Origin of the sequence: Streptomyces finlayi, assembly GCF_014216315.1 — a bacterium.
GTDB lineage: Bacteria > Actinomycetota > Actinomycetes > Streptomycetales > Streptomycetaceae > Streptomyces > Streptomyces finlayi_A.
In genome coordinates, this window is the sequence record NZ_CP045702.1 from 5,486,723 (window position 1) to 5,544,393 (window position 57,671).

At 70.5% G+C, this 57,671-nt stretch carries 51 protein-coding genes (2 of these 51 running past the window's edge); 30 read left to right on the forward strand and 21 right to left on the reverse strand.

Features of this window, described 5'->3' with window-relative positions; genetic code table 11:
* Positions 1–959, forward strand: partial view of an adenosine deaminase gene (locus tag F0344_RS25195; RefSeq protein WP_185300940.1) — the 3' portion only. Its footprint begins 34 nt before the window's first position; the window shows 959 of its 993 coding nt (coding positions 35–993); the start codon falls outside the window, past its left edge; its stop codon occupies positions 957–959.
* Here the strand turns inward: F0344_RS25195 and F0344_RS25200 are convergent.
* Positions 923–2,281, reverse strand: a complete 1,359-nt coding sequence (locus F0344_RS25200; protein ID WP_185300941.1) for an MFS transporter — start codon at positions 2,279–2,281, stop codon at positions 923–925. The genes F0344_RS25195 and F0344_RS25200 overlap by 37 nt on opposite strands.
* Positions 2,282–2,609: 328 nt before the next feature.
* Between F0344_RS25200 and F0344_RS25205 the strand changes: the two genes are divergently transcribed.
* The 10 genes from F0344_RS25205 to era all read left to right on the forward strand — a co-directional run bounded on the left by F0344_RS25205 (position 2,610) and on the right by era (position 13,004).
* Complete coding sequence (locus tag F0344_RS25205) at positions 2,610–3,713, forward strand: carbohydrate kinase family protein (RefSeq protein WP_185300942.1); 1,104 nt, start codon at positions 2,610–2,612, stop codon at positions 3,711–3,713.
* A gap of 122 nt (positions 3,714–3,835) precedes the next feature.
* Entirely contained in the window at positions 3,836–5,929 is a 2,094-nt protein-coding gene (locus tag F0344_RS25210; RefSeq protein ID WP_185300943.1) for a PhoH family protein, read from the forward strand.
* Positions 5,930–5,941: 12 nt separating this feature from the next.
* Positions 5,942–6,439, forward strand: coding sequence for an rRNA maturation RNase YbeY (ybeY, locus tag F0344_RS25215; RefSeq protein ID WP_185300944.1), 498 nt, complete (start codon positions 5,942–5,944; stop codon positions 6,437–6,439).
* Entirely contained in the window at positions 6,436–7,719 is a 1,284-nt protein-coding gene (locus F0344_RS25220) for a hemolysin family protein (RefSeq protein WP_185300945.1), read from the forward strand. Before ybeY ends, F0344_RS25220 begins: the two co-directional genes overlap by 4 nt.
* Entirely contained in the window at positions 7,716–8,069 is a 354-nt protein-coding gene (locus F0344_RS25225; RefSeq protein WP_185300946.1) for an MmcQ/YjbR family DNA-binding protein, read from the forward strand. The genes F0344_RS25220 and F0344_RS25225 overlap by 4 nt, the downstream gene beginning before the upstream one ends.
* Before the next feature lie 32 nt (positions 8,070–8,101).
* Entirely contained in the window at positions 8,102–8,470 is a 369-nt protein-coding gene (locus F0344_RS25230) for a cytidine deaminase (protein WP_185300947.1), read from the forward strand.
* Positions 8,471–8,890: 420 nt separating this feature from the next.
* A complete protein-coding gene (locus F0344_RS25235; protein ID WP_185300948.1) occupies positions 8,891–9,379 on the forward strand; it encodes a hypothetical protein in 489 nt (162 codons plus the stop codon).
* Between the two features lie 248 nt (positions 9,380–9,627).
* Positions 9,628–10,980, forward strand: a complete 1,353-nt coding sequence (locus F0344_RS25240) for a beta-xylosidase (RefSeq protein ID WP_185300949.1) — start codon at positions 9,628–9,630, stop codon at positions 10,978–10,980.
* 67 nt (positions 10,981–11,047) lie between these two features.
* Positions 11,048–11,992 (forward strand): WxL protein peptidoglycan domain-containing protein, encoded by a 945-nt coding sequence (locus F0344_RS25245; protein WP_185300950.1) that lies wholly within the window; start codon positions 11,048–11,050, stop codon positions 11,990–11,992.
* A gap of 61 nt (positions 11,993–12,053) precedes the next feature.
* Positions 12,054–13,004, forward strand: a complete 951-nt coding sequence (gene era / locus F0344_RS25250) for a GTPase Era (RefSeq protein WP_374940116.1) — start codon at positions 12,054–12,056, stop codon at positions 13,002–13,004.
* 29 nt (positions 13,005–13,033) lie between these two features.
* Here era and F0344_RS25255 read toward each other — a convergent pair whose 3' ends face one another.
* Positions 13,034–13,300, reverse strand: coding sequence for a protealysin inhibitor emfourin (locus F0344_RS25255; RefSeq protein ID WP_185300952.1), 267 nt, complete (start codon positions 13,298–13,300; stop codon positions 13,034–13,036).
* Positions 13,301–13,596: 296 nt separating this feature from the next.
* Complete coding sequence (locus tag F0344_RS25260; RefSeq protein WP_185300953.1) at positions 13,597–14,673, reverse strand: M4 family metallopeptidase; 1,077 nt, start codon at positions 14,671–14,673, stop codon at positions 13,597–13,599.
* Positions 14,674–14,968: 295 nt separating this feature from the next.
* Between F0344_RS25260 and leuA the strand changes: the two genes are divergently transcribed.
* From leuA to F0344_RS25295, 7 genes are all read left to right on the forward strand, one after another.
* Positions 14,969–16,744 carry a 2-isopropylmalate synthase gene (gene leuA / locus F0344_RS25265; protein WP_185300954.1) on the forward strand — a complete coding sequence of 592 codons (1,776 nt, stop codon included), beginning with the start codon at positions 14,969–14,971 and terminating at the stop codon, positions 16,742–16,744.
* A 213-nt stretch (positions 16,745–16,957) separates the two neighbouring features.
* Complete coding sequence (locus F0344_RS25270; RefSeq protein ID WP_185300955.1) at positions 16,958–17,662, forward strand: TerB family tellurite resistance protein; 705 nt, start codon at positions 16,958–16,960, stop codon at positions 17,660–17,662.
* 222 nt (positions 17,663–17,884) lie between these two features.
* Complete coding sequence (locus F0344_RS25275; protein ID WP_185300956.1) at positions 17,885–19,990, forward strand: MMPL family transporter; 2,106 nt, start codon at positions 17,885–17,887, stop codon at positions 19,988–19,990.
* Positions 19,991–20,004: 14 nt separating this feature from the next.
* A complete protein-coding gene (locus tag F0344_RS25280; protein ID WP_374940117.1) occupies positions 20,005–21,285 on the forward strand; it encodes a sensor histidine kinase in 1,281 nt (426 codons plus the stop codon).
* Positions 21,282–21,971, forward strand: coding sequence for a response regulator (locus tag F0344_RS25285; protein WP_185300957.1), 690 nt, complete (start codon positions 21,282–21,284; stop codon positions 21,969–21,971). Before F0344_RS25280 ends, F0344_RS25285 begins: the two co-directional genes overlap by 4 nt.
* A 40-nt stretch (positions 21,972–22,011) precedes the next feature.
* The gene (recO, locus tag F0344_RS25290; protein ID WP_185300958.1) at positions 22,012–22,758 is read left to right on the forward strand and encodes a DNA repair protein RecO; all 747 of its coding nucleotides are present in this window, start codon (positions 22,012–22,014) and stop codon (positions 22,756–22,758) included.
* A 221-nt stretch (positions 22,759–22,979) separates the two neighbouring features.
* Complete coding sequence (locus F0344_RS25295) at positions 22,980–23,807, forward strand: isoprenyl transferase (protein WP_185300959.1); 828 nt, start codon at positions 22,980–22,982, stop codon at positions 23,805–23,807.
* 69 nt (positions 23,808–23,876) lie between these two features.
* Here the strand turns inward: F0344_RS25295 and F0344_RS25300 are convergent, their stop codons facing one another.
* From F0344_RS25300 to F0344_RS25315, 4 genes are all read right to left on the reverse strand, one after another.
* Positions 23,877–24,311 (reverse strand): Fur family transcriptional regulator, encoded by a 435-nt coding sequence (locus tag F0344_RS25300; protein ID WP_185300960.1) that lies wholly within the window; start codon positions 24,309–24,311, stop codon positions 23,877–23,879.
* A 64-nt stretch (positions 24,312–24,375) separates the two neighbouring features.
* Positions 24,376–25,278 (reverse strand): metal ABC transporter permease, encoded by a 903-nt coding sequence (locus F0344_RS25305; RefSeq protein ID WP_185300961.1) that lies wholly within the window; start codon positions 25,276–25,278, stop codon positions 24,376–24,378.
* Positions 25,279–25,283: 5 nt separating this feature from the next.
* Entirely contained in the window at positions 25,284–26,066 is a 783-nt protein-coding gene (locus F0344_RS25310) for a metal ABC transporter ATP-binding protein (protein WP_185300962.1), read from the reverse strand.
* Positions 26,067–26,110: 44 nt separating this feature from the next.
* On the reverse strand, positions 26,111–27,094 hold the full coding sequence (locus F0344_RS25315) for a metal ABC transporter substrate-binding protein (protein WP_185300963.1): 984 nt from the start codon (positions 27,092–27,094) through the stop codon (positions 26,111–26,113).
* Between the two features lie 223 nt (positions 27,095–27,317).
* On the opposite strand from F0344_RS25315, the gene F0344_RS25320 reads away from it, so the two are divergent.
* From F0344_RS25320 to F0344_RS25350, 7 genes are all read left to right on the forward strand, one after another.
* Complete coding sequence (locus F0344_RS25320; RefSeq protein WP_185300964.1) at positions 27,318–28,700, forward strand: glycine--tRNA ligase; 1,383 nt, start codon at positions 27,318–27,320, stop codon at positions 28,698–28,700.
* Positions 28,701–28,819: 119 nt separating this feature from the next.
* Positions 28,820–29,023 (forward strand): hypothetical protein, encoded by a 204-nt coding sequence (locus tag F0344_RS25325; RefSeq protein WP_185300965.1) that lies wholly within the window; start codon positions 28,820–28,822, stop codon positions 29,021–29,023.
* A 160-nt stretch (positions 29,024–29,183) separates the two neighbouring features.
* The gene (locus F0344_RS25330) at positions 29,184–29,411 is read left to right on the forward strand and encodes a DUF6243 family protein (protein ID WP_185300966.1); all 228 of its coding nucleotides are present in this window, start codon (positions 29,184–29,186) and stop codon (positions 29,409–29,411) included.
* A gap of 130 nt (positions 29,412–29,541) precedes the next feature.
* Positions 29,542–30,690 carry a tRNA dihydrouridine synthase DusB gene (gene dusB / locus F0344_RS25335; protein WP_185300967.1) on the forward strand — a complete coding sequence of 383 codons (1,149 nt, stop codon included), beginning with the start codon at positions 29,542–29,544 and terminating at the stop codon, positions 30,688–30,690.
* Between the two features lie 603 nt (positions 30,691–31,293).
* Positions 31,294–34,014, forward strand: coding sequence for a pyruvate, phosphate dikinase (gene ppdK, locus F0344_RS25340; protein WP_185300968.1), 2,721 nt, complete (start codon positions 31,294–31,296; stop codon positions 34,012–34,014).
* Between the two features lie 553 nt (positions 34,015–34,567).
* Positions 34,568–35,569 (forward strand): ArsR/SmtB family transcription factor, encoded by a 1,002-nt coding sequence (locus F0344_RS25345; protein ID WP_258050105.1) that lies wholly within the window; start codon positions 34,568–34,570, stop codon positions 35,567–35,569.
* A 218-nt stretch (positions 35,570–35,787) separates the two neighbouring features.
* Positions 35,788–36,198 carry a VOC family protein gene (locus F0344_RS25350; protein ID WP_185300969.1) on the forward strand — a complete coding sequence of 137 codons (411 nt, stop codon included), beginning with the start codon at positions 35,788–35,790 and terminating at the stop codon, positions 36,196–36,198.
* Between the two features lie 189 nt (positions 36,199–36,387).
* Here the strand turns inward: F0344_RS25350 and F0344_RS25355 are convergent, their stop codons facing one another.
* From F0344_RS25355 to F0344_RS25395, 9 genes are all read right to left on the reverse strand, one after another.
* Positions 36,388–37,554: an alkaline phosphatase PhoX gene (locus tag F0344_RS25355; RefSeq protein WP_185300970.1), complete on the reverse strand. Its 1,167-nt coding sequence runs from the start codon at positions 37,552–37,554 to the stop codon at positions 36,388–36,390.
* Between the two features lie 184 nt (positions 37,555–37,738).
* Positions 37,739–38,104, reverse strand: a complete 366-nt coding sequence (nirD, locus tag F0344_RS25360) for a nitrite reductase small subunit NirD (RefSeq protein ID WP_185300971.1) — start codon at positions 38,102–38,104, stop codon at positions 37,739–37,741.
* Entirely contained in the window at positions 38,104–40,689 is a 2,586-nt protein-coding gene (gene nirB, locus F0344_RS25365) for a nitrite reductase large subunit NirB (RefSeq protein ID WP_185300972.1), read from the reverse strand. Before nirB ends, nirD begins: the two co-directional genes overlap by 1 nt.
* A gap of 1 nt (position 40,690) precedes the next feature.
* The gene (locus tag F0344_RS25370; RefSeq protein WP_185300973.1) at positions 40,691–41,944 is read right to left on the reverse strand and encodes an NAD(P)/FAD-dependent oxidoreductase; all 1,254 of its coding nucleotides are present in this window, start codon (positions 41,942–41,944) and stop codon (positions 40,691–40,693) included.
* A 181-nt stretch (positions 41,945–42,125) separates the two neighbouring features.
* Positions 42,126–43,085: a 3-oxoacyl-ACP synthase III family protein gene (locus tag F0344_RS25375; protein WP_185300974.1), complete on the reverse strand. Its 960-nt coding sequence runs from the start codon at positions 43,083–43,085 to the stop codon at positions 42,126–42,128.
* A 37-nt stretch (positions 43,086–43,122) separates the two neighbouring features.
* Positions 43,123–44,262, reverse strand: a complete 1,140-nt coding sequence (locus F0344_RS25380; protein ID WP_185300975.1) for an acyl-CoA dehydrogenase family protein — start codon at positions 44,260–44,262, stop codon at positions 43,123–43,125.
* A gap of 66 nt (positions 44,263–44,328) precedes the next feature.
* Positions 44,329–45,330, reverse strand: coding sequence for an aldo/keto reductase (locus F0344_RS25385; RefSeq protein ID WP_185300976.1), 1,002 nt, complete (start codon positions 45,328–45,330; stop codon positions 44,329–44,331).
* 55 nt (positions 45,331–45,385) lie between these two features.
* A complete protein-coding gene (locus F0344_RS25390) occupies positions 45,386–46,030 on the reverse strand; it encodes a nitroreductase family protein (protein WP_258050106.1) in 645 nt (214 codons plus the stop codon).
* Positions 46,031–46,109: 79 nt separating this feature from the next.
* On the reverse strand, positions 46,110–47,489 hold the full coding sequence (locus tag F0344_RS25395; RefSeq protein ID WP_185300978.1) for an aminotransferase family protein: 1,380 nt from the start codon (positions 47,487–47,489) through the stop codon (positions 46,110–46,112).
* Between the two features lie 442 nt (positions 47,490–47,931).
* Here F0344_RS25395 and F0344_RS25400 point away from each other — a divergent pair, with 442 nt between their 5' ends.
* Both F0344_RS25400 and F0344_RS25405 read left to right on the forward strand, forming a co-directional pair.
* Positions 47,932–50,649 (forward strand): BTAD domain-containing putative transcriptional regulator, encoded by a 2,718-nt coding sequence (locus tag F0344_RS25400; protein ID WP_185300979.1) that lies wholly within the window; start codon positions 47,932–47,934, stop codon positions 50,647–50,649.
* A gap of 22 nt (positions 50,650–50,671) precedes the next feature.
* Positions 50,672–51,463: a sulfite exporter TauE/SafE family protein gene (locus F0344_RS25405; RefSeq protein ID WP_185300980.1), complete on the forward strand. Its 792-nt coding sequence runs from the start codon at positions 50,672–50,674 to the stop codon at positions 51,461–51,463.
* Positions 51,464–51,496: 33 nt separating this feature from the next.
* On the opposite strand, the gene F0344_RS25410 is transcribed toward F0344_RS25405, so the two are convergent.
* The 4 genes from F0344_RS25410 to F0344_RS25425 all read right to left on the reverse strand — a co-directional run bounded on the left by F0344_RS25410 (position 51,497) and on the right by F0344_RS25425 (position 54,406).
* Positions 51,497–52,129 carry a class F sortase gene (locus tag F0344_RS25410; protein WP_185300981.1) on the reverse strand — a complete coding sequence of 211 codons (633 nt, stop codon included), beginning with the start codon at positions 52,127–52,129 and terminating at the stop codon, positions 51,497–51,499.
* Complete coding sequence (locus tag F0344_RS25415) at positions 52,129–52,695, reverse strand: hypothetical protein (RefSeq protein ID WP_185300982.1); 567 nt, start codon at positions 52,693–52,695, stop codon at positions 52,129–52,131. Before F0344_RS25415 ends, F0344_RS25410 begins: the two co-directional genes overlap by 1 nt.
* Before the next feature lie 384 nt (positions 52,696–53,079).
* Complete coding sequence (locus F0344_RS25420) at positions 53,080–53,541, reverse strand: DUF5990 family protein (RefSeq protein WP_185300983.1); 462 nt, start codon at positions 53,539–53,541, stop codon at positions 53,080–53,082.
* A 76-nt stretch (positions 53,542–53,617) separates the two neighbouring features.
* Entirely contained in the window at positions 53,618–54,406 is a 789-nt protein-coding gene (locus F0344_RS25425; RefSeq protein ID WP_185300984.1) for an aminotransferase class IV family protein, read from the reverse strand.
* Positions 54,407–54,485: 79 nt separating this feature from the next.
* On the opposite strand from F0344_RS25425, the gene F0344_RS25430 reads away from it, so the two are divergent.
* The 3 genes from F0344_RS25430 (at position 54,486) to F0344_RS25440 (ending at position 56,009) form a co-directional block, all read left to right on the forward strand.
* Positions 54,486–55,109, forward strand: coding sequence for an NADPH-dependent FMN reductase (locus F0344_RS25430; RefSeq protein ID WP_185300985.1), 624 nt, complete (start codon positions 54,486–54,488; stop codon positions 55,107–55,109).
* A 61-nt stretch (positions 55,110–55,170) separates the two neighbouring features.
* The gene (gene cutA, locus F0344_RS25435; RefSeq protein ID WP_185300986.1) at positions 55,171–55,509 is read left to right on the forward strand and encodes a divalent-cation tolerance protein CutA; all 339 of its coding nucleotides are present in this window, start codon (positions 55,171–55,173) and stop codon (positions 55,507–55,509) included.
* Positions 55,506–56,009 carry a gamma-glutamylcyclotransferase family protein gene (locus F0344_RS25440; RefSeq protein WP_185300987.1) on the forward strand — a complete coding sequence of 168 codons (504 nt, stop codon included), beginning with the start codon at positions 55,506–55,508 and terminating at the stop codon, positions 56,007–56,009. Before cutA ends, F0344_RS25440 begins: the two co-directional genes overlap by 4 nt.
* On the opposite strand, the gene F0344_RS25445 is transcribed toward F0344_RS25440, so the two are convergent.
* Positions 55,972–57,671 carry the 3' portion of a molybdopterin oxidoreductase family protein gene (locus tag F0344_RS25445; RefSeq protein ID WP_185300988.1) on the reverse strand. 379 nt of this gene lie beyond the right edge of the window, so only the last 1,700 of its 2,079 coding nucleotides appear in the window; its start codon lies off the right edge, out of view — the gene reads right to left on this strand; its stop codon occupies positions 55,972–55,974. The genes F0344_RS25440 and F0344_RS25445 overlap by 38 nt on opposite strands.

The window sequence follows — 57,671 nt, forward strand, 5'->3', positions numbered from 1 at the left end:
TCGAAGGCACCCTCGAACCCGAGCTGGCCTTCGCGCTCGCCGGACGCAACGGGGTGACGCTGCCCTTCGCCGACACCGAGGAGCTGCGCACCGCCTACCTCTTCGACGGTCTCCAGACCTTCCTCGACCTCTACTACGCGCTGATGACCGTGCTGCGCACCGAGGAGGACTTCGAGGACCTCGCGAACGCCTACCTCACCCGCGCCGCCGCCCAGGGCGTCCGGCACGCGGAGATCTTCTTCGACCCGCAGGCGCACACCGCCCGCGGTGTCCCGATCGGCACCGTCGTCGAAGGACTCGGCCGGGCGCTGGACCGCAGCGAGGAGACGCACGGCATCTCCACCCAGCTGATCATGTGCTTCCTGCGCGATCAGTCGGCCGGATCGGCGCTGGAGACCCTGGAGGCCGCGAAGCCGTATCTGCACCGGATCAGCGCCGTCGGCCTCGACTCGGCAGAGGTCGGCCACCCGCCGTCGAAGTTCCGCGAGGTGTACGAGGCGGCCGGCGCCCTCGGACTGCGCAAGGTCGCCCACGCGGGCGAGGAGGGCCCGCCCGCGTACATCCACGAGGCCCTGGACGTCCTCGGCGTCGAGCGTATCGACCACGGACTGCGCTGCATGGAGGACCCGGACCTGGTGAAGCGGCTGGTCGCGGACCGCGTACCGCTCACGCTCTGCCCGCTGTCCAACGTACGGCTGCGTGCCATCGACATCCTGGAGGAGCACCCCCTGCGGGCCATGATGGACGCCGGACTGCTCTGCACGGTGAACTCCGACGACCCGGCCTACTTCGGCGGATATGTCGGAGACACCTTCCACGCCGTCCACGAGGCACTCGGCCTGGACAACGAACATCTGCGCACGCTGGCCCGCAACTCCTTCGAGGCGGCCTTCCTCGACCACGACGAGGAGCGCAGGGCGCGTTACCTCGCCGAGGTCGAGGCGTACGCGTTCGACTGACCGGCGCCGCCCGCCGGACCGGCCGTCCGGAACGCGTTCCTGCCCAGGCGCCTGCGGCGCAGCGCGGTAACGGCCAGTTCCGTGACGGCCTGTTCCGGTGCGCCCAGCTTGGGCACGGCCCCCTGGAGGGAGCCGGTGGTGGCGGCGAGCAGGGCGGCCGGAGCACCACCCCTGCGGCGGACCGAGCCGGGCACCAGCGGACGTCCACCGGTGTGCAGGGCGACCGCGGTGACGGGCGCCGCGACCAGGAGGGTGACGGACCCCAGGATCATTCCCATCACGGCGTAACCCGCGGCCTCGGACAGCACGCTGCCCAGCACGGGCCCGCAGGCCACCCCGACGGACGAGGCGGAGCCCGCCAGGACCGCCCAGCGGCCCCGTACGTCGAGCGAGGCGGCCAGGCCGATCAGATAGGACAGGACCACCGGGTAGAAGGCGTTCCACACGATCTCCCCGGTCGCGAACTCACCGAGGCTCCCGGCCGAGGAGCTGAGCACGATGCTCCCGGCGATGATCACCGTGCCGAGGCCGATCGGCACGGCCCGGCCGAGCCGTGCGCCGAGCAGTCCGGCGCCCATCACGCCGAGCAGACCCGCCCCGAGCGCGGCGGCGAACACCGCGCCGATGGTGACCTCGGAGAGTCCCACCTGCACGACACCGATCCGGCTGCTCACCCCCCACAGGGCGTTCTGCGCCATGGACCAGACGAGCATGCCGCCCGCCAGCACCAGACCGGAGCGGCGGTGCGGGAGCCGCCCGGACGCCGGGACGCCGGACTCCGCGGGTCCGGGAACACCGAGGCGCGAGGTCGCGGGCCAGACGAGCAGCGCGACGAGCGCGATCGCGGCGAACGGCAGCCGGTGGCCGCCGCCGAGGTGCGGGATCGTCAGGTAGAGAGCGCCCGCGGTCGCGGACACGCTGAGCAGCCCCAGCGACGAGGTCCGGTGCGGATCGCTCTGCGCGGCGATGCCCGAGGTGGCGACCGCGGTCGCCGTACCGGAGCCGAAACCGCCGATGACGACACCCAGGACGACCAGGGGCACGGAGGCGGCCGAGGCGGCGCAGCCGTATCCCACGAAGGCCAGCAGCAGCCCGGTACGCGCCGGTCTCCGCGCCCCGTACCTCTCGACGCGGCCGGCGAGCGCGAAGCCGGCGGAGGCCGAGCTCAGCAGGAGGGCACTGCCGACCAGACCGGCCTGGGCCGAACCGAGACCCAGACAGGTGCTGAGCCTGCCGACGATGGTGGGGAGCAGATAGGCGGCGAGGTAACCGGCGGTGAACACGGCGACCAAGGGCCACGCGGCGCGCGGGCGCGGGGACATGGGCTTTCCTGAAGACATGCCTGAGCAGGCAGAAGAAGGCAGGGGAGGGTAAGGCGAGGGAAAAAAAGGGGGGAAGTCGGGGCACTCATCAGTAATTGTCACCAACGGTGCTCGCGGGCCCATTTGTATCAAGCGCGCAGCTCGACCGAAAGTCGCTAAGATGTGATCTGGATCACATATAAGTTTATGGTGGTGAGGTCCGGGTAGCAGTGCATGTTTGTGCAGTTCAGGCCGCTTCGTGCGGCGTGCGCTCGCCGGCTGGGAAGGCGGATCAGGCAGACTGGCCGGATCTCGCACGGTTCACATCTCGCACGACCGGGAGCGCACGGTGAGCACAGGCAGTTCAGGCATCGACCCGCTCGTGGGAGTGCGGGTCCCGGACGACCCGGCATGCGACGTGTTCCTGACGGGCACGGTCTTCCTCGACATCGTCTTCACCGGCCTGGACAGCGCACCCGTGCGCGGTACGGAGTCCTGGGCCCGCGGTATGGGGTCGAGCCCCGGCGGCGTCGCCAACATGGCCACCGCGCTCGCCCGGCTCGGCCTGCGCACCTCGATGGCCGCGGCGTTCGGCGACGACCACTACGGGGAGTACTGCCGGGACGCGCTCGAACAGGGCGAGGGCATCGACCTGTCGATGTCGTACACCGTGCCGGGCTGGCACTCGCCCGTCACCGTCTCCATGGCGTACGAGGGCGAACGCACCATGGTCTCGCACGGCCACGAGGCCCCCGCTCCCACGGCGCAGACCATCCGCGGCAGGACGTTCCCGCACTGCCCGCCACGCGCCCGCGCCGCCATCGCCTCCCTGGCCCCCGGCCGCAGCGAGCCCTGGGTCGCCACCGCGGCACGCAACGGCGCCCTGATCTTCGCCGACGTCGGCTGGGACGAGACCGGCCGCTGGGACCTGGACGCGCTGACCGGTCTCGACCACTGCGCGGCCTTCCTCCCCAACGCCGAGGAAGCGATGCGCTACACCCGGACCGACTGCCCGCGCGCGGCGGCCCACGCCCTGGCCGAGCGGGTGCCGCTGGCCGTGGTCACCCTCGGGGCGGACGGCGCCTACGCGGTCGACCGGACGACGGGAACCGCCGCCGAGGTACCCGCCATCGAGGTGGAAGCCCTCGACCCGACCGGCGCGGGCGACGTCTTCGTGGCGGGCTTCGTCACCGGCACACTGGCGGACTGGCCGCTCGCCGACCGCCTGGCCTTCGCCGGACTGACCGCCGCGCTCTCCGTGCAGGAGTTCGGCGGCTCACTGTCGGCCCCCGGCTGGTCGGAGATCGCCGCCTGGTGGCAGCAGGTACGCACCCACGCCGACCAGGACCCGGCGGCCCTTGAGCGGTACGCCTTCCTGGAGGACCTGCTGCCGGCCGCCACCCGCTCCTGGCCGCTGCGCCGCGCCGTACCGACCATCGGCTTCCGGCAGTAGCACGCGGGCGGCGAAAATCCCTCGGTGTTGTCGGTGCCAAGTCGTAGGCTTGGTGATCCAGAGGTTGTCGAGCAGACGAGAACCCTGCAACGGGAGGTATGTGCAGGCCCGAGGGCCGGCCCATGACTCAGACACCCACACAGCCGCAGGCGCGTGCCCAGATCCGGATTCCGGCCGCACACCCCATGGTGATGCTCCTGGGATCGGGCGACTCGCTGCTGCGCGTGATCGAGACGGCATTCCCGGCAGTCGACATCCACGTCCGGGGCAATGAAATCAGCGCTGTCGGGGACGCGCCTGACGTCCTCCTGATCCAGCGACTGTTCGACGAGATGGTGCTGGTGCTCCGCACCGGTCTGCCGATGACGGAGGACGCAGTGGAACGCTCGATCGCCATGCTCAGGGCGAGCGAGAACGGCGACGGGGACGGTCCCGAGACCCCCGCCGACGTACTCACCCAGAACATCCTGTCCAGCCGCGGCCGCACGATCCGCCCCAAGACCCTCAACCAGAAGCGGTACGTCGACGCGATCGACAAGCACACGATCGTCTTCGGTATCGGTCCCGCGGGCACCGGCAAGACCTATCTCGCCATGGCGAAGGCGGTCCAGGCGCTCCAGTCCAAGCAGGTCAGCCGGATCATCCTGACCCGGCCCGCCGTCGAGGCGGGAGAGCGGCTCGGCTTCCTGCCCGGCACGCTCTTCGACAAGATCGACCCGTATCTGCGCCCGCTCTACGACGCACTGCACGACATGCTCGACCCCGACTCGATCCCGCGGCTGATGGCGGCGGGCACGATCGAGGTGGCGCCCCTGGCGTACATGCGGGGCAGGTCGCAACCTGTCTTCACGAACGTCCTGACGCCGGATGGCTGGCGCGCCATCGGTGACCTTCAGGTCGGAGACCTGGTCATCGGCTCGAACGGCGAGCCGACCCCGGTTCTCGGTGTGTATCCGCAGGGCGAGAAGGACATCTACCGCGTCAGCGCCCAGGACGGTTCCTGGACCCTGTGCTGCGGTGAGCACCTGTGGACGGTCCGTACGGCGTCGGACAAGCGCAGGGACGAACCGTGGAGGGTGCTTGAGACGAAGGAGATGATCGGCAACCTCCGTGCGGCTCATGCGCGCCGCTACGAGTTGCCGATGCTGACCGCGCCGGTCTGCCAGCCCGAGCGCGAGGTCCCCATGGATCCGTACGCGCTCGGCCTGCTGCTGGGCGACGGTTCCTTGACCGGGTCCACCACGCCTTCCTTCGCGACGGGCGATCCCGAGCCGGCCATGGCCCTGGAGACCTCGCTTCCAGGGGCCGTCGTGCGGTACAAGGGAGGACCGGACCATGTCCTGAACCGCGTGAAGTCACCTGGCGACGTGGTCACCTTGGAGAACCCGGTCACCCGTTCTCTGCGTGCACTCGACCTCATGGGCACCCGCTCGCACTCCGAGTTCATCCCGGACGTGTACTTGCACAACTCCGCCGAGGTGCGGTTGGCCCTGCTCCAGGGGCTTCTTGACGCGGACGGCGGACCGGTCACCCAGACCGACCGCACGTGCCGCATCCAGTACACGACCACGTCGATCGTCCTGCGGGACGACGTCATCGCGCTGGTCCAGTCGCTGGGTGGTGTCGCTTACACCCGCCGTCGGCAGGCCGAGGGCCGGGCGCCGGGGCTCGCGAAGGGCCGCGAAGTCCACCACCGCTACGACGCGCACGTCGTCGACATCCGTCTTCCGGATGGCGTGGAGCCGTTCCGTCTCGCCCGTAAGCGCGATACGTATCACGCGGCAGGGGGCGGTGGCCGCCCCATGCGTTTCATCGACAGCATCGAGCCCGCAGGCCGCGAGGAGTCCGTCTGTATCCAGGTGGCGGCCGAGGACTCGCTGTACGTCACCCAGGACTACCTGCTGACCCACAACACACTCAATGACGCCTTCATCATTCTCGACGAGGCGCAGAACACCAGCGCCGAACAGATGAAGATGTTCCTGACCCGGCTCGGCTTCGACTCGAAGATCGTCGTCACCGGTGACGTCACCCAGGTCGACCTGCCGAGCGGCACCAAGAGCGGTCTGCGGCAGGTCCAGGACATCCTGGAAGGCGTCCAGGACGTCCACTTCTCCCGGCTCACCTCCCAGGATGTCGTCCGGCACAAGCTGGTCGGCCGTATCGTCGACGCGTACGAGAAGTACGACAGCCGAGAAAGCCCCAACGGGAAGTAGTCACAGCGCACCATGTCGATCGACGTCAACAACGAGTCCGGAACCGAGGTCGACGAGCAGGCGATCCTCGACATCGCCCGCTACGCACTGGCACGGATGCGCATCCACGCGCTCTCCGAGCTCTCGGTGATCGTGGTGGACAGCGACGCCATGGAGCAGCTCCACATCCAGTGGATGGACCTTCCTGGCCCGACCGATGTCATGTCCTTCCCGATGGACGAACTGCGTCCGCCGATCAAGGACGACGAGGAGCCCCCGCAGGGGCTTCTCGGTGACATCGTGCTCTGCCCGGAGGTCGCCAAGCGGCAGGGCGAGGAGGCGGAGACGGGGCACTCCATGGACGAGGAGCTCCAGCTCCTCACCGTCCACGGTGTGCTGCACCTCCTCGGGTACGACCATGAGGAGCCGGACGAGAAGGCCGAGATGTTCGGCCTCCAGGCGGCGATCGTGGACGGCTGGCGCGGCGAGCGCGGGCTGACCGGCCCCTCCCCGGCCCCCACGGTCTCGTGAGCACGCCCCTCATCTCCGGCGCCGTCCTGCTGCTCGTCGTCGGCTGGCTCGCGGCCTGTGCGGAGGCGGGCATCGCCCGTACGTCGAGCTTCCGGGCCGCCGAGGCGGTCCGGTCCGGGCGGCGCGGCAGCGCCAAGCTGGAACAGGTCGCGGCCGACCCGACGCGTTATCTCAACGTGGCCCTGCTGGTGCGGGTCGCCTGCGAGATGTCGGCCGGGGTGCTGGTCACGTACGCCTGTCTGAAGGAATTCCCGGAGACCTGGGAGGCGCTGGCCGTGGCGATGGGCGTCATGGTCCTCGTCTCGTACGTCGCCATCGGGGTCTCCCCGCGCACCATCGGCCGCCAGCACCCGCTGAACACGGCGACGGCTGCGGCGTACGTCCTGCTGCCGCTGGCCAGGATCATGGGGCCGATTCCGCAGCTGCTGATCCTTCTCGGCAACGCGCTGACCCCCGGCAAGGGCTTCCGCAAGGGGCCGTTCGCCAGCGAGGCCGAACTGCGTGCCATGGTCGACCTGGCCGAGCAGGAGTCGCTGATCGAGGACGACGAGCGCCGCATGGTGCACTCGGTCTTCGAACTCGGCGACACGCTCGCACGCGAGGTGATGGTTCCGCGCACGGACCTGGTCTGCATCGAGCGTTACAAGACGATCCGCCAGGCACTGACGCTGGCGCTGCGCTCGGGCTTCTCGCGCATACCGGTGACCGGGGAGAACGAGGACGACATCGTCGGCATGGTGTATCTGAAGGACCTGGTCCGCAAGACGCACGTCAACCGGGAGTCGGAGGCCGATCCGGTCTCCACGGCGATGCGGCCGGCCGCGTTCGTGCCGGACACGAAGAACGCCGGCGATCTGCTGCGCGAGATGCAGCAGGACCGCAGCCATGTCGCCGTCGTCATCGACGAGTACGGCGGCACGGCGGGCATCGTCACCATCGAGGACATCCTGGAGGAGATCGTCGGCGAGATCACCGACGAGTACGACCGTGAGCTGCCGCCCGTGCAGCCGCTGGAGAACGGCCGCTTCCGGGTCACGGCCAGGCTCGACATCGGCGACCTCGGGGAGCTCTTCGGCCTCGACGAGTACGACGACGAAGACGTCGAGACGGTGGGCGGCCTCCTCGCCAAGGCGCTGGGCAGGGTCCCGATCGCGGGCGCATCGTCCGTGGTGGACCTCCCCGACGGCCGCAGGCTCCGGCTGACCGCCGAGTCTCCTGCGGGCCGCCGGAACAAGATCGTCACGGTGCTGGCGGAACCGCAGGAGGCGGAGACCGTATGACGCCGCAGGAGCTGAGGGCGTTCTGTCTGGAGTTCAACGCGAGCGTGGAGGAATTCCCGTTCGGGCCCGAGGCATCGGTCTTCAAGGTGCTCGGCAAGATGTTCGCGCTCAGTGTGCTGGACGCCCGCCCGCTGACGGTGAACCTGAAGTGCGACCCGGACGACGCGATCCGGCTCCGTGAGGAGCACGACGCGATCGTTCCGGGCCGGCACATGAACAAGCGCCACTGGAACACCGTGACGGTCTCCGGCCTCCCCGACGGAATGGTCCGGGAGCTGATCGAGGACTCCTACGACCTGGTGGTGGCGGGCCTGCCGAAGGCGGAACGGCTCCGCCTCGACCGCCCCTGACCGCGGTCGTGGCTCTGGCTTATGCTCGGGCCATGACCGAGAGCACCGACCCCCAGAGCACCGCACCCGCAGCCGAGGACCGCAAGCTCATCACGCTGGCCCGCTCCACGCGGGCGCGCAACGGAGTGCCCGAGGGCGCCGCCGTCCGTGACGAGACAGGGCGCACATACGTCGCGGGCACCGTCGATCTCGGCTCGCTCAAGCTCAGCGCCCTGCGGACCGCGGTCGCGATGGCCGTGGCGAGCGGCGCGAAGTCCCTGGAGGCTGCGGCCGTGGTCACCGAGGCCGGGACCCCGGCGGACGAGGACCGTGCGGCGGTGCGCGACCTGGGCGGCCCGCAGACCCCGGTGCTGCTGGCAGGCCCCGACGGGACCGTGCGGCTCACCATCCAGGCCGGCTGAATCCTGGTCCGGCCGTCCGGCCGTCCGGCCGTTCCGTCGTCCGCCCCTTCGGCTGACCGCGTGGGCGGACCTCCCGACAGGAGCGAAACCTTCCCAAGTCCCTGAAGAATCAAGGGTCTTTCCCTTGTAATCGCTGCTCCGCTGCGCATCAATGAACAGCAGTTCATCCGACGGACCGTCAGATATGCGGACGGCCGGGTCCGGGGTGCGAGCCGCAGCCCCGTACCGCCTCCGGCCGTCCGGCCCTCCGCGCGGCGCGCTTCCCCGCCCGCGGACGGTCCGCGCACACCCTCCACGCAGCCCTGCAGCGCTGTGCCCGTACGCCGTAGACCGGACCACGGGCCCGGTGGGACCCCCTGTGCGGATCCGTGCGCCTTCGTGCGGCAGACGACAACTCCCTGACAAGGGAAGGGGAACCGAATGAGACCCAGCAGACTCGGTATCGGTGCGGCCCTGGCCGCGGGCGCCCTCGCCGTGAGCGGACTGGCGCTCGCGCCTGCCGCGGCGGCGGTGACGCCGACGGACGCCAAGGCGGACTACGACTGCGGGAGCTTCGGCGGTGGCGACGCCAACCTCCGGGCCGTGCAGTCGGGCAGCAGCATCACCATCACCGTCAGCACCTCCGTCGTCACGCCTCTGCCCATCGGGGCGGGCGCCGCGACCACCACACTCAAGCTGACCCGTAACGGCGGTCCGGCAACGGCCACCTTCGCGGGCAGCAGCAACCCGTCCATCCCGGCGTTCAGCGCGTTCCGCAGCGGGCCGCTGACCAGCGCCACCGCTTTCGCTCCCGGTAACACCCTCGACTCGTACTTCGCGGGTACCGCGCTCACGCTCAAGATCTTCGGTACGACGGTCGCCTGCGAAGCGGTCACCTCGCAGACTCCGGGGCCGTTCGTCGTCAACTGACCGGTCCTGGTTGCCCCACGGCCGCTGCCGCCGCACCGATCGGCGGCAGCGGCCCACCGGCGTTCCTGTCATCCGGTGCGCACCGGACCTGCCGCTTGACAGCGGAAGTTGACAGTATCTGATGGACCATCAGCTCAGACATTTCGCGTGCCTTGACTTCTTCTGCCGGTCGGTCGTCAATGGCCGCCCGTAGGCGCAGAAGCACCACAGAGCCGCTGCGCCCACACCATCAGGAGGGGGCACGAACCATGGCACAACTGGGACCGCCGAGCCGAAGATCCGCTGGGCGAAGGCGCCGTTGGGCGGCAGTCGTGGGGGTGACCGCACTCGCGGTCGCCGGGGGAGGGGTGCTGGCGCCCCCCGCCGGAGCGACGGCCGGGGCCTCGGCGGCGGTGGACTTCGCCACCCGCTGCGTGCCGCCGCCGATCGCGGGCATCCCGCCGATCGAGGGCACGACCACCGCGCAGATCACCGTCGACAACACCACTCCCACGGTGGGTGACACGGTCACCGTGACCTACAAGGTCGTCAAGCCGGCGGCCAGCAACCCCGTGGACCTGCCGTTGCCCGCCGACATCATGACGCCCACCGGGAAGCTGACCCTGGCCGGGGCCCAGACCGGCTCCGTCACCGTCACGGGGCCGAAGAAGAACGCACCGGTGCCCGGCCTGGGTGAGTTCCCGCCCTTCGAGATGACCGGCACCTTCGTGGTCACCGCACCCGGCGAGATCAGGCTGTCGCCCGGTGACTACAACATCCACACCAGCTACCTCATGGAGCTGGACACCCCCTGCACAGTGAAGAACCCGCCCGCCCCGGTCTCCGAGACGATCACCGCGACGGGCGGTGGCGGCCCGGTCAACGAACGCGCCATCACCCTGGGCACGGCTTCGGGGAAGCCCGGAGAGCGGGTGACCGTGACCGGAACCAGGTTCACCCCGGACGCCGAGGTGACCGTCGCCGGCTGGAACGGCTCCGCGCCGACCGCCGACAAGATCACCTCCAAGGTGGCCGCCGGTGGCGGCTTCACCTTCCGGCCGAAGATCACCGATCCGTCGACCATCGGCATCGTCGCGTTCGAGGGCACGAGCTGGGACCCGGCGAAGGGCGCGGGCCCTGCCGCGTACTCCCTCGTCGGCGACGTGCCCCCGCTCAGTCAGCGGATCGACACCCTGGTGAAGGGCGGCAGCCTGTCCATGACCCAGGTCGGCGACACCGTCGAGCTGACGGCAGTCGACTTCGGCAAGGGCGGCGCGTCCACCGGGGCGCTGAACACGGTGACGGTCAAGGACTTCCGCGGCGGACCCGCGGGCTGGTCCCTGACCGGCAGAGTCACCGACTTCACCGGTCCGGGCGGCGCGGCCGTCGACGCCGGGGAGCTGAGCTGGACCCCGGCCTGCGCGACCAAGGCCGGCAGCCCGAGTACGTGTGCCGCCGGCTCCGAGGGCGCTGTCGGCAGTGCGGGGGCGACCCTGGCCTCCACACCGAACGCCGCTTTCACCGGCGGCGAGTTCACCGTCGACGCCGGGCTCTCCCTCGACGTACCCGAGTTCACGGCCCCCGGTGCCTACTCCGGCGTCCTGACCCTCACCCTCTCCTGAGACCTGTCACCCACGGCAGGCCGGACGCGCACCCGTCCGGCCCGCCCCGAACCCGGGGGTCCGCACCGTGCGCAGACTGTCCGCACTGCTCCTGGCCGCGACCGCCCTGCTGTACGCCGCCCCGGGCACCGCCCGGGCCGCCGACAACGGGGAGTGGTCCGTCGAGCCCGCGTCCTTCGGGACGGGGCGCCCGTACTTCTACCTCTCCACCGGTCCCGGCACCACGCTCACCGACCGGGTCACCGTGACCAACAAGACCGCCCGCCCCCTGACCTTCCGGCTGTACGCCGCCGACGCCTACAACACGGCCCGCGACGGCGGCTTCGCCGTCCGCACCCACGACGAGCCCAGGCGGGGAGTCGGCGCCTGGGCGAAGCCGGCCCGCGACCGGGTCACGGTCCCCGCGCGCTCCTCGGTCACCGTCCCGTACACCCTCAACGTCCCCGAGGCCGCGGAGCCGGGCGACCATCCCGGTGCGATCGTGGCCCTCGACGAGCGCGTCGCCCCCGGCGGGCCGGGCGCGGTCGCCGTCGGCGTCCGGAGGGCGGTCGCGGCCCGGGTCTATCTGCGGGTGAACGGGCCGACCATGCCCGCCCTCACCGTCGAAGACCTGTCGGTCGAGCACACCCGGCCGCTGATCCCCGGCACCGGGACGAGCCGCGCCGTCATCTCGTACACGCTCCACAACCGCGGCAACGTCACGCTCAGTCCCGAGGTCGTCCTGAGGGCCGAGGGCCTCTTCGGCCGGACGCTGCTCGCCCGCGATCTGAAGAAGATCCCCTCCGAACTGCTGCCCCGCCAGAAGGTCCGGCTCACCGAACCCTGGGCCGGCGCCCCCCAGCTGGAATGGGGCCGGATCGAGCTCACCGCGGGCGCGCGGGACACCAGGGAGACCGCGGGGGTCTCGTACATCGCGCTGCCCTGGCCGTTCGCAGCGGTTCTGCTGGTGATCGTCGCAACGGGTACGGGCCTGTGGATACGGGCACGCCGACGCCGTCCGCACCCCTCCTGAGGCGTCCCCGGCAAGGTCCGCGGCGGCCCGTTGTACACCGCAGCCGCCGCGATCGGGGAGAATGGGCGCCATGAGCGCTCGTACCCTTGAGAACAACGCCCCCCATCGGGCCGGCTTCGCCTGCTTCGTGGGCCGCCCCAACGCGGGCAAGTCCACCCTCACGAACGCTCTGGTCGGTCAGAAGGTGGCGATCACCTCGAACCGCCCCCAGACCACCCGGCACACGGTGCGCGGCATCGTGCACCGTGAGGACGCGCAGCTGATCCTGGTCGACACCCCCGGCCTCCACAAGCCGCGCACACTGCTCGGGGAACGGCTGAACGACGTCGTGCGGACCACCTGGGCCGAGGTCGACGTCATCGGCTTCTGCCTGCCCGCCGACCAGAAGCTCGGCCCCGGCGACAAGTTCATCATCAAGGAACTCGCGGGCATCAAGAAGACGCCGAAGATCGCGATCATCACGAAGACCGACCTGGTCAACTCCAAGACACTCCGCGAGCAGCTACTGGCCGTCTCCCGCCTCGGCGAGGAGCTCGGCTTCCAGTGGGCCGAGATCATCCCGGTCTCCGCGGTCAAGGGTGACCAGGTGGATCTGCTGGCCGACCTGATCGCCCCGCTGCTCCCGGAGAGTCCGCCGCTCTACCCGGAGGGTGACCTCACCGACGAGCCCGAGATGGTGATGGTCGCGGAACTGATCCGCGAGGCCGCGCTGGAAGGCGTGCGGGACGAGCTGCCGCACTCGATCGCGGTGGTCGTCGAGGAGATGCTGCCGCGCGAGGACCGGCCGGCGGACAGGCCGCTGCTGGACATCCACGCGAACGTGTACATCGAGCGGCCCAGCCAGAAGGGCATCATCATCGGCCCGCAGGGCAAGCGGCTCAAGGAAGTCGGCACGAAGTCGCGCAAGCACATCGAGGCGCTGCTCGGTACGCCGGTCTTCCTGGACCTGCACGTGAAGGTTGCCAAGGACTGGCAGCGGGACCCGAAGCAGCTGCGCAAGCTCGGCTTCTAGGTTCCGGGTTCTTCCTGGCTACGTGGATCTCACGCACCCTCCTTGAGGATGCGTGAGATCAGCGTGCGCTGGGCCTCGGTCAGTGCGGGGTCAGCGCAGTGCACGGTCCGGTCGCCGACCGTGATCCGGTAGCGGAAGCCGTCCGGGACGCCGGGGGCGGGCTCGGCCTGGCCGGTGATGAGCGCGGATTCGGCCAGGGCCTCCCAGTCGGCCGCGTCGGGCAGGGCCGTGGTGTCCACCTCGCGGTGGCGTGCGATGCCGGCGAATCCGCCGGTCCGGCTCACCTGAATCCGCATGGGTCCCCTGCCTGGTCGGTGGTGCGGGTTGTTGACCGTGCGTGTGGTTGTGCAGTGCGGTCGTGCCATGTCCTCAAACGCCGGACGGGCTCGAAAGATGCCCTCAATCGCCGGGCGGGCTCGAAAGATGCCCTCAATCGCCGGGCGGGCTTGGAGTGCCGGGCTGGTTTGAAGGGTGCTCTCAGTCGCCGGGCGGGCTTGGAGTGGCCGGACCGGACTGACGTGGCGGATGGCGTCGGGGTGACCGGGCCGGTCCGAAGGGCCCGGACCGGCCCGGCCCAGGCGGTCAGGTCGGGCTAGGTGGTGGGTACGCCTACCTCCGACCAGGCCTTTGTCACCGCCTCCGCCTCGTCTCCCGTGCCGAAGCGGGTCTTCGCCGCTGTCACCGTCAGTCGGGCGAACGTCGCGAAGTCCGCGTCCGAGGCCAGTTCGCCGCCCGTGAGGACGTCGAACCAGATCTGGCCCGCCCGTTCCCACGCCTTGCCGCCGAGTGCGGTGGCCAGCAGGTGGAACGCGCGGTTGGGGATGCCGGAGTTGAGGTGGACCCCGCCGTTGTCCTCCTCCGTCTCGATGTAGTCGTCCATCGTCGCGGGCTGCGGGTCCTTGCCGAGTACGTCGTCGTCGTACGCCGTGCCCGGAGCCTTCATCGAGCGCAGGGCCACCCCGCTGACCCGCGGCGCGAGCAGACCCGCGCCGATCAGCCAGTCGGCCTCCCGCGCGCTCTGGCCCAGGGAGTACTGCTTCACCAGTGCGCCGAAGACGTCCGAGACGGACTCGTTGAGCGCGCCCGGCTGGCCCTCGTACACCAGGTTGGCCGTGTACTGCGTCAGCCCGTGCGCCAGTTCGTGGGCGATCACGTCGATGGCGACCGTGAAGTCGAGGAAGATCTCCCCGTCCCCGTCCCCGAACACCATCTGCTCGCCGTCGAAGAACGCGTTGTTGTACTGCTCGTCGTAGTGCACGGAGCCGATGAGCGGCAGCCCGTTCCCGTCGATCGAACTGCGGCCGTACTCCTTGTGCAGCAGTTCGAACGTCGCGCCGAGCCCCGCGTACGCGCGGTTGACGCTCGCGTCCTGGGTGGGCTCCTCGCCCTCGTCGCGGACCTGGTGGCCCGGCAGGTCGGTGCCGTGACGGCAGTCGTACAGGGTCCGGTGCGGAGTGGTGGGGGGAGTGCCGGCCGTGCTCCGGACGGTGGGGACGCCGGCCAGGGCGGTCAGCCTGCGGCGGGCACGTTTGGCGGCGTCGGCCTCCAGGGTCCGGCGTGCGGGACCGGAGAGGAGGGGGTCGCCCGACTGCGACAGCTTGTCGAGGATCTGGGGCGGCACGATGGTGCAGAAGACGGGGCTTGGCCCGTTGCTGAGGCGAGGCTGCATGCCAAAAACTGTGGCACTCCGTGACGACGCTGTCGCCGATTGCGAAGATGATTGACGAAATGGAGTGATAGGTCACTGTTCACCCGTTACCGATGCCCCGGTCCCGCATACTGATACGGCACCGGCGTCCCGGGGGCCTCTCGGGTAGTCTCGCCGCATCATGCGTTTCTGGCTGCTCCTTCTTAGCTGCCGCGGCGAGGGTCTGTAGTTGTAGGCCGACCCCCTCCCCGCGGAGTCCGGTGTTGCAGCGACACAGTCGGCCGTCCCCAGCGCGGACCCCGAGGAGCCCTACGCCATGACCGCAGTGAATCCCGTCGAGAACGCCGTCGGCCGCCCCACTCCCGTCACCAACGCCACGCACCTCCAGAAGCCCTCCGGGATGCCCGTCCACAAGTACGGCCGCTACGACGCCGTGGACATCCCCGACCGCACGTGGCCGGAACAACGCATCACCCGGGCGCCCCGCTGGCTGTCCACCGATCTGCGCGACGGCAACCAGGCCCTGATCGACCCGATGTCCCCGGCCCGCAAGCGCGAGATGTTCGATCTGCTCGTACGCATGGGTTACAAGGAGATCGAGGTCGGCTTCCCGTCCTCCGGCGACACCGACTTCAACTTCGTGCGCTCCATCATCGAAGAGGGCGCGATTCCCGAGGACGTGACGATCTCCGTCCTCACGCAGGCCCGCGAGGACCTGATCGAGCGGACCGTGGAGTCCCTGCGCGGCGCACACCGGGCCACCGTGCACCTGTACAACGCCACGGCGCCGACGTTCCGCCGGGTCGTCTTCCGTGGTTCCAAGGACGACATCAAGCAGATCGCGGTCGACGGCACGCGCCTGGTGATGGAGTACGCCGAGAAGATCCTCGGCCCGGAGACGACGTTCGGCTACCAGTACAGCCCGGAGATCTTCACCGACACCGAGCTGGACTTCGCCCTGGAGGTCTGCGAGGCCGTCTGTGACGTCTGGCAGCCGGAGGCCGGCCGGGAGATCATCCTGAACCTGCCCGCCACGGTGGAGCGTTCGACACCGTCCACGCACGCGGACCGCTTCGAGTGGATGTCGCGTCATCTGACCCGCCGCGAGCACGTCTGTCTGTCGGTCCACCCGCACAACGACCGGGGCACCGCCGTCGCCGCGGCCGAACTGGCGATCATGGCGGGTGCGGACCGGATCGAGGGCTGCCTGTTCGGACAGGGCGAGCGCACCGGCAACGTCGACCTGGTCACGCTGGGCATGAACCTGTTCTCGCAGGGCGTCGACCCGCAGATCGACTTCTCGCAGATCGACGAGATCCGCCGTACGTCCGAGTACTGCAACCAGATGGAGATCCACCCGCGCCACCCCTACGCGGGCGACCTGGTCTACACCGCCTTCTCCGGCTCCCACCAGGACGCCATCAAGAAGGGCTTCGACGCCATGGAGGCCGACGCGGCCGCCCAGGGCAAGACGGTGGACGACATCGAGTGGGCCGTGCCGTACCTGCCGATCGACCCCAAGGACGTCGGCCGCTCGTACGAGGCCGTCATCCGGGTCAACTCGCAGTCCGGCAAGGGCGGCATCGCGTACGTCCTGAAGAACGACCACAAGCTGGATCTGCCGCGCCGGATGCAGATCGAATTCTCCCGGATCATTCAGGCCAAGACCGATGCCGAGGGTGGCGAGGTCACACCGGCCCAGATCTGGTCGACGTTCCAGGACGAGTACCTGCCCAACGCCGAGAACGCCTGGGGGCGTGTCCAGATCCGCTCCGGACAGACCACGACCGACACCGAGGTCGGGGACACCCTCACCGTCGAGGCGACCGTGGACGGTGTGGACACCGTACTGACGGGCACCGGGAACGGCCCGATCTCCGCCTTCTTCGGAGCGCTGCAGGCCATCGGCATCGATGTCCGGCTGCTGGACTACACCGAGCACACGATGAGCGAGGGCGCGAGCGCCCAGGCCGCCTCGTACATCGAGTGCGCGATCGACGGCAAGGTGCTGTGGGGCATCGGTATCGACGCCAACACCACGCGTGCCTCGCTCAAGGCGGTCGTCTCCGCGGTCAACCGCGCGACGCGATGACGGTGCTCCGTCGTCGTCCGGCTCCCCTGCGGACGAACGTGCGAAAAGCCGCGTAACGCCATGGTTCCAGAACCCCGTTCACCTGCTCAGGGTGGGCGGGGTTCGGCCATCTCCGAGGGTTGTGACCTCCGAGAGGCTGACGTCGCATCAAGGGTGTGGCTAACATCACGTCCAACGCGGCAGAGTTGCCGGAGCGTTACGGAGGTGTGCGACGTGCGGTCAGCCAAAGGACAACGCGCCATAAGACTGCGCATCTACGGCGTCCGCACCGTATGGGACACCGTCGGTGACGGGGAGTTCTTCTGCCCCGGCTGCGGCGGCGACCGTAACTACCGGCGTCTCAGCGGGCGCCGCCGCTTCGCCGTCCTCGGCGTGCCGTTGGTGCGGCGCGGCGATGCGGGGCCCGTGGTCGAATGCGCCGTCTGCCTGGAGCATTTCCCGACCGACACCCTCGACCACCCCACGACCACGCGGTTCTCCGCGATGCTCCGGGACGCCGTGCACACGGTCACGCTGGGTGTTCTCGCGGCGGGCGGCACGGGCTCCCGTACGGTCATGGAGACCGCGGTCGCCACCGTGCGGGATGCCGGGCTCGAGGACTGCACGCAGGAACGGCTCTCCATCATCGTCGAGGTGCTCGCCGCCGACACCGGGCACGGGCCCGGGTCCGACCCGGCGGCGGAGGCGTGCGGGGCGACGCTGGCGATCGAGCTGCACGAGGTGCTGAGGCCGCTCGCGCCTCATCTGGCCACGGCGGGGCGGGAGTCGGTACTGCTCCAGGGAGCCCGGATCGCGCTGGCGGACGGGCCGTACAGTCCGGCGGAGCGGGAGGTGCTGGCCACGGTGGGCAGTGCGTTGTCCTTGTGCCCGGAGGATACGGCTCGGTTGTTGGCGGCTGCGGCGCGTACGCCTTCCTAGGCGGGGTGGGGGCGTGGGTGTCCTCACGCGCCGGGCGGGCTTTCAGGACACCCTCAATCGCCGGACGGGCTTGGTTCGCGGTGTACTCCCCGGGGAGTAGTCGGAGGAACGGGACACCCTCGGCAGTAGGCGTGAAGTCGGTCCCTCGTGTGATGAGCCGGGCGTTCCCGGGCGGGAGTCTGGAGTGAGCCGGACACCATCCAGGAGGGGAGGGCCCGCGTCATGGGGGCCGATACGGAAGTGAGTGGGGCGCGGACGCGGCCGGGGGTGCGGCGGGCGCTGCCGTGGCTGATCGTCGCGTTCTGGGTAGCCCTGATCGCGGTCGCCGGGCCGTTCGCGGGCAAGCTCGGGGACGTACAGCGTGACCGTGCCGTCGACTACCTGCCGGCCAACGCCGATTCCACGCAGGTGGCGAAGATCCAGGACACACTGCCCGGTGGCGAGTCCACCGATCTCGTCCTCGTCTACCACCGTGACAGCGGGCTGACCCCCGCCGACCGGGCCACGGCCGGTGAACAGACCGCCGCGATCGCCGGTGAGCACCAGCTGAGTGCCGCACCCCGGGGCGTGCCCTCCGAGGACGGTACGACGCTGATGTTCGCGGTCTCCTCGACCGAGCCCGGACAGGACGAAGAGGTCAGGGCCGCTTTCGTCGGCGAGATCCGCGAGACCGCGAAGGGCGGCGACGGGCTGAGCGTGGAGGTCGGCGGGCCCGGGGCGCTGACCGTCGACGCCCAGGAGGTCTACGGCTCGCTCGGCGGGCCGCTGCTCTACACGACCGTCGCCGTCGTCGCGATCCTGCTGATCCTGATCTACCGCAGCCCGTTCCTCTGGCTGGTGCCCCTCGTCGTCGCCGGGATGGCCGACTTCCTGTCGATGGCCGTGGCGTACGGACTGAACCGGGGCTTCGACGTCACGGTGAGCGGCCAGAGTTCGGGCGTGATGACCATCCTGGTCTTCGGCGCGGGCACCGACTACGCGCTGCTCATCGTCGCCCGCTACCGCGAGGAGCTCGGCCGCCACGCCCGGCCCCACGACGCCATGGCCGCCGCCCTGCGCGGCTGCGGGCCCGCCGTCCTCGCCTCGTCGGGGACCGTCGCGGCCGGGCTGCTCTGTCTGATGGCCGCCGACCTCAACAGCAGCCGCGGCATGGGCCCCGTCGCCGCCGTCGGCGTGCTGTGCGCCCTCTTCGCCATGACGACCCTGCTGCCCGCCCTGCTGGTGGTGCTGGGCCGCCGCGTCTTCTGGCCGATCGTGCCCGCGTACGGAAGCGTGCGTGAGCGGCGCCGTTCGCTGTTCGCCGCGATGGGCGGCTCCGCCGGCCGCCGGCCCGTCGCCGTGCTCGTCTCCGGTGGCGTCCTGCTGGGCGCTCTGTCCCTCGGCGCCTTCGCCCTGCCCGGTGACCTCAGGCAGGAGAACTTCTTCACCAGCACGCCGGACTCGATCTCCGCCATGGCGACCCTCGGTGCCGCCTATCCCGACAGCGGAACCCAGCCGATCACCGTGATCGCGCCCACCGGCCGGGCCGACGAGGCCCTCGCGGAGGCACGCGGCACCGAAGGTGTCCTCTCCGCCGAACGCGGGCGCGGCGGCGGTGGCTGGACCGAGCTGTCCGTCGTCCCACGGGACCCGGCCGAGTCCGCCGGGGAGCAGGCCACCATCGAGGCTCTGCGCGGCGCCCTGGAGGGCAGTCACGTCGGCGGGCCCAGCGCCCAGCAGATGGACCTGGAGGAGACCAACGCCCGTGATCTGAAGGCCGTCGTACCGCTCGTCGTCCTCGCCGTCCTGCTCATCCTGGTGGTGCTGCTGCGCAGCCTGGTCGCCCCGCTGATGCTCGTCGCGGCCGTCGTCGCCGTCTGGGGAGCCTCGCTCGGCATCGCCGGACTCGTCTTCGGACCGGTCCTCGGATTCGAGGGCACCGACCCGGGACTGCCCCTGCTGTCCTTCGTCTTCCTGGTGGCACTCGGCGTCGACTACGGCATCTTCCTGATGCACCGGATGAGGGAGGAAGCCCTGTCCGGAGCCGGACCGACGGAAGCCGCGCTCACCGCGCTGCGGACCACGGGCGCGGTGATCGCCTCCGCCGGACTCGTGCTCGCCGCCACCTTCGGAGTGCTGATGAGCATGCCGATGGTGGCGCTGGCCGAACTGGGCTTCGTCGTCGCGGTCGGTGTGCTGCTCGACACGTTCCTGGTCCGTACGTACCTGGTGACCTCGGCGAGCGTGGCCCTGGGCCGCACGGTGTGGTGGCCCGGTGCGCTCAGCCGCAAGCCCCCGGCCGCCGGGCCGGACGTGCCCCGCGAACCGGAACTCGCCGCGACCCGCTGACGGTGTCCGTACCCATGCCGGAGGATGGCAGCGTGTCAGCACCCCGAACGACGCGCCGCGGCGAGCGCGTCATGGCCGTCGTCAACCGCGACCCCATGGACGCCCCGCACAGGCTGCGCACCGACGCCCTCATCGCAGGGGGCGCCGGTGCGCTCTCCCTCGTACTCGCCTTCGTCACCGACGACAGGAGGGTTCCCGACGCGTTCGGTCTGGGCCTGCTGGTGACCAGTGCCCTGCTGGTGGCGTGGCGGCGCAGCGGACCGGTCCTCGTCCTGCTCGCGATGATCCCGCTCCTCATGACGTACCACGGGCTCGACCATGCGCACTCGGCGCCGATGCCGCAGACGTTCATCGTGCTCTACACCGTCGCGGTGACCGGCAGACCGCTGCGCACGCTGGTGACCGGCGGGGTCGTGATCGGCGTCATGGTGAGCGTGGTCAGCAGCATCGACACCCACCAGGGGATCGAACTCCTGCGGATCTCCGGCTGGATCATCGCCGTGCTGTTCCTCGGCGTCGACGTCCGCTTCTACCGCCACTACGTCGCCTCGATGGTCGAGCGCGCCGAACGGGCCGAACGCACCCGTGAGGAGGAGGCCGCGCGCAGGGTCGTCGAGGAACGGCTGAGGATCGCCCGGGACCTGCACGACCTGTTGGCCCACAGCATCACCGTGATCGGAGTGCAGACCTCGGTGGCCTCCCACATCCTGACCGTCGACCCGGACCGCCTGGACCGGAAGGCGGTCGCCAGATCCCTCGACGACATCGCCGGGACCTGCCGCGAGGCCCGCGCCGAACTGCGCACCACGCTCCAGGTCCTGCGCGCCGGTTCCCCGGACGGTGACGGACCGCTGCCGGACCTGGCCGCGCTGCCGGGCCTCGTACGGACGGCGGAGGCGGCGGGCGCCCGGGTGGACCTCTCGGTGCGGACCCCACCGGGCCGGCTCGCTCCCGCCACCGGGGCCGCCGCCTACCGGATCGTGCAGGAGTCCCTGACGAACGCGGTACGGCACGCCGGACCAGGCGTGCGGATCACGGTGGCCGTCGCACCGGCGCCCGGCAGCCCCGCGCTGCGGGTCACGGTCACCGACGACGGCGCGGGCCCTCAGGAGGACGCTGGGGCGCCGGGCTTCGGCATCGTGGGGATGCGCGAGCGGGCGCGCAGCACCGGCGGCACGCTGGAAGCCGGGCCGCGCCCCGGCGGCGGCTTCGAGGTCGCGGCGGTGCTGCCGTGCCAGGAGAGCGCCCCGGCCCCGGCCGAGGAAGGCCTGCCGGTAGGGGGGACGGCGCTGTGATCCGGGTCTTGCTCGCCGACGACCAGACGCTCGTACGCGCCGCCTTCGCGATGCTCGTCGAGTCCGACCCCGGCATGACGGTCGTCGGCCAGGCGGGCAACGGCCTGGAGGCGGTCGAACTGGCCCGCAGCGCACGGGCCGACCTCGTCGTCATGGACATCCGTATGCCCGACCTGGACGGCATCGAGGCCACCCGCCGTATAGCCGCCGATGAGGGCCTCGCCGGAGTGAAGGTGCTGGTCCTGACGACGTACGACACCGACGAACACGTCGTCGAGGCGCTGCGCGCCGGCGCCTCGGGCTTCCTCGTCAAGGACACCAGGCCGGCCGAACTGCTCGCCGCCATCACCACGGTGGCCGCAGGCGACGCCCTCCTCTCGCCCGGTCCCACGGCCCGGCTGATCGCCCGGGTGCTGAGCGCCCCCACCGCCCCCGCACCGGGCGTCGTGGCAGGACCCGACTGCCTCACGGACCGGGAACGCCAGGTGCTCGGACTCGTCGCCCGGGGCCTGAACAACACGGAGATCGCGCAGACCCTGCGCCTCAGTCCGCTCACCGCGAAGACCCATGTGAGCAGGATCATGGGCAAACTCGGCGCCCGGGACCGCGCCCAGTTGGTCATCGTGGCGTACGAGTCCGGGCTCGTCGTCCCTGCCGCCGGCCCCGAAGGCGGCCGGGAACGATGACCACGGCCGGCCGGGACTCCCGGTGGGCGACAATGGGCGCATGAGCTTGTTCCGGGACGACGGCGTCGTGCTGCGTACGCAGAAACTGGGCGAGGCCGACCGGATCATCACGATCCTGACCCGCGGCCACGGGCGGGTGCGTGCCGTCGCCCGCGGCGTGCGACGCACCAAATCCAAATTCGGCGCCAGGCTCGAACCCTTCTCCCACGTGGACGTGCAGTTCTTCGCCCGCGGCAGTGAGCTGGTCGGCCGCGGCCTTCCCCTGTGCACCCAGAGCGAGACGATCGCTCCGTACGGTGGCGGCATCGTCGCCGACTACGCCCGGTACACCGCGGGCACCGCGATGCTGGAGACCGCCGAACGGTTCACCGACCACGAGGGCGAGCCAGCGGTCCAGCAGTACCTGCTGCTGGTGGGCGGGCTGCGCACCCTCTCCCGCGCGGAGCACGCGCCCAACCTCATCCTCGACGCGTTCCTGCTGCGTTCCCTCGCCGTGAACGGCTACGCCCCCAGCTTCGACGACTGCGCGAAGTGCGGAATGCCCGGTCCGAACCGGTTCTTCTCCGTCGCGGCGGGCGGCGTCATATGCGGCGACTGCCGGGTGCCCGGCAGCGTCGTACCCTCAGCAGAGGCCGTCACCCTGCTCAGCGCGCTGCTCACCGGCGACTGGGAGACGGCGGACGCGTGCGAGGCGCGTCACGTCAGGGAGGGGAGCGGACTGGTGTCCGCCTATCTGCACTGGCATCTGGAGCGGGGACTGCGCTCGCTGCGGTACGTAGAGAATTGACTCCTCCCCCCCCGTAAACAGGGGGATTCCTGGCTCACGTTGCCTGCGGCCCGGCGGGCGCGAAGGTCTTACACGATCAACACCAGCCGGGTACGAACGGGGAATCGCCCAGCGGTGATGCCCCTACGGTTGCCCCGCTGCGCGGGGAGCCGGATTCCTCACCGGCCTGAAGGCCGGGCACCCTCCGATTACCAGGTGACAAAGAGAGACGAGAGAAGCTCATGGCAGTACGCGGAATCCTCGGCGGCCGTAATCGGCGCACCTTCAAGACCCCCGAGCCGCACCCCTCCGGCGCCACGCCCCCGAAGCTCCCCGGGGAGCTGGTGCCCAAGCACGTGGCCGTCGTGATGGACGGCAACGGCCGCTGGGCCAAGGAGCGGGGACTCCCGCGGACCGAGGGCCACAAGGTCGGCGAGGGCGTCGTCATGGACGTCCTCAAGGGCTGTATCGAGATGGGCGTCAAGAACCTCTCGCTGTACGCCTTCTCCACGGAGAACTGGAAGCGCTCGCCGGACGAGGTGAAGTTCCTGATGAACTTCAACCGGGACGTCATCCGCCGCCGCCGCGACGAGATGGACGAGCTGGGCATCCGTATCCGCTGGGTGGGCCGGATGCCGAAGCTGTGGAAGTCCGTCGTCCAGGAGCTCCAGGTCGCCCAGGAGCAGACGAAGGACAACGACAGGATGACGCTCTACTTCTGCGTCAACTACGGCGGCCGTGCCGAGATCGCCGACGCCGCGCAGCGCATCGCCCAGGACGTCGCGGCCGGAAAGCTCGACCCGTCGAAGGTCAACGAGAAGACGTTCGCGAAGTACATCTACTACCCGGACATGCCGGACGTCGACCTCTTCGTGCGCCCCAGTGGCGAACAGCGCACGTCCAACTACCTGATCTGGCAGAGCGCGTACGCGGAGATGGTCTTCCAGGACGTGCTGTGGCCCGACTTCGACCGCCGGGACCTGTGGCGGGCCTGTATGGAGTACGCCCAGCGCGACCGCCGCTTCGGCGGCGCCGTGGAGGCGGGCACGGCCGAGGGCCCTGCCGTCTGAGACCGCCGCCGCGCTCCCGCCCCCTCACGTGTCGCGGGGCGGGGTGCGCGGGGCGTGCCCCGCGCCGGGTCAGCTCTTCGCGGCGGCCGCGCAGTCCGCGCAGGTGCCGAAGATCTCCACGGTGTGGGCCACGTTCACATAACCGTGCTGCGCGGCGATGGTCTCCGCCCACTGCTCCACGGCGGGGCCTTCGACCTCGACGGCCTTGCCGCACATCCGGCACACCAGGTGGTGGTGGTGGTCACCGGTCGAGCACCGGCGGTAGACCGCCTCGCCCTCCGTGGTCCGCAGGACGTCGACCTCGCCCGCGTCGGCGAGGGACTGGAGGGTGCGGTAGACCGTGGTCAGTCCGACCGAGTCACCGCGGTGCTTGAGCATGTCGTGCAGGTCCTGGGCGCTGCGGAACTCGTCGACCTCGTCGAGCGCCGCCGCCACCGCCGCCCGCTGCCGGGTCGACCGGCCGCGTACCGGCGCTGCGTTCGTGCCACTGATCGGCGCCGTCACAGCTGCCTCCTCGTGTCGCCCGTCATGTGTCGGGCCATTGTGCCAGCCCGCCCCGGGTCCACGGTCACACCCGCACGTCGTCGGACTCCCTGGGGCCGGGCGGGAAAGGGCTCTTTCCTTCCAGGGTGCACGCCCGGTCCGCCTCGGCCGCCCGGGCCCGGCGCCGGGCCAGTGGCGCGGCCAGCACGGTGAGGGCGATGAACACGGCGATGGCCAGCAGCACGATCGTCGCGCCGGGCGGGACGTCCCGGTAGTACGAGGTCACCGTGCCGGCCAGGGTGACCGACGTACCGATGACCACGGCGAGGACGAAGGTCACCTTGAAGGACTTCGAGATCTGCTGCGCCGCGGCGACCGGTACCACCATGAGCGCGCTGACGAGCAGCAGCCCGACGACCCGCATCGCGACGGTGACCGTCACGGCCGCCGTCACCGCGACCAGGAGGTTCAGCACCCGCACCGGCAGCCCGGTGACCCGGGCGAACTCCTCGTCCTGGCTGACCGCGAACAACTGCCGCCGCAGCCCGACCGTCACCAGGATCACGAACGCGGCCAGGACGCAGATCGCGGTGACGTCCTCCTCGGAGACCGTCGACAGCGAGCCGAAGAGGTACGACGTGAGGTTGGCGTTGGACCCGGTGTCGGAGATGTTGATCAGCAGGACACCGCCCGCCATACCGCCGTAGAAGAGCATGGCCAGCGCGATGTCGCCCCGGGTGTGCCCGTACCAGCGGATCAGTTCCATGGCGATCGCGCCCACGACGGCGACAGCCGTGGCCATCCACACGGGGCTGGTGGAGAGCAGGAAGCCGAGGCCGACACCGGTCATCGCGATGTGCCCGATGCCGTCGCCCATCAGGGCCTGCCGGCGCTGCACCAGGAAGATGCCGATGGCCGGGGCGGTGATGCCGACGAGAACGGCGGCGATCAGGGCGCGCTGCATGAAGGCGGGTTCGAGGAATTCCATCGTGATCAGCTCAGCAGTCCGGTCCGTACGGGCTCGGAAGCCGCGTGAGGGTGTACGTGGTCGTGGCCGGGCAGGGCGTGCTGGCCCAGTGCCTCGGGGGGCGGGCCGTCGTGCGTCACGCAGCCGTCGCGCAGCACGATCGCGCGGTCGATCAGTGGCTCCAGCGGGCCGAGCTCGTGCAGGACGAGCAGGACGGAGGCACCGACCGCGACCTGCTCGCGCAGGGTGCGGGCGAGGATCTCCTGGCTGGCCAGATCGACGCCGGCCATCGGCTCGTCCATGATCAGCAGCTCGGGTTCGGCGGCGAGCGCCCGTGCGATCAGCACCCGCTGGTGCTGGCCGCCCGAGAGAGCGCTCACGGAGTCCTTGGCCCGGTCGGTGAGGCCGACGAGTTCGATGGCCCGGCCGACGGCCTCCCGGTCCGCCTTCCGGGGCAGCCGCAGCTTCGTGCGGGACAGCCGCCCCGAGGCGACGACCTCGCGGACCGTGGCGGGGACGCCACCGGCCGCCGTCGTGCGCTGCGGTACGTAGCCGACGCGGGCCCATTGGCGGAAGCGGCGCAGCTCGGTGCCGAAGAGCTCGACGCTTCCTCCGGTCAGCGGGACCTGCCCGATGACGGAGCGCACGGCCGTGGACTTGCCCGAACCGTTGGCGCCGAGAAGGGCCACGACCTCGCCGCGGTGCACGGTGACGTCGACGCCGCGCAGCACGGGCCGCCCGCCGAGCGCGGCCGTGGCACCGCGCAGGCGGATCACGGGGTCGGGGGTGGTGTTCTCGGGCTGTGGCATGAACGCCTCCGATGCTGCTGAGGACGGAACGGGTGTCACGTCGGTCACTTCGCGCCGAGTGCCTTCTGCAGCGCGGCGAGGTTGGACTCCATGACCTCGACGTAGTCAGCGCCCTCGGACTGCTCGGTGATTCCCTCCAGCGGGTCCAGGACGTCCGTCTTCAGGCCGGTGTCCTCGGCGACCGTCTTCGCGGTCTTGTCGCTGGCGAGCGTCTCGAAGAACACGGTGGTGGCCTTGTTCTCCTTGGCGACCGTGTGGATCTCCTTGATCCGGGCCGGGCTGGGCTCGGCCTCGGGGTCGATACCGGCGATGCCCTCCTGGGTCAGACCGTAGCGCTCGGCGAGGTATCCGAAGGCGGAGTGCGTGGTGATGAACGTCTTCGTCGTGGTGCTCCGCAGGCCCGTCTCGAAGGCGGTGTTCAGCGCGCCCAGCTTCTTGACCAGGGCGTCCGCGTTCTTGGCGTAGTCCGCGGCGTTGTCCGGATCTGCCTTCTCCAGGGACTTGCCGACACCCTTGGCGACCTCGGCGTACTTCACGGGGTCCAGCCAGATGTGGGGGTCGGCGCCGGCCTCGCCCTCGTGCTCGTCCTCGTGGCCCTCCTCCGCGTGCTCCTCCTCGTGCCCGTGCTCGTCGCCACCGGCCTCGGAGCCGTGCTTCTCCAGCGCGGTGAGCGTCGCGGCGTCGACCGTGTTCTTCACCCCGGCCTGGGTGACGGCGTCGTCGACGGCGGGCTGGATGCCCTTGAGGTAGAGGATGTAGTCCGCGTCGCCGAGACCGCCGATCTGCCGCGGGGTGAGTTCCAGGTCGTGCGGCTCGACACCCGGCTCGGTGAGGGTCTCGACGGAGACGTGGTCCCCGCCTATCTCCTCGGCCAGGAACTGCATCGGGTAGAAGGACGTGACCACGTTCAGCTTGTCGCCGTTCTCGCGGTCGGCGGCGTCGGACGTGGAGCAGGCGGAGAGGCCGGAGAGGCCGAGGGCGACTGCTCCGGCGACGGCGGCGGTGGGTATCAGGCGACGTACGTTCATGACAGTCATTTTCAACAATTATGGAAACGATTGTCAACAAGACAGATGAGATGCTCACCACGCAGGGGACAGATCGCCCGGCGCCCCCACCGATTTGATCCAAGGGGTGCGCCCGCCGGTAATCTGAGTCATTCGCCCGCCCGTCTCCCGACCACCGCCCCCCACCGAGGCGCTCAGCGCCGCCCCTGTCCAATTATTTCGCCGTCGCAATGAAGAGAGCACCGTGGCCGCCGACAAGATCGACACCATCGTCAGCCTGAGCAAGCGCCGTGGCTTCGTCTACCCCTGCAGTGAGATCTACGGTGGCTCGAAGGCCGCCTGGGACTACGGGCCGCTGGGTGTCGAACTCAAGGAGAACATCAAGCGTCAGTGGTGGCGCTCCATGGTCACCGCGCGCGAGGACATCGTCGGTCTCGACTCGTCGGTGATCCTGGCCTCCGAGGTCTGGGAGGCGTCCGGTCACCTGGCGACCTTCTCCGACCCGCTGACCGAGTGCACCTCCTGTCACAAGCGTTACCGCGCGGACCACCTGGAGGAGGGCTACGAGGCCAAGCACGGCCGCCCGCCCGCCGACGGTCTCGCCGACATCAACTGCCCGAACTGCGGCAACAAGGGCCAGTTCACCGAGCCCAAGCAGTTCTCCGGCATGCTGCAGACGCACCTCGGCCCGACCCAGGACGCCGGTTCGGCCGCGTACCTCCGTCCTGAGACCGCCCAGGGCATCTTCACCAACTTCGCCCAGGTGCTGCAGACTTCGCGCAAGAAGCCGCCGTTCGGCATCGCGCAGATCGGCAAGTCCTTCCGGAACGAGATCACTCCGGGCAACTTCATCTTCCGCACGCGTGAGTTCGAGCAGATGGAGATGGAGTTCTTCGTCAAGCCGGGCGAGGACGAGGAGTGGCAGCAGTACTGGATGGACCAGCGCTGGGCCTGGTACACGGGTCTCGGCCTGCGCGAGGAGAACATGCGCTGGTTCGACCACCCCAAGGACAAGCTGTCGCACTACTCGAAGCGCACCGCCGACATCGAGTACCGCTTCAACTTCGGCGGCAACGAGTACTCCGAGCTCGAAGGTGTGGCCAACCGCACCGACTTCGACCTCAAGGCGCACTCCAAGGCCTCGGGCCAGGACCTGATGTTCTTCGACCAGGAGGCCGGCGAGCGCTGGACTCCGTACGTCATCGAGCCGGCGGCCGGTGTCAACCGCGCCATGCTGGCCTTCATGCTCGACGCGTACATCGAGGACGAGGCCCCCAACGCCAAGGGCGTCATGGAGAAGCGCACCGTGATGCGCCTCGACCCGCGCCTGGCGCCGGTCAAGGTCGCGGTGCTGCCGCTGTCCCGCAACCCGCAGCTGTCGCCGAAGGCCAAGGGCCTCGCGGCCGACCTGCGCCAGAACTGGAACATCGAGTTCGACGACGCGGGCGCCATCGGCCGCCGTTACCGCCGTCAGGACGAGATCGGCACGCCGTTCTGCGTCACCGTCGACTTCGACACCCTCGACGACGACGCGGTGACCGTGCGCGAGCGCGACACCATGAAGCAGGAGCGCGTCTCCCTGGACCAGATCCAGGCGTACCTGGGTGCGCGGCTGCTCGGCTGCTGACCTTCCGTACGGCGCTTCGTACGGCATTTCGCACGTATGGGCGGGCGAAGCCCCTGGTTCCTTGGACGGGACCGGGGGCTTCGCTGCACACTGGGCGCACCCGTCCACAGGAGGCCACGATGCCGTCCATGACCACCAGCAAGGTCAGCAGATGGGACGGCCACGGCCGTGAACACATAGTCCACGTCAGCAAGTCGGGGATGCAGCGTCAGTTGAGCTGCGAGACCTGCGGCTGGCGCAAGGGCGCGCAGTTCCTGCCGTGGCTCAAGGCCCAGGAACACCTGGCCGAGGCCCACCAGGCGACCGTGGACCCGACCGCCTGAAAAGTGGGTGCCGGGTCCACCGGAGCCGGGGTACCGTTTCGGCATGTCTTCGTTCTTCCAGATCTACGAGTGAGAGCGCGGCGGGACTCGCGACCCGTCGCCCATCGGATCGACAGCCGATCACCGCAACCTCACTTCTCACCACGAATGGGAGAACCCCGTGGCAAAAAGCCGTAACAACCTCCTCGGTGTGGGCGGACAGCGCAAGAAGCTGACCCGCGCCGAAAAGCAGACCGCAGGCCCCTCGCGCAACGCCGACCGCCAGACCGCCGAGGAGAAGAAGCAGGAGCTGGTGCGCAGGATGCGTGAGCGCGCCGAGTCCTCCGCCACCTCCACGGACGGCTCCACGGACGGCTCCGCGGACCAGGACGCCCCGGCCCGGAGCTGACGTCCTCGCCTCACCCGTACGACCGTGGGCCCGGATCACCTCGTGTGATCCGGGCCCACACCCGTATGCGCGGCCCTGCCTCCCGCCCCGGCCGCCCTCCGTCACTCCGGCGGTACGCGACAATGGGGCAATGACCACGCTCGCCCCCGCGCTCCCGCTGCTCCGGATCGGCCCGCACACCGTGCAGCCGCCCGTGGTGCTCGCCCCCATGGCCGGCATCACCAACGCCCCCTTCCGCACCCTGTGCCGGGAGTTCTCGGGGGGCAAGGGGCTGTTCGTCAGCGAGATGATCACGACGCGGGCGCTGGTCGAGCGCAACGAGAAGACCATGCAGCTCGTCCACTTCGACGCGAGCGAGACCCCGCGCTCCATCCAGCTGTACGGAGTGGACCCGGTCACCGTCGGCAAGGCGGTCCGCATGATCGTCGACGAGAACCTCGCCGACCACATCGACCTGAACTTCGGCTGCCCGGTCCCCAAGGTCACCCGCAAGGGCGGCGGCTCCGCGCTCCCTTACAAGCGGCCACTGCTGCGCGCGATCCTCAACCAGGCGGTCTCCAACGCCGGGGACATCCCGGTGACGATCAAGATGCGCAAGGGGATCGACGACGACCACATCACATTCCTGGACGCGGGCCGGATCGCCGTCGAGGAGGGCGTGACGGCCGTCGCCCTGCACGGCAGGACCGCGGCCCAGCACTACGGCGGCACCGCCGACTGGGACGCCATCGCCCGCCTCAAGGAGCACGTCCCGGAGATCCCCGTCCTCGGCAACGGCGACATCTGGTGCGCGGACGACGCCCTGCGGATGATGCGTGAGACCGGCTGTGACGGCGTGGTGGTCGGCCGGGGCTGCCTGGGCCGCCCCTGGCTCTTCGGCGACCTCGTGAGCGCCTTCGAGGGCACGGAGACGCGACGGGCGCCCGGCCTCCGTGAGGTCGCGGACGTGATGGTGCGGCACGCGACGCTGTTGGGGGAGTGGATCGGCGACGAGACCCGTGGCGTGATCGACTTCCGTAAGCACGTGGCCTGGTACCTCAAGGGCTTCGCGGTGGGCTCCGAGATGCGCAGGAAGCTCGCCGTCACCTCGTCGCTGGAGGAGCTCGCCGGCCAGCTGCACGAACTCGACCTGGACCAGCCGTGGCCGGACGGTGCGGACGGGCCGCGTGGGCGTACCTCGGGTAACAACCGGGTCGTACTGCCGGACGGCTGGCTGAAGGACCCCTACGACTGCGCCGGAGTGAGCGCGGACGCGGAGCTCGACACCTCGGGCGGCTGACCGGCGGCCGACCTTTCCGGGAGGCCGTCACAGCCAGGGGAACGGGTCCCGCCTCGCATACCGGGGTTGGGGGCACGGAGTGCCCCGGATCTTGATGGCTCATCTGAGCGGCTGAATCGAAGGGATTCGCAGTGATCCGAGGCCATTCGGCGAGATTTCGTCGCCGGTCTCACGCTCTGCTCGGTTTTTCTCGCCGGTGGGTGACTGACGGGTGCCCATATGGCGTCCGGATGGTGACATCTGAGCGCGCTCGGGGGCGTGATTCTCGCCACCCTTGAGGGTTGGCTCGCTCAGATGAGCAATCAAGTGCTCGGTGTACTTCTCAAATGACGGCACTGGGTGCCAGGTGCCTTGATCTTGATCATTTGATGCGTCTGTCGCACACCGTAAAGAAAATTCCCTCCTGCCGTCACCTGGAGTCATTATGAGTTCAAGAGGTGAAGTCAACCCAGGTATCCGTCCGAGCCCTGGGTCACTTTAGATCTGCTGGCGGACGGGTGGTTGAGGTCGCATGACGCGCAAGCGGACGTACCCAGACACCTCCGATCTGGGTATGTTCCTCGCCGTCAGGGCAGCCACCGCGTCCTCGAGGAGTCGAGACCCGTGTCGGAAAACAAAGATCGCCAGAAGTTCGTCTACGACTTCACCGAGGGCAACAAGGATCTGAAAGATCTCCTGGGCGGCAAGGGTGCGAACCTCGCCGAGATGACCAATCTCGGGCTGCCCGTTCCTCCCGGTTTCACCATCACCACCGAGGCGTGCAAGGTCTACCTCGACAGTGGCGAGGCGCCGGCGGCGCTGCGCGAGGAGGTCAGCGCCCACCTCGACGCGCTCGAGCGGAAGATGGGCAAGAAGCTCGGACAGGCCGACGACCCGCTCCTGGTCTCCGTCCGCTCCGGTGCGAAGTTCTCGATGCCCGGGATGATGGACACGGTCCTCAACATCGGGCTCTCCGACGCGTCCGTCGTCGGGCTGGCCGCGCAGGCCGGTGAGGAGCGCTTCGCCTGGGACTCCTACCGCCGCCTCATCCAGATGTTCGGCAAGACGGTCCTCGGCGTCGACGGCGACCTGTTCGAAGAGGCCCTGGAGGCCGCCAAGAACGCCAAGAAGGTCACCGTCGACACCGACCTCGGCGCCGACGATCTGAAGAAGCTGGTCAAGCACTTCAAGAAGATCGTCAAGCAGGAGGCCGGCCGCGACTTCCCGCAGGACGCGCGTGAGCAGATGGACCTCGCCATAAACGCGGTCTTCGACTCGTGGAACACCGACCGGGCCAAGCTCTACCGCCGCCAGGAGCGCATCCCCGGCGACCTCGGCACGGCAGTCAACGTCTGCTCGATGGTCTTCGGCAACCTCGGCGCGGGCTCAGGAACGGGTGTCGCCTTCACCCGCGACCCGGCCAGCGGCCACCAGGGCGTCTACGGCGACTACCTGGAGAACGCGCAGGGCGAGGACGTCGTCGCCGGTATCCGCAACACCGTGGCGCTCGCCGACCTCGAGTCGATCGACAAGAAGTCGTACGACGAGCTGATGAAGATCATGGAGACGCTGGAGACCCACTACAAGGATCTCTGCGACATCGAGTTCACCATCGAGCGCGGACAGCTCTGGATGCTCCAGACCCGGGTCGGCAAGCGCACCGCGGGTGCCGCCTTCCGGATCGCCACCCAGCTCGTCGACCAGGGCCTCATCGACGAGGCCGAGGCGCTCCAGCGCGTCAACGGGGCACAGCTCGCGCAGCTGATGTTCCCCCGCTTCGACGACCAGGCGAAGACCGAGCTGCTGGGCCGCGGCATCGCCGCGTCCCCGGGCGCGGCGGTAGGCAAGGCCGTCTTCGACTCGTACACCGCGGTCAAGTGGTCCCGGTCCGGCGAGAAGGTCATCCTCATCCGCCGTGAGACCAACCCCGACGACCTCGACGGCATGATCGCCGCCGAGGGCATCCTGACCTCGCGCGGCGGCAAGACCTCCCACGCGGCCGTCGTGGCCCGCGGCATGGGCAAGACCTGTGTCTGCGGAGCCGAGGACCTGGAGGTCGACACCAAGCGCCGCCGGATGACGGTGGGCGGCCGGGTGATCGAGGAGGGCGACACTCTCTCGATCGACGGCTCCACCGGCAAGGTCTACCTCGGTGAGGTGCCCGTTGTTCCGTCGCCGGTCGTCGAGTACTTCGAGGGCCGGATGCACGCGGGCGCCGACGACGCCGACGAGCTCGTCGCCGCCGTGCACCGGATCATGGCGTATGCGGACCGAGTACGCCGGCTGCGCGTACGGGCCAACGCGGACAACGCCGAGGACGCCCTGCGGGCCCGCCGCTTCGGAGCCCAGGGCATCGGCCTGTGCCGGACCGAGCACATGTTCCTCGGTGAGCGCCGCGAGATGGTCGAGAAGCTGATCCTGGCCGACACCGACGACGAGCGCGAGACCGCGCTCGCGGAGCTGCTGCCGCTCCAGAAGGCCGACTTCATCGAGCTGTTCGAGTCGATGGACGGGCTGCCCGTCACCGTTCGGCTGCTGGACCCGCCGCTCCACGAGTTCCTGCCCGACATCACCGAGCTGTCGGTACGGGTCGCCCTCGCCGAGTCCCGCAAGGACGCCAACGAGAACGACCTCCGCCTCCTCCAGGCCGTGCACAAGCTCCACGAGCAGAACCCGATGCTGGGGCTGCGCGGCGTACGCCTGGGTCTGGTCATCCCCGGGCTCTTCAAGATGCAGGTCCGTGCCATCGCGGAAGCGGCGGCACAGTGCAAGAACGCCAAGGGCGACCCGCGCCCCGAGATCATGATTCCGCTCGTCGGCACGGTCCAGGAGCTGGAGATCGTCCGCGACGAGGCCGACCTGGTCATCGCCGAGGTCGAGGCCGCCACCGGCGTGGATCTGAAGCTGACCATCGGCACGATGATCGAACTGCCCCGGGCCGCGCTGACCGCCGGCCAGATCGCCGAGGCCGCGCAGTTCTTCTCCTTCGGTACGAACGACCTGACCCAGACCGTCTGGGGCTTCTCCCGTGACGACGTGGAGGCATCGTTCTTCACCGCGTACCTGGAGAAGGGCATCTTCGGGGTGTCGCCGTTCGAGACGATCGACCGGGACGGTGTCGGTGCGCTCGTGCGCAGCGCCGTCGAGGCCGGCCGGGCGACCCGTCCCGACCTCAAGCTCGGGATCTGCGGCGAGCACGGCGGTGACCCGGAGTCGGTGCACTTCTTCCACGAGGTGGGCCTGGACTACGTGTCCTGCTCGCCGTTCCGCATCCCGGTGGCCCGCCTGGAGGCGGGCCGGGCGGCGGCTGCGATGTCGACGGACAAGGGGAGCGACAGCCGCTGATCCGGCGGTGACTGGCTGACTCCTGGGCGGCCGTCGGACCCTACCGACCCTCGCCGGACCCGACGGCGGCCCCGGAGCTCCGAAAGAAGCGGCGGCACCCTGTGCGGGGGTGCCGCCGCTTCGCTGTGCTCCCGGTGGGCGTGTTCCCGGTAAAGGTGAGCGTGTTCCCGCTAAACCGTGTTCGTACGCGGGGGATTCCGTTGAAAGTCGGATGGTTGAGCGCTGTTCCTTTTCCGTTCACTGCGCGAATTCCGGGACTGGACGGGACCGGGGTGCGGCCCATGGATCCCCACCCATGGACCGCACCCGGCTTACCCCCGCCGGACACGGAGCCGTAACCGGAGCCGACCGCCGCCGAACGGGCAAAGCCCCCCACGGCCTTCACTCGTTCTTTCGGCGGCTCCGGTTTCGTGCCCGACGTCGTACAGCTTTTCGGGTGAAGCGCATGCAAGCGAGGCGTTTCAACTGTGGCCGAAACCCCGTGGTGACGTGGTGTGACCGTATGAGTACCCTTTGATCGGGGCGATTGCGGTTGCAACAAGGTGGGGGATCGGTGCTGCGCATCCATGTGTCCGGAGTGGACCTTTCCAAGGTGCGGATGGCCACACGGCCGGACGCATTATGGGAAACCATTCTCAGTTTTCACCGACTGAGGGACCGGCGGGCTTCCACGGTGTTCGGGAAATGGCGCACGGAATCCAGGACCCGGTTGAATGGTGAAACACGTCTGCTGGCGGCGCTGGTTCCGCCCCGCGGCTATTTCCCGGATTTCCTGACGCCTTCCGAGCGGGGCGCCGAGCCCTACTCGCTGGACGTCGGGCTGGAAGCGCTGCGGGACACCCCTGCCGACCGGCTGCACAGCGAGCTGGCCCACGTCGGGGCCGGGCCGGGGCGCCGCGGCGGCCGTTCGCCCGAGGCGCTGTTCGGCGCGCTCTCCGAAGGGCGCGCCGAACCTCTCGGCCGGCTCATCGCCGCCGTGCGCGCCTACCACCGCGCGGCGGTCGAACCGTACTGGCCGCACATCCAGGCGAGCGTGGAGGCCGACCGGGCCGTACGGGGGCGGGCCCTGCTCGACGGGGGCGCCGACGAACTCCTGGCGGGGCTGCCGCCGATGATCCGCTGGCGGGCGCCCGTCCTGGAGGCCGACTACCCCGTCGACCGTGACCTGCACCTGGACGGGCGGGGGCTGCTGCTCCAGCCCTCGTTCTTCTGCCGCGGCACCCCGGTCGTCTACCGCGACCCGCAGCTCGTTCCGGTCCTCGTCTACCCGGCCACCCACCCGGGCGCGCCCGTCTTCGCCGAACCGGGTCCGTGGCTCGGCCGGCTCCTCGGGCACACCCGCTCGTCCGTCCTCGGGGCCATAGGCAACGGCTGCACGACCAGTGAGCTCGCCCGCAGGGCCGGGGTCTCCCTGGCCTCCGCGAGCCAGCACGCCTGTGTGCTGCGCGAAGCGGGCCTGGTCCGCACCCTGCGCCACGGCAGCTCGGTGCTGCACACCCTCACACCGCTGGGCGGCTCGCTGCTCAGGGGCGGCGCCCCACTGGCCCTGTCCTGACGGCAGGGACGGTCGGCCGGGCCTGGCCCGGCCGCCCTGGCCCGTCGATCCGCGCAGGGATTCGTCCGGCACCTTCTCGGTGAGGGCCTGGCCGGAAAACTACTGTCGGCAGAGCGATGAGTTCCGCGCGGCCCGGTCGTCTACCCAACGAAAGCGCCCGGACGAGCCCGGACGGGACACCTGAACGGAAGACCCGAACAGACGGAGGAGTGGACGTCATGCCTCAGATGATCTTCGTGAACCTGCCGGTCAAGGACCTGGAGACGACGAAGGACTTCTTCGGGAAGCTCGGCTACGGCTTCGACCCGCAGTTCAGCGACGACACGACCGCGTGCCTGGTCATCAGTGACACGATCTTCGCGATGCTCATCACCGAGCCGAAGTTCAAGGAGTTCACCAGGAAGGAGATCGCCGACTCCGCGAAGTCGACCGAGGTCATCCTCTGTCTGAGCGCGGAGAGCCGCGAGAAGGTCGACGAGCTCGTCGACACGGCACTCGCCTCCGGTGGATTTCCGGCCAACGAGCCGATGGACCACGGCTTCATGTACGTCCGTTCCTTCCAGGACCCCGACCACCACCTGTGGGAGATCATGTGGATGGACCCGGCGGCGGTGGAAGGCCGGTCCTGACCCGCCACAGCCGCCGGTCAGTGCGAGCTAGGTCCTGTCTGGAGTTCCCCCGCGGCGTCGCGGCGTCCGGCACCGCCGCCTCCGGCGTTGTCGTCAGTCGCGAGGGCTCCGCCATCGCTCCCTCCTCCGCCTTGGATTCGACGGCACCGGACGCCGCTCCTTCTCCCGCGCTGGAACTCCAGACAGGACCTAGCTGCGGAACGGCCCGGTCACCTCGTAGGTGATTCCGCCGGACGAACTCCCGCTCGTGCCGCGCTGCGAGGAGAAGTAGAGGCGGCTGCCGTCGGGGGAGAACGCCGGTCCGGTGATCTCCGAGCCGGACTGACCGCTGATCCGCAGGAACGGGGCGAGAGTGCCGGCCGGCGTGATCAGGCAGATCTCCATGTTGCCGCCGTCCTCCGCGACGTAGAGGTCGCCGGAGTCCGAGCGGGTGACGTTGTCCACACCGGTCAGCGGAGCCGTGCCGCTGGTGACGAGCGAGTCGTCGTAGGCCAGCGACAGGGATGAGGTGTTGGCGTCGTACGCCCACACCCGGTTGTCGCCCTTGGTGGTGAACCAGCAGGTGCCCGCCGCGTAGAAGCAGCCCTCGCCGCCGTTGAAGACCTTGGCCCCGGAGACCTGGTAGCGGGTCAGGGTGGGAGAGCCGTCCGGATCGGGGACCGTGGCCCAGGTCACCGGGCCCGAGGTGCCGGTTCCCGCCACGAGCACCTGGAGGGTGCCGCTCGACAGATTGCCCCAGGTGGTGGGCCGGAAGCGGTAGAAGCGGCCGTCCGACTCGTCCTCGGTGAGGTAGACGAAGCCGTGGTCCGGGTCGGCCGCCGCCGCCTCGTGCTTGAAGCGGCCCATCGCGGGACGCCGTACGGCCGCGTTGACGCCCCACGGGTCGGTCTCGTACACGTAGCCGCGGCTGACCTCCTCGCAGGACAGCCAGGTGTTCCAGGGGGTGTGGCCGCCCGCGCAGTTGTTGTTGGTGCCGGACAGGATGCGGGAGGCGGAGGTGACGGTTCCCGCGGAGTTGAAACGCACGGCACTCGCCCCGCCGCCGCTGCCCGAGGAGACCTCGGAGTTGGAGACGTAGATCCAGCCGCTGCCGTCGGCGAAGGTGGCGCCGCCGTCGGGTGCGCTGTGCCAGGTGTACGAGGTTCCGGCGACGGTCTGACCCGAGCGGGCGATGATTCTGCTGGTGAAACCGCTGGGCAGCAGGATGCCGTTGGCGTTGGCCGGCTGCAGCGCACCGTACGGGCCGGGGGCCGGCTGGGCCGGGGCCGCGAAGGCCGCGCCCCGCCACAGGGTGCCGCCGAAGGCCGCCGCCGATGTGCCGACCACCGCTGTGCGCAGAAATGTCCGACGTTCCACGATCACTCCACAGGTGACGTGAGGGCCCGTCGCCCGGTCGGACGGCGGGTCGCGCGTCAGGACAGTAGAGCGCCGTAGTTGACGGAGCGTCAACGGACAGTGAACGCTCCGCACACACGGTCGGTCCGCCCGCGACCGGGGCGGGCGGACGCGTGTCCGGGGCGGGCCCGCCCGTGTCCGGGGGTCAGTCCGCGCGCACTCCGAAGACCGGCACGGAGACCTCGTCGTCGTCCAGACAGCTGCCCGTCGCCAGATCGAAGCGCTGCTTCAGCAGCGGCGAGGCGACGAACGGCCGTCCCTCGGACGAGCCGACCAGGCCCCGGGAGAGCACGTACGCGCCGGTGAACGGGTCCCGGTTGTCGATCGCGTACGCCTTCCCCGCCCGGTCCACGAAGAGGGCGACCTGCCGGCCGTCCGGGAGGAGGGCCGCGACGCCGCGCCCCGGTGTCAGGAGGGAGCGGGCGCAGACCGTGAACCAGTCGTCCCCGTCGGCGAGCTGGATCACCCGGGTGTCCTGCGCGGTCTGGGTCGTTGCCGTCTGTACGGACATCAGGAGGCGGTCCCTTCGAGTGTGCGGACGGCGAGCACCGGTCCCGCGAGGATGTCCAGGTCGGGCTTGACCTGGTCCCGCTCCGGGACGAACTTCACCGAGGGGTCGGGGGCGTCGGGCGCGTTGACGAAGGTGACGAAGCGGCGCAGCCGCTCGGGATCGTTGATGGTCTCGGCCCACTCGTCGCGGTAGCCGGCTACGTGGTCGGTCATCAGCCGTTCCAGCTCGGCGCAGATCCCCAGCGAGTCGTGGACCACGACGTCGCGTACGTGGTCGAGGCCGCCCTCGATCCGGTCCAGCCAGGTCGACGTGCGCTCCAGCCGTTCGGCCGTGCGGATGTAGAACATCAGGAACCGGTCGATGAGACGCACCAGTTCGGCGTCGGACAGATCCTGGGCCAGCAGGTCCGCGTGCCGCGGTTCGGCGCCGCCGTTGCCGCCGACGTACAGGTTCCAGCCGTTGGCGGTGGCGATGATCCCGAAGTCCTTGCCGCGCGCCTCGGCGCACTCGCGGGCGCAGCCGGAGACCGCCGACTTCAGCTTGTGCGGGGAGCGCAGGCCCCGGTAGCGCAGTTCCAGGTCGATGGCCATCCTCACCGAGTCCTGCACGCCGTAGCGGCACCACGTCTGCCCCACACAGGACTTGACCGTCCGCAGCGACTTCCCGTAGGCGTGCCCGGACTCGAAGCCCGCGTCCACGAGCCGTGTCCAGATCAGCGGCAGCTGGTCGACTCGGGCGCCGAACATGTCGATGCGCTGGCCGCCGGTGATCTTCGTGTAGAGCCCGAAGTCCCGGGCCACCTCACCGATCACGATCAGCTTCTCCGGGGTGATCTCGCCGCCCGGGATGCGCGGCACGATCGAGTACGAGCCGTTGCGCTGGAGGTTGGCGAGGAAGTGGTCGTTGGTGTCCTGGAGGGCCGCCTGCTCGCCGTCCAGCACATAGCCGCTGGCGCCGAGTGTGGGTGCCAGCGAGGCGATGATCGAACCGACGGTCGGCTTGCAGACCTCGCAGCCGTCCCCGCCGCGTGCCGCCGGGCGGCCGTGCGAGTCGAGCAGCGCGGCGTACGAGGTGGTCCCCAGCGTCCTGACGATCTCGTACAGCTCGCTGCGGGTGTACGAGAAGCAACCGCACAGGCCCTTGTCGGCGCTCTGCGGCAGCAGCTGGCCGATGACCTTGACGCAACTCCCGCAGCCGGTACCGGCCTTGGTGCACTTCTTCACCTCGGGCAGGGTGGTGTGCTCGCAGATCGCGCCCTTGGTGACGTTGTGGCAGGAGCAGATCACCGCGTCGTCCGGCAGCGAGGACGGGCCGAGCGTGACCGGACCGCCCGCGCCCGCCGGCAGCACCAGCTGCTCGGGCGCTACCGGCAGCACCGTGCCGGTCATCGGCCGCAGCGTGCCGTACTGGTCGGCGTCCCCCACGAGCACCCCGCCGAGCAGAGTGCCGTCCTGGCCGATCACCAGCTTCTTGTAGACCCCCGAGCGGGAGTCCGAGTAGACGACGTCGAGGCAGCCGTCGGCCGCGCCGTGCGCGTCACCGAAGGAGGCCACGTCCACCCCGAGCAGCTTCAGCTTGGTCGACAGATCGGCGCCGGTGAACGAGGACCGCTCGCCCGCGATCACCCCGGCCACCGTCTGCGCCATCTCGTAACCCGGCGCCACCAGCCCGTACACCCGGCCGTCGGAGGCGAGGGCGCACTCGCCGATCGCGAACACGTCGCTGTCGGACGTACGGCACTCGTCGTCGACGATGACGCCGCCGCGCAGGCCGACCGCCAGACCGCACTCGCGGGCCAGCTGGTCACGGGGCCGCACGCCCGCCGAGAAGACCACGAGGTCCGTGGCGAGGGACGAGCCGTCGGAGAGGTTCATGCCGCTGACCGCGCCCTTCTCGTCCGCGGTGACCTCCTGCGTACCGACGCCCGTGTGGACGGTGAGGCCCATGTTCTCGATGGTGCGCAGCAGCGCGGCGCCGCCGCCCGCGTCGACCTGGACCGGCATCAGCCGGGGAGCGAACTCCACCACGTGCGTGTCGAGTCCGAGGCCCTTGAGCGCTCCGGCCGCCTCCAGGCCGAGCAGCCCGCCGCCGACCACCGCGCCCGTCGTCGCCGTCTTCGCGTACTCCTCGATGGCGAGCAGGTCCTCGATGGTGCGGTAGACGAAGCACCCCTCGGCGTCCTTTCCGGGCACCGGCGGTACGAACGGGTACGAGCCGGTCGCCAGGACCAGCGTGTCGTACGTGAAGCCCAGCCCGGAGCGGGAGACCACCCGGCGTGCCTCGCGGTCCACCGTCTCGGCCGGGTCGCCGAGGTGCAGCTCGATGCCGTGCCGCGCCATGAAGTCCGGCTCGACGAGGGAGAGATCGTCCGGGGTCTTCCCGGAGAAGTACGAGGTCAGCTGGACCCGGTCGTACGCCGGTCGGGGCTCCTCGCAGAGCACGACGACCCGGGCGGTGCCCGCCGTCGCGGTCAGCCCGCGGTCGGCGAGTGCCTCCAGGAACCGCTGGCCGACCATGCCGTGCCCGACGACCACGATCGTCGGCACTCCTGCGGCGGGAGCGTTCGGGGAAGTGGGCACCGGCATCTCAGAGACCTCCGTCGTTGGTGAGCAGGTGGAGCAGGGGCATGTCGGCGGGCAGCGCTTCGTCGTTCTGCCAGGTGCGGGCGAGGGTCCCGACCGCACCCAGGTCGCCGAACAGCACCCCGCCGGCCAGCCGGTCGCCACGGACGACGACCGAGCGGTACGCGCCCTTGGTGGCGTCGGCCAGCCGGATCACGTCGTCACCGGGCAGCGGCCGGGAGTCCCCGAACGCGGCCAGGTCGAGCCCCCCGGTGACCGGGGCGGCGGGGACGGCGGCGGGAAGCGCCGCGGCGAGTGCCGGGGCGGGGGAGCGCAGGGTCAGCCGGGTCAGGGCCCGGGTGCCGGTGTAGCGGGCGGGCCGGCCGGCCAGTACCTCGGCCAGGACGTCCGCCTGCTCCAGTGCGGCGCCCGCCAGCCCGTAGACGGTGGAGTCGTGCTCGGCGCAGTCGCCGACCGCGTGGATGTACGGGTCGGAGGTGCGCAGTTCGTCGTCCACCACGATGCCCTTGCGGACGTCGAGGCCGGCGGCCCGCGCCAGGCCCGTACGGGGGCGGACCCCGCAGGCCAGCACCGTGATCTCGGCCTCCAGTTCGTAGCCGTCGGCGAGCTCCACGGCGCGTACCGCCCGGTCCGTGCAGCGCAGGCCGCGAACGCGGCACTCGGTGTGCACCTCGACCCCGAGGGCTTCGAGGTGGCGCCGCAGCAGCCCGGCCGACTCGGCGTCCAGCTGCCGTTCCATGAGGTGCTCACCCTGCTGGGCCAGCACCACCTGGGCGCCGCACTCGGCGAGCGCGCGGGCGGCGGACACCCCGAGGAGGCCGCCGCCGATGACGACGGCGCGGGTCCCGGGACGTACCGCGGCGCGCAGGGCCAGGCAGTCGTCGAGGGTGCGAAAGGGATGCACCCCGTCCGGCAGCCTGTTCCCGAGGCCGCGCAGCGGCGGCAGCACCGGGTTGGAACCGGTGGCCAGCACCAGGCGCCCGTACCGGACGACGCTGCCGTCGTCGCAGTGCACCAGCCGGTCGGCCGGATCGACGCGGACCACCCGGACCCCGCGCCGTACCTCGGCGGGCGGCAGGGCGATCACGTCAGGCGCGTACCGTCCGGCCAGCACCTCGGCCAGCAGCACCCGGTTGTACGGGGCGTGCTCCTCCTCGCCGATGACGGTGACACCGGGGACCCGGGCGGCGAGCCGCGCGCCCGCCATCCCGGCGCCGATCACCACCACACGTGCCGCGTTCTCCGTCTGTGTCCTCATGACGACGAGAGTGCGCGGCGGGTGTTACCCGACCGCATCCCCGCTGTTTCCCTGGAGGAACCTTGCGCTCAGCGCGGTGCAGGCCGGGGTGTGAGCAACACCTGGCCCGGCGGGCACCGACGCACCGTCCACACCACTCGCGGAGCGGTCGCCGGTGCTGGGAGCGCCACGGCAGGAGCTGTCAGCCCCTGTACTCCATGGCCATGACCCCCCAGCTGAACCCGAGCGCACTCGTCGCGTGCAGGACCAGGTCGCCGGGTAGGAGCTTCTGTGCGGTGATGAGTTCCCGCATCGCGATGAAGGTGTCCGCAGCGCCCATGTGGCCGAGCCGGTGGTAGTTGAGGACGCTTCTGCTCTCCGGCAGGCCGAGGTCCTTCAGCAGCCGCTCGTGGATGGGCCTGCTGCCGTGGGTGACCAGCAGATAGGCGACGTCGGTGAGGTCCCTTCCGAGCGAGGCGAGGAGCTCCGTGGTGAGGGTGGTGAAGTTCTCCGCGTAGGCCTCGGCCAGGCCGTCCCGGTTGCCGTTGCGCCGGATGATCATCCCGTCGCCGTCACGGACACCGGAGTAGTAGTCGCACCAGCTCGGATCGGTACGCAGGCGTGAGCCCAGGACCTCGGCCGTGGTGCCGGACGACGACAACAGGAACGCGCCGCCCGCGTCCCCCTGGTTGAACATCTCCTTGGCGGTGGGATCGCCGTAGTCGAGCAGTGTGCTCACCCGGTCGCCGATCAGCACGAGCACCGACTCGCCCTCGCGCCCGGCCAGCGCGTCGCTGCCGGTCTGGAGCGCGGCGATCACGGCGTTGCAGTAGTTCGTCAGCTCGTAGCAGTACGCGCCGGTGATGCCCAGTTCCTGCGCCACCTTCGCCGCCGGCGACCAGAAGGCCTTGTCCCACTCCCCGGTGCCGGCGTAGATCACGGTCCGTACCGCGGAGGGCGGTACCTGGGTCCGCTTCATCACCTGCTGCGCGGCCCGCAGCGCGAGTTCCCACTCCGTCTCCCCCTCTCCGAGGACCGGGTAGCTGTCGCACGTCGTGATGACGCGTACGTCGTCCTCGGAGAGTCCCGACTCCGCCGCCATCTCGCGGACGCTTCTGCGCGCCGACGGGAAGGTGATCTCGAAGTCCGCTATTCCGGCCATGTTCTGCTCCGTCCGGTCGGTTGTGCCGGTCTGCTGTCTACGAGAAGAAGAGGGGCTTGCCCGCGTAGTAGGCGTCGATGGCCTCGCTCATGCTGGACCGCGAGGGCGGATGGAAGACCAGTGCCTGGGCGGCGGATGCGAGGTAGGCGATCTCGGGCGAGCGGATGTAGGTCATGCCGCCCAGCGTCTCGACCGCCATGCCGACGACCCTGGTGAGCAGATCCTGCACGGAGTAGCGGGTGAACAGGGAGGCTGCGGCACAGTCGTTGCCGAGGTCACCGTCCATGATCCGGCGTGCGAGTCCCTCGACGAGGGAGGCAGCGGTCTCGACGAGGAGGCACAGCTGGGCGCGTTCGGCGGCCGTGCCGCGCCGCTCGTCGAGGGCCCGGCCGACCAGGGAACTGGCGACACCGGTATAGGCGGCAGCGATGATCATCTGGAACCAGATGACGCCGGTCTCGTTGAGCTCGTCGAGCTTCTCGGCAGCGGTCGGGGGCGCCCGGAGCAGATCCTCGTCGGTGACGAACACATCCTCCAGGCGGACCTCGTGGCTTTCCGCCGCCACCAGCGGAAACGTCGACCAGAAGGGGTGGACCGAGATGCCCGGGGTGTCGGCGGGCAGCACCAGCAGTGCCATCTCGGGGCTGCCGTCCCGTCCGCTCACGCCCACGCTGGCGGTGAGCAGGTCCATGGAACGCGACAGGCTGCACGGCTTCTTCGAGCCGCTGACGAGGTAGCCGCCGGACGTCTCGCGGGCCTGTACGGCGGGGCTCAGGATGCCGCGGCCGGACCGCCCCTCGGCGAAGCCGGAGGCCAGGAGCGACCTCTTCTGCGCCATGACGTCGAGGACGGTCTTGCGGAGCTTGGAGTCGTCGCCGTAGAGAGGCGAGAGGGAGTAGAGCATGCCGACCGAGAAGTGGTGCATCGCGGTCGCCACCGCGAGGGAGGGGGCGAGCGACCCGAGCGCGCGGACGACCCGGACCGCGTCGAGGGCGGAGGCGCCGATGCCTTCGTACTCGCCCGGGACCAGGAGGTTGGGGCCGCCGTACTGCTTGAACAGGGCGAGTGCGGGGCTCTCCGCCGACTCCAGCTCATCGAACGGTACGTCGGACAGCCGGCCGGCGAGCCCCGGTAAGAGCTTTTCGCAGGCGGCCAGGTCGTGGTGCAGGAATTTCACGCTTCCATACCTTCCCGTAGGGGACGTGTGGGGATGACACGGCGGACCGAGCACCGTGTACGGCGGTCAGTTGCCGACCAGCCCCATGAGGAACGGGGGGTAGCGGTCGCCGTGGACGGCGGCCGCCGGCACGGCCGCCGCGACCGCCGCGAGCTCGTCGGCGGAGAGCTCGACCGAGGCGGCGGCGAGGTTCTCCGCCAAGTGGTCCCGTCGTGCGGTGCCGGGGATGGGGACGACGTCGTCGCCCTGCTGATGGAGCCAGGCCAGGGCGAGTTGGGCCACGGTGATCCCGCGCTCGGCGGCCAGCGGCCCGAGCGCGTCCAGCACCGCGGCGTTGCGGCGCAGCCGTGGCGGGTCGAACCTGGGCAGGGTGCGCCGGAAGTCCGTCGCGGGGCCGAGATCCGCCTCCGCGCGGATGTGCCCGGTCAGGAAGCCCCGGCCCAGCGGACTGGACGCGATCAGGCCCACGCCGAGCTCCCGGCAGACCGGAAGGATCTCGCCCTCGACGTCCCGGCTCCAGAGCGACCACTCGCTCTGGACCGCGGTGACGGGGTGGACCGCGTGCGCACGGCGGAGGGTGGCGGCGGAGACCTCCGAAAGGCACACATGACGCACCTTTCCCTCCGCCACGAGCTCCGCCATCGCGCCCATGGCCTGTTCGATGTCCTCGCCGGGGGCGGCCCAGTGCTTGACGTAGAGGTCGAGGTGGTCCACCCCCAGGCGTCGCAGCGAGGCCTCACAGCGCTCCCGGATGTAGGCCCGGTCCCCGCGCACGCCCAGGAACCGCCCTTGCGCGTCACGTTCGAGACCGACCTTCGTGGACAGGAGCACCCGGTCCCGCCGCCCCGCGACGGCCCGTCCGAGCAGCCGCTCCCCCTCGCCGAGTCCCTGGACGTCGGCGGTGTCCAGGAGCGCGACACCGCGGTCGATCGCCTCGTGCACCGTGGCGAGTGCCTCGGCGGGGTCCGCGATCCCGTAGAACGAGGTGGTGCTGAGGCAGCCCAGGCCCTGGGCCGGCAGCTTCAGCGTGCCCAGGCGGCGGGTGGGGAGCGGTGGTGCGGGCGTCATCGGTCTCCTGTCCGTACGGGCGAGGGCGGGCCCATCGGACCCGGGCGGCCGGCCTTCACCAGGTGTCCAGGTGCATCACGGAGGCCAGCGGCTGACGGGCGGCGGGCCGGAAGTCCGTGCCGATGGAGAACGCGGTCGGGATCAGAGCCGCCTGCACGATGCCGTCCGGCATGCCCAGCAGCTCGGCGATCTCCTTCTCGTACATCAGGTGGAGCGTGGTCCAGGCCGTGCCGAGGCGACGGGCGCGGGCGGCGAGCATGTAGCTCCACGCGGCCTGGATCACCGAGCCCCACATGCCGGCCTCGTTGTACTCCGGTGCCTCCTTGGCGTCCAGGCACGGGATGACGAGGACGGGGACGTCCGCCATGTGCTCGCCCAGGTAGGCGACGCTGTCACCGACGCGTTGCTGCTCCGGGTGGCGGACCGGGTGGTCCGCGTAGAGCGAGGCGCACGAGCCCTCGGACGTCAGGTAGCTCCGCACCGCCCGCCGGTAGTACTCGCCGATGGCGGCCCGCTGGTCCTTGTCGGTGACGACCATCCAGTGCCAGGTCTGCCGGTTGCTGCCCGACGGCGCCTGCAGCGCGATGTCCAGGCACTCCTTGACCAGGTCGAGCGGAACGGGGCGGGTCAGATCGAGCCGTTTGCGCACGGAGCGCGTCGTGGTCAGCAGTTCGTCAGGGGTGAGGTCCAAGAGGGACACGGGGGCCCTTTCCTCGATACGGACACGGAGACGGGAGGTGGTGCCTGTGCGCTTAGGGGGAGTGACGGGCCGTTCGGAGTCAGGCCGCCCGGACACTGCCATCGGCGTTCACGCGCTGCAGCACCGCGTACAGTCCCTCGGCCAGCTCGTCGGCTTCGTCGCGGCTCAGCACCAGGGGCGGATTGATGAGCAGTGCACGGGGGTTGCCACGCAGGATGATGCCCGCTTCCTCGCGCAGGGCCGTCGCGACGGGCGCGGTCCCGGTGGGGAGCGGGGTCCGCGTCTGCTTGTCCGCCACCAGCTCGATGCCGAGCATCAGGCCGAGCTGGCGGACCTCGCCGACCACGGGCAGGTCCTGCAGACCGGCCAGCCGCTGTGCCAGGTACGCCCCGGTCTTGGTCGCGTTCTCCAGCATGTTCTCGTGGTCGATGAGATCGATGTTGGCCAGGGCGACCGCGCAGGCCGTGGGGTGCCCGGTGTAGGTGAAACCGATGGGGAAGCCGTTCCGGGTGATCATCTCGGTCACCTCGTCGCTGACCAGCACGGCGCCGTGGGGGACGTAACCCGAGGTCAGGCCCTTCGCGGTGACCATGATGTCGGGGGTCACACCGAAGTGCTCCGCCGCGAACCAGTGTCCGGTGCGGCCGTATCCCGTCACCACCTCGTCGAAGATCAGCAGGATGCCGTGCTGCCGCAGCAGTTCCGCCACCCGCGGCCAGTAGTCCGCGGGGGGAACGACGGCGCCGCCGACGCTCATGACCGGTTCGCCGATCATCGCCGCGATCCGGCCGGGTCCGATCCGCTCGATCGTCTCGCGCAGCTCCCGCAGGCAGAAGTCCGTCACGCCTTCCTCACCGTACTGCTGGAGCTGGTACGGGTCGGGCGCCGTGAGGTGGTGGACGTCGGGCATGGTCGGCCCGAACCCCTCGTGGTAGACGGGGAGTCCGGACACGCTTCCGCTGCCGTAGCCGATGCCGTGGTAGGCGGACTTGCGGGAGAGCACCCAGGTGCGCTCGGGCCGACCCGCGCGGTGGTGGAAGTAGCGTGCCATCCGCAGGGCGACCTCGTTGCCCTCGGCGCCACCGCTGGTGAAGAAGACGCGTTCGAGGCCCGCGGGAGCCAACTCGGCCAGGCGCACGGCCAGTTCGACCGCCTTGTCGTTGCTCATGAGCTCCCAGGTGTGGAAGCACTCCAGCGCGTTCATCTGCGCGGCGGCGACCTCGGCCAGTTCGCTGCGCCCGTGCCCCACCTGCATCATGCCCAGCACCGCGGCGGCGTCGAGGTAGCTGCGCCCCGTGCTGTCACGGACGCGGCAGCCGTTGCCCTCGACCATGACGATGCGGTCCTGCCTGTCGGCCGGCAGGTTCGGGTGGATCAGCCGGTCACGGTCGGCCTGAATCCAGTGGGCCGTCCTGGACGTGGCGGACGCGGTGACCGGCACGGTGGGGGATGCGGACATGGGCGGGCTCCTTTGGCAGGCGGGCACGAGAGTGCCGTGAACTCGGGAGGGGCGCGTGGAAGGCGGGTGTGAACAGCCACCGACCGGACGGGAGTCTGTCAGCGGGGGTATGCGGTCGGCATGATCACAGCGCACGCCGTTCGTCCAGTGATCCACAAGCGCGGGACAGGGCGGGGACGCCCGCGTCCGTCCGCCGGGCCGGCGTCCCGCCGTTTCGCGGGAGTTTCCCGTGCGGCTCGCTGATCATCCGTCTCCGGTCACCTCGTGCGCGGAAGCGATTGGCCGAACACGTCCTGTGTTCGACGAGTGACGGTTGGTACTTTATGACCGGTTCAGCGTCGGGTCGGAACTTCTCACCGCGGTCGGCACGCGCCTCCCGCCGGCCGCAACCGCCGTCCCGCCCACGAGCCGTCCGCTTCGGGAACACAGAGGCAAGGGGCTTATGACAGAGGGACTGGTCCAGAGTGTCGACGGGGCCCACCGGTTCGCCTACTCGCCGGAAAGCGCCGCCGCCCCACCCGTGATCTCCGCTTTCGGCAGAATGACCGTACGCACGTCCGAAGGTCCGGTGGAGCTGGGGCCGCCGCGTCGTCGCGCCGTACTGGCCCTGCTGCTGGTCAACGCGGGCCGGGTGGTGTCGCTCTCGTCCCTCGTCAACGACATCTGGGGTGCCAGACCTCCCGCTCAGGCGGTCACCACCCTCCAGTCGTACATCTCCCGGCTGCGCAGACTGGTGGCGGACCGGCCGCTGAGCGGTGGGGTGCAGCTCCAGCTCAGACACCGGTCCCCCGGGTACGTGCTGACCGTGCCGCCGGAGCACGTGGACGTCCTGCGGTTCGAACAGGCGGTACGCCGGGGCATGGCCACCCGCGCCCGGGGCGACGCGCTGCACGCCTACGATCTGCTCTCCGAGGCGCTGCACGGCTGGGGAGCACCTCCCTTCGAGGACCTGACGGACTACGAGTTCGCGTCCCAGGAGGCGTCCCGGCTGGGCGACCTGCGGCTGACCGCCCTGGAGGAATGCGCCGAGTGCGCCTTCGCGCTGGACCGCAGCCGAGAACTGCTCCCCGTTCTGGAGCGGGAGGTCTACCTCCACCCGCTGCGCGAGCGCCTGGTGCACCAGCTGATGCGTGCCCAGTACCAGTGCGGCCGGCAGGCCGACGCGCTGTTCACCTTCGAGCGCACCCGGCAGTACCTCGCCAAGGAGCTCGGGGCCGATGTCATCCCCGAGTTACGGCAGGTTCACGAGAGCATCCTCAGGCACGATCCCGCGCTCCGGCGCACGCACCCCGTACCCCCGCCCCTCACCGCCCTGCACCCGGCGCCTCCCGCACCCCGGCGCCACCCGCCCGGCTTCCCGCCGGCCGGCCGCTTCGTCGTCGAAGGCCCCGGCCGGGCGGCGGAGCCGGCCCCTGTGCCGCCGCTCCCGCCGGCCGGCGCCGCGGCAGCGGCTGCCGGCGAGCCGAGGACGCCGTCGGCGCGGCGCGGTGAGCTGGGAAAGCTGTCGGCCGCGCTGGACGCTGTCCACCGCGGCAGCGGGCGCGGTGTCCTCCTGGTGGGAGAGGCGGGCGTGGGCAAGACGTGGCTGCTCCAGCGGTTCGGGGAGCAGTGCCGCGCGTCTGACATCGATGTCTTCACGGTCTACTGCCCTCCGGACGACGACATGCCGGCGTACTGGCCCTGGCTCCAGGTACTGCGCCAGGCGGCGGCCCGGCGGCCCGAGGCGATCCAGGCGCTGCCGCCGACCGTACGCAGACACCTCGATCCCCTCCTTCCCGAGCCGGACGGCGGCCCGGCGGGGGAACCCTCGTCCCTTCCGCCCGGAGCAGGGACGTTCGCCTTCCAGGAAGCGATGAGCCGGATCCTGCTCGCTCTGGCCGACCGCCCGCTGGTCATAGTCCTGGAGAACTTCCAGCGGGCCGACTTCCCCTCACTCGCGCTGACGCGCTTCCTCGTGGAGCAGACGGCCGAGTCCTCGCTGCTGCTCGTAGTCACCTCGCGTGCCTTCCGCATCTCCGACGATCCGGGCTGGCGGGCCACCCGGGCGCGCCTGCTTCAGATGCCGCACGCCGAGGAGATCCGGCTGGAGGGGCTGCCGCCGGAGGAGAGCCGCGGCATCATAACCGCCGCCCTCGGTGCTCGTGCCGACCCCGCTCTGTGCACGGCGCTGCAGAATCGATCCGGCGGCAACCCCTTCCTGCTGCTGGGGCTCCTTGACGCGGTGGGCGACGGAACGACGGCCCGGCAGGTCAACGAGCTGCTGCCGCCGAGACTGGCAGAAGTGATCATGGAGAGGCTGTCCGGCATTCCGGCCGGCGTACTCACCGTCCTGAACGCCTGCGCCGTTCTCGGTCCGGAGAGCACCACGGACACCTTGCGGGAGCTGGCCGTCGCGGCCGGGGCGTCCGCCCAGGACGTGGGGAGGGCGCTGCGCGCCGGACTGCTGGGGGCGAGAGCGGACGGTTCCTCGCACATCGACTTCCTGCAACCGCTGGTCCGCGACACCGTGCGCCAGGAGATGCCCGGTGGAACCTGCCCGGAACCGGAACCGGAACCGCGCCGTCGCGCCACCGGCCCGTACCGCCTCCAGCCACGTGGCGTTCCGGCCTCGCGGAAGCCGCTCGACTGGATGTTCACCCGGCCCTCCGGCCGGTTGCAGCACGCCGCGGCCCGGGTGCTGCGGTGGTATCTGACAGCGCTGTTCGACAGAGCACCCCTGTCGAAGGCCGAGGTCGCCCGGGAGGCCGGCCTCCCGGGCGAGGCGATCACCCTGAGCCTGGGCGGCGAACTGGTCGCCTCATGGCCGGCGACCCACCTGCTGGTCACCATCCTGGGCGGGTACCCCCAGGCACTGCGCCCCGTCTGGGACGCGGCGTCGGGCGACGAACCCCCGGACGCCCGCTCCGAGCCGGAAGCACGGCGCCGGCTGCGGGCAGTGCTGCACGTACTGCACCTGGCGGCGGGCGCACCCGCCGAGGGGGAACTGGGCGCGGAGGCGCTCCTGGCGTCCGGCGCCACCCCCGCCTCGGTGCCGGACTGGCGCACGACCAAGCGGATCACCATCCTGCTCGGCGCCGACCCGAGCGTGATCCGACCCTTCTGGGACGCCTGGTCCCACGCCCGCCATGACGGCACCGGCCCCGTGGAAGGGGCGGCATGAGCGCGTAATTAGGGTCTGGGGCATGCCTGAGACAACCCTGACCACCCTCGTTCTCCTCTGCCTCGCCGCCCTCGCCGCCGGCTGGATCGACGCGGTGGTGGGCGGGGGAGGTCTGCTGCTCCTGCCCGCGTTGCTGCTCGGCCTGCCCCAGGTGCCCGCCGCGTACATCCTCGGCACCAACAAGGCCGTGGCGATCGTCGGCACCTCGGGGGCCGCGGTGACGTATCTGCGCAAGGCTCCGGTGCGAGTGGGCACGGCCGTACGGATCGGGCTCATGGCGCTGGCCGGCTCCATGGCCGGTGCGTTCTTCGCCGCAGGGATCAGCAGCGAGGTCCTGCGCCCGGTGATCATGGTGGTGCTGCTCGGCGTGGCGGCCTTCGTGCTGCTGCGGCCGTCGTTCGGCACGGCGGTCGCGGGGGACGGTACGGGGCAGCAGGCCACCCGGGCCCGTAACGTCACGGCGATCGTGCTGGTCGGCGGCGGCATCGGCTTCTACGACGGGCTGTTCGGTCCGGGCACCGGCACCTTCCTGGTGCTGGCGCTGACCGCCGTACTCCACCTCGACCTGGTGACCGCGTCCGCGAACGCCAAGATCGTCAACGTCTGCACCAACGCCGGGGCGCTGGCGATGTTCGCCTACCAGGGCACGGTCCTGTGGCAACTGGCCGCACTGATGGCCGTATTCAATCTGGCGGGTGGCATGTTCGGTGCGCGGATGGCGCTCAGGAAGGGCAGCGAGTTCGTGCGCGGCGTGCTGCTGGTCGTGGTGTTCTCCCTGGTCGCCAAGCTCGGCTTCGACCAGTGGACGGCCTGACCCCGCCGCTCGGCGCGCCCCTCGGCGTATTCCTCAGCGCACCTCGGTGAGATGCGCGTACGCCACGACGTTGCCCTGGTAGCCGGTCTTCTCCGAGAATCCGCCCCCGCAGGTGATCAGCCGCAGCGAGGCGTGCGGCGACTCGCCGTACACCCGCTGGTCGGGGAAGTCCTCGTTGTCGTACACCTCGATCGCGTCGATCGAGAAGACTGCCGTGCGCCCGTCCTTGCGGTCGATCTCGACCAGGGTGCCCCGCTTCAGCGCCCCCAGGGCGTAGAAGACGGACGGCCCCTGCGCGTTGTCGACATGCCCGGCGACGATCGCGGTGCCTTTGGCGCCGGGCGGGGTGCCGTCCTTGAACCAGCCGGCGACGTTGCGGTTCCCGTCCGGCGGTACGTCGAGACTGCCGTCCTTGCCCAGCCCCAGCCGCGTCATCGGCGCGTCCACCTCGATGCCGGGGATGCGGATGCGGACCGGTTCGGACGGGCGCATCGGGTCGGCGACGGGGGAGCCGGGCTGGAGCTGGGGACCGGCGGCGAAGGACTCGGCGGCGGTCGGCTGGGGTGGCACGAGCAGGGTGTCGGCCCCGTTCTGGATCAGCCAGAGCCCGCACAGCACGGCGATGCCCACCAGCCAGCCCTTGGCCCCCCGCGCCTTCTGGGACATCAGCTGCCGTGCGTACCGTTCGCCCGGCGGCGCGTCAGCAGCGCCCCGCCGGCGGCGGCCGCGGCGATGACACCCGCGCCCGCGGCGATCTGGGCGGTGTCCGGTCCCACGCTGCCGCCGACGCCCGTCCTGACGTGTCCGGAGGGACGGTTGTGGTCGGGCTTGTAGGGGTCGGGCTTGTGGGAGCCACCGCCCCCGGTCACTTCGAGGTCGCCGCCGGCCTCCTTGCCGTTGTCGCACACGACGCCGATGCCGTACGTTCCGGGCTTGGTGTCGTGCGGCACGGTGAACCGGCCCACCACGGCCTCCTTGTGGGTACCGGCGCTCACCTCGAAGTCACCGGCGTCCAGCGAGTTCGCGTCCCCGATGCCCGAACCGTTGGGTCCGCAGGCGGTGGTGCTCACGGTCACCGTGGAGCCGGGCGTGGCGGTCGCCGGGGTGATCTCCAGCTTGCCGAGGTCTCCCCTGTCCGCGTACGCGGACGGGGTGGCGAGGGTGAGGCCGAGCGCGGCGACGGTGAGCGCCGAAGCGGCGGTACCGGTCACGAGACGGGCAGGACTGCGCATGGGGAGTTCCTCCGGGCAGACGGCGCGAGCTGGGTGTGTCCTGTCTCCGAGGTAACGGGCACCCTGCGGCCCACGCCTGCTGACGGGAGGTCAGCTTTCACCCGTACGGCCCGGCGAGGCAGCCTTGCCTCGGGCTGTCGGCGCAGGTCAGACGGGTGCGGCTGGGCTGTTCGGCTGGCCGCGGGGCACCCCTTGCCGATCGAGTGACGAGCATCGATTCGACGTGACGCATATCACATGCATGGCCTCGGCGGTCCAGGGCACACGAAGTACACCCCCCCACGGGACACGGCATCCCCCGCCGTCGCCCCACGGCAACCGCCTCCACGGACCCACCCCCCCGGTCCGTGGGGGCGGTGTCGCGTCCGCCCGCCATGCCCCGGTTCAGGCCCCGCCCGTGGCAGTCCACTCGACGACCGGCGCGCGCAGCCGGCCGCACAGGGGCTGACCCTTCGCGTCGGTCAGCGGGAGCCGCGCGGTGAGATGCCCACTCCGTACGGCCGCGTCGAGGACGGCCGGGTCGATATCGCTGAACATCAGCTTGGCCCGCCGGAACATGGAGAACACCCCGGAGTCGTCCACCGTGCCCCAGGACAGATACACGAACCGCCCGCCGAGCCGGTTCTGCACGTACGGCCCCGTCACCTCCACGCCCTCCTCCGTCGGCGTGCTGACGCAGTCCAGTGTCCAGGTGGCGGAGGGTGCGTCTCCCGGGTGCAGCCCGAGCAGCTCACCGGGCCGGTCCTTGCGCTGCACGCCCACGTGGATGTTCTCGTAGCCGGGGAAATCGGAGTCCGGCCCGCAGGCGCGGCCCGGGAGTGCGGAGGCCTCGATATGGATCTGCATGAGGTCGAGACTATGTTCACTCCGTCAGACGCTGCCCCAGGCGGCACCCGTCAGACGCTGTCCCAGGGGGCACCCGTCAGACGCTGTCCCAGGCGGCGTCCTCGTACACCTTCCCGAGCCGCTCCATCAGCGCCTCGTCGACCTCGAAGGACCCGTCGTCGATCCGGTTGACCGGCGCGATGCCCTGCGAGTTGGTGACGAACGCCGACCGGTAGGCCCCCAGGTCCTCCAGCGTCACCGGCCGCCGCGCCGAGCCCTCCGGGCCGAGACCCCGCTCCAGGAGTGCCATGGTGATGCCGTTCAGGGCGGGCGCGTCCGGCCAGACCACCGAGGTGCCGTCCCAGAAACCGATGTTGGTGATGGCCCCCTCCGTCACCACACCGCCGGGCGCCGTCAGCAGTGCCTCGTCGAAGCCGGCCCGCGCCGCCAGCAGTCCGTAGTAGGTCTGGCCGAACTCGCCGGGTCGCTTGATGTGCGGCACCGCACGGGCGTACGGGACGGACATCAGGCTCTTGGGGGCGGCGGGCGTCCGCGCCGGTGGCCGTATCGTCACCAGCACCGTCGTGGCCGTATCGCCCGGCGGCAGGAGACCTTGCACCCGCACCGAGCCGTCCACCGTCCCGGCGCCCTCCAGCGCGTGCGCGATCAGCCCCCGTACCTGCTCGCCGTCCAGCGGCAGGCCGAACAGTTCCCGGTTCCCGGCGTCCAGGCGGGCGAGGTGCAGATCCAGGCCACGTACCTTCCCTCCCCTGACCTGCATGGCCGTGAAGTGGCCGTAGGGGAAGAAGGCGGCGACGCGCAGGTCGTCCTCGGTGGCCGGATGCCCGTTGACCTCGACGTACAGCGACTGCGCGGGAGTTGTCATGCCGTCCACCGTATGCCGTGGGAAACACCGGGACGGGCGGGCTTGACCTCAAGCTCGGTTGAGGCGTGAGTCTCCGGGCATGGACCTCATCGCTTCGGCATCCGCATCCGTATCCACCGCCGCTCCCGCCCCCCTGAAGGTGGCGGTCATCCTCGGCAGCAACCGTGACGGGCGCTTCGGCCCCGTCGTCGCCGACTGGTTCCTCTCCCGGGCGGCCGGCCACCCGGACATCGAGACCGACCTGATCGATGTCGGCGAGCTCGACCTCCCGTTCGCACTCTCCTACAGTCCGGACAGCGCCGTGCAGGCTCAACTGGCCCGCGTCTCACCCCGGCTGGCCGACGCCGAGGCCTTCGTCGTCCTCACCCCCGAGTACAACCACTCCTACCCGGCCCCGCTCAAGAACCTCATCGACTGGCACCGCGCCGAATGGCAGGCCAAACCGGTCGCCTTCGTCTCGTACGGAGGGGTCTCCGGCGGTCTCCGGGCCGTCGAACATCTCCGCCAGGTCTTCGCCGAACTGCACGCCGTCACGATGCGCGACACCGTCTCCTTCCACAACGCGGGCGCCCACTTCGACGACGCGGGCCGCCACAAGGACCCCGCGGTCCCCGACGCGGCGGCCAAGTCGATGCTCGACCAGCTGGTCTGGTGGGGCAACGCGCTACGCGACGCCAAGAGGCGCCGGCCGTACGGCGTCTGACCCGGTCCCGGCCGACAATCGGAGGAGACCCCCTTCGTACGCACTCCCGAGGAGCCCGACGATGACCGAGCCGGCATGGCTGACCGTACTGACCACCACGGACAGCGAGGAGAAGGCACGGTCCCTCGCCCGGAGCGTCGTGGAGGCCAGGCTCGCCGCCTGCGCCCAGATCTCCGCGCCCGTCACCTCCGTCTACCGGTGGGAGAACGCCATCGAGTCCACCGAGGAGTGGCAGGTGCTGCTCAAGACGACGGCCGAGCGGTACGACGAACTGGAGGAGCACATCGAGGCGGTGCACGACTACGACACCCCGGAGATCATCGCGGTCCCCGTGGTCCGAGGCAGCGCCCGCTACCTCGGCTGGGTGACGGCCCGGACGGCACCCGTGGTGGCCCCGTGACCGCTGCTCCGGCCGCGGAACCGCCCTTCTTCGTCTACGGCACGCTGCTGCCGGGACAGCGGAACCACGACCGGTTCCTCCTGGGCCGCACGGCCCGGGAGCGGCCCGCCCTGCTGCCGGGCGCGCTCCTCTACGAGGGACCCGGATACCCGTACGCCATCGAGGGCCACGGCACGGTGCACGGCGCCCTCGTCGTCCCGGCGCCCGGTGCGTACGGGGAACTGCTCGGGCTGCTCGACCGGCTGGAGCAGTACGTGGCTCCGGGCCACCCGCGCAATCTGTACGAGCGGGTGGCCCGCGAGGTCCGGGCGGCCACGGCCCCGACCCCGACCACGGCCACGACCCCGGCCACGGCCCCGGCCACGACCCCGGCCCCGACCACCGCCTGGGTCTACTTCGCGGCCGCCGCGGTCACCCGCTCGCTGCGCACGGGCGGCACCGAGATCCCGGGCGGAAACTGGCTCACGAGGCAGGCTCCACCCGCACCGCGCACACCTTGAACTCCGGCATCCGCGAGACCGGGTCGAGGGCCGGATTCGTCAGCGTGTTGGCCCGGCCCTCGCCCGCCCAGTGGAACGGCATGAACACGGTGTCCTGCCGGATCGCCACGGTGATCCGGGCGGGCGCCACCGCCCGCCCCCGCCGCGAGGTGACCGCGACCGCGTCGCCCTCCGCCACCCCGATGCGCTCCGCGAGCCTCGGGTGCAGCTCCACGAACGGGCCGGGCGCCGCCGCGTTCAGCTCCGCCACCCGGCGGGTCTGCGCCCCCGACTGGTACTGCGAGACGACCCGCCCGGTCGTCAGCACCACCGGGTACTCCGCGTCCGTCTCCTCCGCCGCGGGCCGGTGCGTCACCGGGACGAACCGCGCCCGCCCGTCGTCCGTGGCGAACCGGTCCAGGAACAGCCGCGGCGAACCGGCGTGCTCCTCGTCCGGGCAGGGCCAGAACACCCCGTCCTCCGCCACGATCCGCTCGTAGGTGATGCCCGCGTAGTCCGCGGGCCCGCCCGCCGAGGCCCGCCGCAGCTCGTCGAAGACCTCTTCCGGGTCGGTCGGGAAGCCCTTGCCGTGCCCCAGCAGCGCGGCCAGACCGTGCAGCACCTCCAGGTCGCTGCGTACGCCGTCGGGGGCGGTCACCGCCTGCTGCCGCAGCAGCACCCGGCCCTCCAGGTTGGTCGTGGTCCCGCTCTCCTCCGCCCACTGCGTCACCGGCAGCACCACATCGGCCATGGCCGCCGTCTCCGACAGCACGACGTCCGCGACCGCCAGGAAGTCCAGCGACCGCAGCCGCTCCTCGACGTGTCCGGCGCGCGGTGCGGAGACCACCGGGTTCGACCCCATCACCAGCAACGCCTTCACCTGCGACCCCAGCGCGTCGAGCAGCTCGTACGCGCTGCGTCCCGGCCCCGGCAGCGAGTCCGGGTCCACGCCCCACACCCCGGCCACATGGCGGCGCGCCGCCGGGTCGGTGAGCTTGCGGTAGCCGGGCAGCTGATCCGCCTTCTGGCCGTGCTCGCGGCCGCCCTGCCCATTGCCCTGACCGGTCAGACAGCCGTATCCGGACAGGGGGCGCCCGGCCCGGCCGGTGGCCAGACAGAGATTGATCCAGGCGCCGACCGTGTCGGTGCCCTTCGCCTGCTGCTCCGGCCCCCTGGCGGTCAGCACCATACCGGTTTCCGCCTCGCAGAACGTCTCCACGGCCTCGCGCAGCTGCGGCACCGGCACCCCGGTGATGCGCTCCACCAGCTCTGGCCAGTGCGCCATCACCCCGGCCCTGGCCTCGTCCCAGCCGTTCGTACGGGAGCCGATGAACTCCTCGTCCACCCGGCCGTCGGCCACCACCAGATGCAGCATCCCCAGCGCGAGCGCCAGATCGGTGCCGGGCCTGGGCGCCAGGTGGAGATCCGCCTGCTCGGCGGTCCTGGTGCGGCGCGGGTCGATGACGATCAGTTTGCCGCCGTTCTCGCGCAGCTCGGTGAGATAGCGCAGCGCGGGGGGCATCGTCTCGGCGAGGTTGGACCCGACGAGGATCACGCACCCGGTGCGGGGGATGTCCTCCAGGGGGAAGGGCAGTCCGCGGTCGAGGCCGAAGGCCCGCTGGTGCGCGGCGGCCGCCGACGACATGCAGAAGCGGCCGTTGTAGTCGATCTGGGAGGTGGCGA

What these genes read in the sequence shown, in the direction of transcription:
- F0344_RS25200 (WP_185300941.1), bottom strand. Translation starts at nt 2,281, where the DNA reads ATGTCCCCGCGCCCGCGCGCCGCGTGGCCCTTGGTCGCCGTGTTCACC.
- F0344_RS25210 (WP_185300943.1), top strand. Translation starts at nt 3,836, where the DNA reads ATGACTCAGACACCCACACAGCCGCAGGCGCGTGCCCAGATCCGGATT.
- ybeY (WP_185300944.1), top strand. Translation starts at nt 5,942, where the DNA reads ATGTCGATCGACGTCAACAACGAGTCCGGAACCGAGGTCGACGAGCAG.
- F0344_RS25225 (WP_185300946.1), top strand. Translation starts at nt 7,716, where the DNA reads ATGACGCCGCAGGAGCTGAGGGCGTTCTGTCTGGAGTTCAACGCGAGC.
- F0344_RS25230 (WP_185300947.1), top strand. Translation starts at nt 8,102, where the DNA reads ATGACCGAGAGCACCGACCCCCAGAGCACCGCACCCGCAGCCGAGGAC.
- F0344_RS25235 (WP_185300948.1), top strand. Translation starts at nt 8,891, where the DNA reads ATGAGACCCAGCAGACTCGGTATCGGTGCGGCCCTGGCCGCGGGCGCC.
- F0344_RS25240 (WP_185300949.1), top strand. Translation starts at nt 9,628, where the DNA reads ATGGCACAACTGGGACCGCCGAGCCGAAGATCCGCTGGGCGAAGGCGC.
- era (WP_374940116.1), top strand. Translation starts at nt 12,054, where the DNA reads ATGGGCGCCATGAGCGCTCGTACCCTTGAGAACAACGCCCCCCATCGG.
- F0344_RS25255 (WP_185300952.1), bottom strand. Translation starts at nt 13,300, where the DNA reads ATGCGGATTCAGGTGAGCCGGACCGGCGGATTCGCCGGCATCGCACGC.
- F0344_RS25260 (WP_185300953.1), bottom strand. Translation starts at nt 14,673, where the DNA reads ATGCAGCCTCGCCTCAGCAACGGGCCAAGCCCCGTCTTCTGCACCATC.
- leuA (WP_185300954.1), top strand. Translation starts at nt 14,969, where the DNA reads ATGACCGCAGTGAATCCCGTCGAGAACGCCGTCGGCCGCCCCACTCCC.
- F0344_RS25275 (WP_185300956.1), top strand. Translation starts at nt 17,885, where the DNA reads ATGGGGGCCGATACGGAAGTGAGTGGGGCGCGGACGCGGCCGGGGGTG.
- F0344_RS25280 (WP_374940117.1), top strand. Translation starts at nt 20,005, where the DNA reads ATGCCGGAGGATGGCAGCGTGTCAGCACCCCGAACGACGCGCCGCGGC.
- recO (WP_185300958.1), top strand. Translation starts at nt 22,012, where the DNA reads ATGAGCTTGTTCCGGGACGACGGCGTCGTGCTGCGTACGCAGAAACTG.
- F0344_RS25295 (WP_185300959.1), top strand. Translation starts at nt 22,980, where the DNA reads ATGGCAGTACGCGGAATCCTCGGCGGCCGTAATCGGCGCACCTTCAAG.
- F0344_RS25305 (WP_185300961.1), bottom strand. Translation starts at nt 25,278, where the DNA reads ATGGAATTCCTCGAACCCGCCTTCATGCAGCGCGCCCTGATCGCCGCC.
- F0344_RS25310 (WP_185300962.1), bottom strand. Translation starts at nt 26,066, where the DNA reads ATGCCACAGCCCGAGAACACCACCCCCGACCCCGTGATCCGCCTGCGC.
- F0344_RS25315 (WP_185300963.1), bottom strand. Translation starts at nt 27,094, where the DNA reads ATGAACGTACGTCGCCTGATACCCACCGCCGCCGTCGCCGGAGCAGTC.
- F0344_RS25325 (WP_185300965.1), top strand. Translation starts at nt 28,820, where the DNA reads ATGCCGTCCATGACCACCAGCAAGGTCAGCAGATGGGACGGCCACGGC.
- dusB (WP_185300967.1), top strand. Translation starts at nt 29,542, where the DNA reads ATGACCACGCTCGCCCCCGCGCTCCCGCTGCTCCGGATCGGCCCGCAC.
- F0344_RS25350 (WP_185300969.1), top strand. Translation starts at nt 35,788, where the DNA reads ATGCCTCAGATGATCTTCGTGAACCTGCCGGTCAAGGACCTGGAGACG.
- nirD (WP_185300971.1), bottom strand. Translation starts at nt 38,104, where the DNA reads ATGTCCGTACAGACGGCAACGACCCAGACCGCGCAGGACACCCGGGTG.
- nirB (WP_185300972.1), bottom strand. Translation starts at nt 40,689, where the DNA reads ATGCCGGTGCCCACTTCCCCGAACGCTCCCGCCGCAGGAGTGCCGACG.
- F0344_RS25370 (WP_185300973.1), bottom strand. Translation starts at nt 41,944, where the DNA reads ATGAGGACACAGACGGAGAACGCGGCACGTGTGGTGGTGATCGGCGCC.
- F0344_RS25375 (WP_185300974.1), bottom strand. Translation starts at nt 43,085, where the DNA reads ATGGCCGGAATAGCGGACTTCGAGATCACCTTCCCGTCGGCGCGCAGA.
- F0344_RS25385 (WP_185300976.1), bottom strand. Translation starts at nt 45,330, where the DNA reads ATGACGCCCGCACCACCGCTCCCCACCCGCCGCCTGGGCACGCTGAAG.
- F0344_RS25395 (WP_185300978.1), bottom strand. Translation starts at nt 47,489, where the DNA reads ATGTCCGCATCCCCCACCGTGCCGGTCACCGCGTCCGCCACGTCCAGG.
- F0344_RS25400 (WP_185300979.1), top strand. Translation starts at nt 47,932, where the DNA reads ATGACAGAGGGACTGGTCCAGAGTGTCGACGGGGCCCACCGGTTCGCC.
- F0344_RS25405 (WP_185300980.1), top strand. Translation starts at nt 50,672, where the DNA reads ATGCCTGAGACAACCCTGACCACCCTCGTTCTCCTCTGCCTCGCCGCC.
- F0344_RS25410 (WP_185300981.1), bottom strand. Translation starts at nt 52,129, where the DNA reads ATGTCCCAGAAGGCGCGGGGGGCCAAGGGCTGGCTGGTGGGCATCGCC.
- F0344_RS25415 (WP_185300982.1), bottom strand. Translation starts at nt 52,695, where the DNA reads ATGCGCAGTCCTGCCCGTCTCGTGACCGGTACCGCCGCTTCGGCGCTC.
- F0344_RS25420 (WP_185300983.1), bottom strand. Translation starts at nt 53,541, where the DNA reads ATGCAGATCCATATCGAGGCCTCCGCACTCCCGGGCCGCGCCTGCGGG.
- F0344_RS25425 (WP_185300984.1), bottom strand. Translation starts at nt 54,406, where the DNA reads ATGACAACTCCCGCGCAGTCGCTGTACGTCGAGGTCAACGGGCATCCG.
- F0344_RS25430 (WP_185300985.1), top strand. Translation starts at nt 54,486, where the DNA reads ATGGACCTCATCGCTTCGGCATCCGCATCCGTATCCACCGCCGCTCCC.
- cutA (WP_185300986.1), top strand. Translation starts at nt 55,171, where the DNA reads ATGACCGAGCCGGCATGGCTGACCGTACTGACCACCACGGACAGCGAG.